The sequence below is a fragment of the Microbacterium mangrovi genome, assembly GCF_000802305.1.
Taxonomy (GTDB): domain Bacteria; phylum Actinomycetota; class Actinomycetes; order Actinomycetales; family Microbacteriaceae; genus Microbacterium; species Microbacterium mangrovi.
In genome coordinates this window covers 54869-112539 of sequence record NZ_JTDK01000014.1, presented here as the reverse complement: position 1 = coordinate 112539, position 57671 = coordinate 54869, and the positions used below count along the sequence as shown (strand labels likewise).

Here is a 57671-nt window from a genome sequence, read left to right as displayed (position 1 = left end):
GGAGCGACAGGTGCTGAGCGATGAGCTCGGCTTCGACGCTGCGGCTCTCGCGCGGCTCGACTCCGACAGCGTGGATGCTGCATTCATCGACGAATCAACCCGAAGCGCTCTGAGAGCACGAGTCGGCAACGGCGGCCACTACGAGTCGAACTGACCTCGATGCGAGGACGAGCAAACCAACTCGCAAGCTGGGCACAAGGACGTCTGCGTCGCCGGTCGAGCTCGTGGGGCGACGGAAGATCCGCCGCCCCACAGACGGGGTCAGCCCGCGACCGCCGCGAGCCGGTCGGCAAGGAGCTGCGCCGTCTCCGGCGGGATCTGCCCGGCGGCCATCGTCAGCACCGTCGCGAGGGGCATCGCTTTGATCATCCCGAGCATGGGATGGGTCGCGAGATCGGGCACGGTCTGCTCGATGACGGTCCTGGTCACCGGGTGATCGAGGAGGTCGCCGAGCGGGCTCGCCGCGGTCGGAACGGGGCCGTCCACGGCACCCCCGTGCTGCTCGGCAACCGGGCTCGCCGGTGCTACCGTGCGCGGTGCGAAGTCGCTGCGGATTCCGAATGCGACATCGTCGGGCCTGACTGTGCGGAGGGCGGTCGCCGCGCTCGTGATCTCGACCGGCAGTGGTTCACTCAGGGCGTCGACCCCGGTGCCGAGTCGCACCGCGTAGCTCCCGGGCTCCACGGCCCAGGCGTGCGACTCGACCGACCAGTGCGCGAACGCGCGCGGTTCGAGGTCGATGGAGATCTCGGTCACCGTGCCGGGCTCGGCGCGTACGACGGCGTATCCGGCGAGCCAGAGCTCCGGGCGGTCGACCTCCGTCGGTCCCGTTCTCGTGAGGTAGGCCTGCACGACCTGCTTGCCGACGCGTCCGCCCGTGTTCTCGACCTCGGCGGTGACGCGCACTCCCCCGTCGGGCATGGCCTCCGCATTCTCGTTCGACGTCGCCCACGTCGTGTACCCGAGCCCCGAACCGAAGGCCAGCAAGGGCGCAGGATGCCCCGGGCGAGACCATGCCCGGTAGCCGATGTCGCCCCGCTCCGCGTAGTCGAGCACGCCGTCGACGGGCTCGACCGCCCAGATCGGCACGTCGGCTTCCGTGCGCGGCCATGTGGTTGGCATCCGCCCGCCGGGTTCGCGGTCACCGCACAGGACGTCGGCGAGCGCGTTGCCGAACTCCTGCCCTGGGAACCAGGAGAGAACCACGGCCGCGACCTCGTCGAACCACGGCATGAGCACGGGCGCGCCCGCATTCACGACGACGATCGTGCGGTCATTGACCGAGGCGACCGCGCGCACCAGTTCGTCGTGCCCCACGGGCAGTGCGAGCGTTGCGCGGTCGTAACCCTCCGACTCGATCACGTCGGTGGTGCCGACGACGACAACGGCGACGTCGGCTTCGCGGGCCGCTGCGACGGCACGCTCTAGTTCGACCTCGGGGGCGTCGAAGATCTCCTCCTCGCCGACGATGAGCGATGCGAATGGGAAGCCGCCGGGAAGGAAGGGCCGGATCGTCACCTCGATGTCGACGCGCTGGCCCTCGGCCAACACGAATTCCTCGGTCTGCGCCTTCGGGTGCAGCACCGCCTCGACGGGATCGACGCCTTCGGCCGGGCCGACCCGCCCCGAGAAGAGGACCTTCCCGTCGACCTTCCACTCCAGACCGCCGAGGCCGGCGACCCCGAGCCGCCGGACTCCCGCGGCCGGGGCGACGTAGGTGGAGCGCATGCGGATCGTCGCCGCGAGGGCCAGGTTCGCGTCGCCGAGCCATCCGAACCGGCCGCTCGGGAAGACTTCCGAAGCGAACGGCGCACCGTCGGCGTCGAGGTACTCCACCTCGAAGCCGGGCGCTTCGCCGTGGCTCAGCGCGTCCGCAGAAAGGGGGCGGAGTTCGGGAGCCGGCGGCACGCCGAGAGTCGCTGTCACGTTCGTGTAAGCCGAGCGGATGCCCGCCAGAGGGCTGACCTGGTAGGGCGGGAAGACCGATGCGGAGCCTCCCCCCTGCCCGCGCCCGACCAGCGCGTGATGACCGATGACGGCGATGCGCTGACCCTCGTCGGCCAGGGGCAGAATCCCGGTGTTGCGTGCGAGCACCATGCCGTCGGCGGCCGCTTCGCGAAGGATCTCGGCGATGTCCTCATCAACCCAGGGCGACGGGACCTCGGTGCGCGGCGCCGATTCGAGCGCCCCGACCCGCTCGGCGAGCCGGAGCAGCCGCTCCACCTTGTCGTCGATGACGCTCTCGCCGATCTCGCCCGCGCGGACCGCGGTGAGCAAGGCATCCCCCCACGGCCCGACAGGTCCGGGCATGATCAGGTCCTGACCCGATGCAGCGGACGCGACCGTGTCGGTGACGGCGCCCCAGTCGGAGATCACGACGCCATCGAAGCCCCATTCGTCCTTCAGCGGCGAGGTCAGCAGTTCGTTGGCCGAGGCAGCGACGCCGTTGACCCGGTTGTATGACGACATGATCATCCAGGCGCCCGAGGCCACCGCACGCTCGAACGGGGCCAGATAGAGCTCGCGCAGCGTGCGCTCATCGAGGTGGACGTCGATGGTGTGCCGGTCGGTCTCGCTGTCGTTGGCGACGAAGTGCTTCGGGGTCGCACCGACCCCTTCAGCCTGGACTGCCTCCACATAGGTCGATGCGAGCGTGCCGGCGAGCCACGGGTCCTCGCTGAACGCCTCGAAGTCGCGACCGCCGCGCGGACTGCGGTGGAGGTTGATCGTCGGACCGAGCACCACGTCGACCCCCTTCGAGCGCGCTTCGGAGGCGATCAGCCGGCCGAGGGTGCGCAACCTGTCGAGATCCCAGCTCGCCGCGATGCAGCTCGCGGAAGGCAGGCTCGCGGACGGGGCGCGGTCGTCCAGTGCCTGCCCGCGCACGCCGGTCGGGCCGTCCGAGACGACGATGCTACGGAGCCCGACAGCGGGCTCCTCGTGGAGCGACCACGCCGAAGCACCGGTCAGCAGTCGCACCTTCTGCTCCAGAGTGAGCCGGGCGACGGCGTCGAGGCGGCTGTTCGCGGGCGCGGATGACCCGACCGCCGCCGGCGCGAACGAGGTCGTCCCCACCGGGATGTGCGCGGCGTTCGAGAGGGCGACCTCGCCGAGCCAGGCGAGGCTCGGCTTCGGCCGACGTTCGAACGTTTCGCGGTCGACCGCGATGAGTCCGAAGGTGGGCGCCCAGTGGCCCCACTCGTAGTTGTCGAGGGCCGACCAGTGTAGGTATCCGCGCACGTCGATGCCGTCCTCGATCGCTGCGGCGAGGTGGCGCAGCGCTTCGCGGGTGTAGTCGATGCGGCGGGCGTCGTCGGCGGTGGCGATGCCGTTCTCGGTGACGAGCAGCGGCTTGCCCGTCACTTCGTGGGCGTGGCGAAGGGCGATGCCGAGCGCGTCGGGCCGGTACGCCCACCCGGTGATCGTGTTGTCGGGGTACGGCGGATGCGGCACCGGGCCATCCGGCCCGACGGGCTGGGTCGTGTACGACTGCACTCCCACGAAGTCGTCGTCGCGGGAGGCCTCGAGGAACAGATCCTCCCAGGCCCAAGTGACCCGTTGGAAAATCTCCTCGTTGCCCTCGGTGGGCGTGTACGCCTGCTGGGCGATCGTCCAGCCGACCTTGGCGCTGGTGCGTTCGCGGAGGATCCGCGTGGCGATGCGGTGCGCCTCGACGAGTCGCGCGCTGAGTGCGGCGTCGGGCATCAGGGGCCCGTCGTGGGCGAGAGTGATGCCGCCCGAGAGCGCATCGGCCGTCAGATCAGCCCCGAGAAAGACCTGCATGAGCGCCACCATGTTGGGCTCGTTGATGGTGCACACCCACTGCACGTCGCCGAGGATGCCCGAGACCTTCTCGATGTACCGCGCCCACCGGTCGAGCGCGTCGTCGCCCATCCAGCCGCCGGCTTCGGCGAACCAGTACGGCGAGGTGAAGTGGTGCAGCGTCACGACGGGCTCAAGCCCGAGGCTCCGTGCCTGGTCGATCATGCCACGGTAGTGCGCGAGCTGGGCGTTCGACCAGCGCCCCGGTTCGGGCTCGATGCGCGCCCACTCGATGCCGAAGCGGTAGGCGTTGAGTCCGGCATCCGCGAGCAGCTTCATGTCTTCGGGGTAGCGGTGATAGTGGTCGACGGCGTCGCCCGAGTACTCGGCCATGATCGGGCCGTTGCCCTCGAGCCGCCAGATGTCACTGGAGATGTTGTCGCCCTCCACCTGGTGGGCCGAGGTGGATGCTCCCCAGAGGAAACCATCGGGTACGCGGGACATTGGGGGCTCCTTCTGCGAGGGCTCGCCTCGCCAGTCGATGGATGGTGCATGGTGGAAGGCGAGACCGTCGCGCCGCCATGCTGGTGCCTGTGCAGCCAGGCGTTCGCGAAGGTCGTCCCAGTCGCGGGCCGGCCCGGCGGCCCAGGCGCGCTGTGCGAGTCCGGGCAGCCGGGGCAGCAGCAGGAAGCTGAGGTCGTCGAAGTCCCTCACGGTCTCGCACCAGATCGCGGCCTCGAAGCCGACGACGTCGAGGTCGGTCTGCGCGTCGATGCCGGGAATCGGGGCAGTGACGGAGCCCTCGATCGTCGTGGCCGGGTATCCGGGCATCCCGACCCGCCCCCGACGGGCCTCACTGTCAGGATGGGTCGACGCCTCCGCGTACGGGGCGTCGAGGTACGCGAGGCCGGTGCGCGACATGATGACGCGGGCACGCGTGTCGATCGCGCGCTGCGGATCTGCAGAGGCTCCGGCGAACGCATCGAGAAGCATCTCGGTGATCCGCGGCGGCAACATGGAGAGCAGAGGATCGTCGGCCGATGGGGTCGAGTCACTGTCGATCCAGAGCTGGATCAGCTCCTCCGGCTGTGCGTCGGCGCGGACGGTTTCCTGCCAGCCGATCGGCTCCTTGCCGTGGCGTCGGACGATCGCGCGCGCGCGACGGACGAAGGCGGCATGGTCCTCCTCCGGCATGCCGAAGGCCTCGTCGCCGCCGATGTGCAGGAAACGCCCCGGCGTGAGTGCGGCGAGCTCCGCGACGACGTCGTCCACGAACGTCCACACCTCGTCGTTGTCGGGATCGAGGAACTGGGGCTCGCGCTCGCCGGAGGCCAGCAGGGCGATCGCTTCCATCGGGTCGGCCGGGTACGCCCACGCCGTTCCCGACCGGGTGAGCTCGGGGTAAGCCGCCAGTGCCGCCGATGAGTGCCCGGGCATATCGACCTCGGGCACGATGGTGATGAACCGCTCCTGCGCGAACGCGACGAGCTCGCGGTACTCGGAGTGCGTGAAGAACGTGCTGCCTGCCGGGGTCAGCTCCGGGCGGGACGGGATCTCGATCCGCCAGCCCTGGTCATCGGTGAGGTGCAGGTGAAGCACGTTCATGTGGTACCTGTCAAGCAGTTCGATAACGCGTCGCACCTCGCTCGTGGTGAAGGTCGCGCGCACGACGTCGAACGACAGACCTCGCCACGCGAGGCTCGGCCCATCCGCGATGGCGGCCGCGGGCAGTACGAGCCCTTCGGCATCCTGCTCGGCCTGTTCGGCGATCGCTGCCAGCGTCGTCGCCGCGTGGTGCACACCCGCGTTCGAGGCGCCGACCACACGGATGCCGTCGGCCGACAGCGTGAGCGCGGAGCGCTCCGCGCCGAGGTCGCTGCCGTCGGCCGCGACTCCGGTGGCAGACGGCACGGCGGCGATCATCTCGTCATCGGCGTCGACGACGAGATGGATGCCGCCGGGCGACGCCTCGCGGACGCGCGGGTCGGACAGGGACATGCCCGCCCAGGCTTCGAGCCGTTCGGCGAAGAGCCGGGCCGACGGCAGCAGCTCAGCCGACGCGACCGTCAGAGCGGTGCCCGGATGGATGCGGACCTGGCCATGGTGCTCCTCGATGATCCGGGGTACGGGGAGGATGCGCTCGAGCGCGGTGGAGTCGTTCATCTCGTCCTTTCGATGGGGTGCGAGGGCACCAGGTGGATGTCTCGAAGTGTCAGCGCAGGCTGCGGATCGGGAGCACGGCGAGAGCGCCGAGCACGCCGATTGCGCCGACGATGAGGAACAGCGGCGCATAACCGATGGCGAGGACGATGGCTCCGGCGGCGAGGGGCGCGATCGTGGTCGGCAGCGTTGCGGCGAGGTTGAGCACGCCGAGGTCCTTGCCGAAGTCCTCGGGGTCGGGAAGCACCGACGCCATGAGCGCCTGGTCGACGGCGGCGAACGCGCCGAATCCGATGGTGACCACGATCGTCTGCAGTACGAGGCCGAGCACCGACGGCAGGGCGAAGGGGATGACCGCCCCTGCCGCGATGGTGAAGCCCGAGATCAGGACGAAGGGCTTGCGTCGACCGACGCGGTCGGAGAGCGGTCCGGACACAGCGGTCGCGATCAGAAGGCCGGGCAGCCCGGCCAGCCCCAGTAGCGGCACGAGCGTGGTCGCCTGGTTGAGGCTGAGCCCGATGTAGTCCTGGGCGATGTAGAGGCTGTAGGCGCTGAGCATCGTGTATCCGCCGAACAGCAGAATCCGCCCGGTGAACCCCCAGAAGAAGTCGCGGTGGCGGATGGGGTTCACCCAGAACGCGGACAGGAACGCCATGAGCGAGAACTGCTTGCGCGGCTCGCCTCGGTTGTCGATGCCGGGGACGAGGGCGATGAACAGCACGATGAGCAGGAGCACGACGCCGGCGAGCGACAGGTATCCGAGCGGGATGGTCTTCACGAAGAACGAGGCGAGAACGGGTCCGAGCACGGCGCCCAGCAGAACGCCGATCCCGACCCCGGTCGAGTAGCGGCCCCGGAACCGTTCGGGAACACGATCGGGCAGCAGAGCGGAGAACGGTCCCTGCCAGGCGTTGTAACCGAACTGGATGAGCATGACGCACACGGTCAGCATCGCCACGTTCGTCGCGAAACCAGCCGAGATGAGGGCGAGCGTGCCGATGGCGGTGCCCACGAGCATCCACGGATGACGCGCACCCCAGCGGCTGCGGGTGCGATCGGACAGCACACCGAAGATCGGCTGGGCGACCATGGCGGCGACGGCCGAGAGCGCGTTGATCAGTGCCAGGTTCTGGACCTTGGTGTCGGCATCGAACAGCTGAACCTGGATCGCCATGAAGTAGGCGGTGACGCCGTAGGCGAGAGGGGCCGCCGAAGCGGCGAGCGGAGCCAGGCGAAACAGGCGTCGAAGGGAAGACGGGACTTTCATCCGGGACTGTTCGGGCTGTGCGAGCGTGTCGGCGTGGTCAGACATCGATGTCTCCAAGCAGGAAGGCGAGTGTAGAGTTACCACCATAGCGGTAACTTTTCACCACACCAAGCGATTCGAGATACTGGAGAGATGGCGAGCAAGCGCGGCACCTACCGGACGGGACGCGAGCGGGTTGAGTCGATCCTCGATGCCGCTCACATGCTCTTCGTCCGCAACGGCTACCGTGCCACCTCGCTGCGTGAAATCGCCTCCGAGGCCGGCATCTCACACCCCGCGGTGCTGCGGTACTTTGCGAATCGCGGCGAGATCCTCACCGCACTCATCGCCCGGCTCGACACCCAATCGGAACGCGTCTGGAATGCGGCCGAGCTGCGCGCGGGATCGGCGCCGAGCGCCGCCGCCGTCGCCCGCGCCAACAACGCCGTGCCCGGGTGGATCGAGTTGTTCACCGCTTTGCTCGGCGAGGCCACGAGCCCCGAGCATCCCGGCCACCCCATGATGCTGCATCGTCGCCAGGAGGGGCGTCGACGCGGACGCGCGTTCTTCGATTCGATCGGACTGTCGGCCACGGAAAGCGATCTCGCGACAGCTGAGATCATCGCGGGCTGGGAAGGTCTGCAGATCCTCACACTGTATTTCCCCGGGCAGATCGACATTCCTGCGCAACTCGACGAATTCGAGGGCCGCGTCACGCACCTCGCCGGCGCCTCCGCCGTTGCTCGCATCATCGCCCCGACATCGGAACCGCGACTGCCGCCCGCCCTCGCCGGTGATGATCCGCGCGCGCGGATCGTCGCGGCGGCCGCGAAGCGCTACGCCAGGCACGGCTATTACGAGACGTCGATGCAGATGGTCGCCGACGACGCCGGCGTGACCCGAGCCGCCCTGATCCACGTCGCGCCCACCAAACAGGCCCTGCTCGAACTCGTCGTCGCAGCCCTGTACGACCGCGTCACCGACGACCCGTGGATGCTGCACCTCGAGCGACTCCCCCGCTGGGTGACCGCCGCCGAGATCGTGCTGCTCTGCGAAGCGACGGTCGCCGCGCATCCACTGCACGACACCGCCGCCCGGCAATTGGCATGGACGCGGCAAGAGCTCACCACCCTGCTTCAGGCGCAGGGAGTCGCCGGCGCCGACGCCCGCACCGGGGCCGACTGGCTGATCGCAGTGGGTCTGGGCTGCATGATCGCCTGGCTCTACGAGCCCGACACCATCGACCCCGATGTCGTGCTCGAGACCGTGAAGGCACGAATCCTCGGTGCCGCCACCTCAGCCCTTGCCCCTCTCGCCCCTACCTCGGAGCGATAACCCCCTGCTATTGCAGGCTGAATTCGCCGAACGCCGGTCCGGCGAATCCGAAGCGAGACACGGTCACGACGGCGACCGGTCGCACCTCAGCCAGCCTCCTCAGGATCACGTGACACGGTCCGGTGGCAAAACTGTCCTGAATTGTCCCAAAACGCCGATCAGCGCCTCCAAAAAGAGGCGCTGATCAGGTATTTATTTGGCGGTGACGGTGGGATTTGAACTCTTCCGCGGAAGCCCACGCTGACCGGAACTGGATGCGAGTTGATTGATTTCACGCGGGACCATCAATTCGCAAAGCACGTTTGAGCAGAACCTGGACGAGTTCAGCGAAGTTCGCTTCCCCACGATTCTTCCCGCCGTCTTCCCACGAGACCTATCTCCGGGAGATTCGGAAGACGCGTACGAGATTCGTATTTATGTACGCTTTAGCGGCCGGGGTGCCAACGTGCCGGATCTGCGGGTTGGCGCCACTTAGTTCACTCTAAGCACGATGCGGGTAGACAGTCGACGTCAGGTCTGAAGCCAGTCCGTCGGCCTCAGCCGACATTCGTCAGCCTGAAGGCCTCCGGTAATATCCGCCGGGTCGCGGACTATCCGCCACAGCAGATACGCCGTGCAACCGGCCCTGGAACACCCTCTGCGGATGGGGGGATCAAGGAGAAGACGCTCAACCCCAATGCCTCACAACGAACGCATCACGACTGCAAGCCAGGCGCAAGTCTAGCTGCGGTGGCTGCGGCCTCGAGGACATCGTTGGACTCCCAGGGCGAGCTTAGGGTTAGGAACATATCGAACACGGCATCGGACTCTTCGAACGCGCCGAAGCAGTGAACCGTGTCCGCTTTGGAGACGTACTTCCGCAAAGTCGCGTAGCCGAGCAGCCGACCCTCTACGACATCGCGAAGAGTGCTTCGAGGGAAGCTCATCGCGATGAAAATCAGTGGCCTCATCGGAGCAGGCGACGTCTCGAGGTACATCGAGTGCAGCTCCCCGTCAGCGGCTGTGAGGTCGCGGAGCCGTCGCGCTTCATGGGCGATCCGCGCCCGTGTGCCCGGCTCGAGCTCCAGCAGACTTGTTGAAGCGCCCAGCCATCCGAAGGGGCGAGCCTCTTCCAACGTGGCCAGGATCTCATCCGACTCCGGATCTATCTCCTGTGCTGGTTTTGGTGCGGGGGTTTCGCGGAGTCCCTCGGTGTAGAACACCCAGGCGTCCAGATCGTTGGTGAGGTTGAGGATAAGGGTTGTCGCATCGGGCGAGCCCTCCGGGAACAGGCCCTCGGTGAGGTAGTGCATGACGTAGTCGAGCTCGTCGGCAGCCTGGATGTTATTCATGGTGCTGGCGCGGCGACGCCGGGACAGGAAGTGAATGAACTCAGCGGGCCGGTTAAGGAGCCGTGTGGTGACTTCCAGGTCGTGGATGTTGACCACCCACGGCGACGGGCTATCCTTGGGGATCAGCCCACTCTCGACAAGCTCGGACGTCACAGTGACGAGGTAGTTCAGGTCTTCCAACGACAGCGCGATGGTAAACACTTCGTCGACTTCGCTGACGTCGAGGTCCCAGTTCTTTCGGGTGCCGCTCGGCGAGGTTCTCACGTCCACCGCGGACACGATGTGGATTGAGGGGTCTTTCGCAATCAGGGCACGTAGCCGTTCAGCCTGTTCGGCGGCCTTGCTAATGATGGGCCCGAGCTCCTTCCAGAGCCTTACCGGGGCGCCGGCGCGAGCATACGGGGTCAACCGGTTGCTCTTCGCTTCTACGACGATGGCCACTTGTCCAATGACCACGAGTCCGTCCGCTTCAATCCGCTGCCCCGTCGGCCCGCGATACACAACATTCGCAAGAGCAACATCGGGGCGCAGCGCTTCGACAATGGCGTGCATGCCGCGGTGTTCAAGGTGCTGGCCCCGATGCTTCATGTAGTGCTGATCCATCGGCGCTTCGGTGAGAGCAGCCTCAAAGAGTTCGCGCATCCCGAAGATCAGCCAGGTGGGCTGCACCAGCATCCACTCACGCGTGCCCGTCGCGGTCAGCCGTGTGATGAAAGGTCGCGTCCGCATCCGGTTGTCGCCGTTGAGGAATGCCCGCGCCGCTCCCGCATTGTCGGCATCTAGGTCGATGCTCAGCCGCTCCAAAAGCGCGTTGAGCTGTGCCGCGTCAACGTCGCTGGCCTCGAGAAGGTCATCTAGGGAGAGACTCACCAGCGTGGACATAACCCCGAATGCGCGCGCCGTGATGAGCTTCGACATCGCGGCATCTCGACCGCTGCGATGCGCGGCCAGTAGCTCAACCAGTTCGGGCGAGGCGTCCACCGCCTGGTGAAGCTCCTCGCTCGCAGTTTGGAACTCGTCGGCCAGCCGCTGCGGGATGTACGAATTGAACGCGTCGAACACTGCGAACATCGCCTCAGGCCCAAAGCCGAGGCGGTCGACCACAGATTTCGTCACCTGGGGGGTGAAGAGTTCGCCGAGTAGCTGCCGTTCCTTCTGGTGGAAGCGCGGCAATCGGATATAGATCTCGCGGGTGATGGCGGCGGCTGTGAGTCGAGGTGCCACCTGCCCACCTTCGACGGGCTCTCGCCGTCGAACGAGTTGCTCAAACAGGACCCTCAGGGTCGCGGCGTGAAGGACCTTCGGCGCGAGCCTATGAACCTTGCCGAGGACGCGCGCGCTCGGAGCCTTGTTAGCGTCACCCGTCACCCGCTCCGCGAACAACAGGGCAACTAGTTCAGGCATGGCAAGCAGCCGCGTTCCGTCGGACCCATCGCCCGGCTCGGAAGCGATGGGTGCGACCGCGAGGAACATGTTCCCGATGACATCGAACGCGTCCGCTCCCCGTATCACGCGCCGCAGTTGCCACAGCAGATACGCCTGCCGGGCGCCGAAGAACCATGCGGCCGGGCGAGTGACGAAGCGGAGCAAGCTCATGCCCCCATCTTTCACACGCGCATCGCGATCGATGCCCAACCGAGGGGTGTGGCGCGTCGCGGCGTCCATCAGGGCGTTGATGCTTGATCGATGTCGGATTCAATCAGAAAGTAGGACGCAGCGAATCGTGGTCATTGGCGGATGCCGCGGTCGTTCTTCCCCGCCAGGCTGGACTCGCAAGCCCAGCGCGCCCCGATCCCTTCGGCGGCAGCCGGCGGCAGCCGGCGGCAACCGCCCGATGAGTGAGCCGAGGGCGGCAGTGACCTCGGCAGGCGCTCGAGTCGGCGACGTCGGGCTGGCCCGCGTCCGCTTGACCCGGGACACCTCCATTCCCGTAACAGTCGGCGCCGCCAGCCCTTCGCCTTGGCCAACGTGCATAAGGAGGGACACAGCTGGGGCCTAGCTGTTCGCCGGAGCCGTCAGCTGTTCGCGGGCGAGGTTCGCGGTCAGTCGCAGCTGCGGGTGTGTCTGCACGATCTCGCACTGCCTCTGGCCGGGTAGACCGAGTTCATGCAAGATGTTCAGGATGACCATTGCCGTGGTCACCTCGACCACGGCAGCAAGTTCCTCTAGCGAGTGATTCGGGGTCCTGCCCTCGTGGGCGAGGTCGTTCCGTGCTTTAGTGGTTCGCCTCGCCCACCTGTCTACGTCGGGAATAAGAAGCGCTATCGCGTCTTGATCCGGGCGCGCGGCAAGCGCGTACAAACGGTCGCGAAGTGTCGGATCGTTGCGTAGTGAGCCCTTGAAACGGGCGCGATGCTTCTCAGGAACTTGCTCAAGCATCGCGTTGCGCAAGCGCTCAAACTCCTCCGGCGGGAACGGTCGCTCGTCGATCCTCAAGCCCCGGTGTAGCACTTCCGCGGCACCCACCGCGGTCAGCAGATTGGCCTCAACATACCGCGCAGGAGCGTACCGGAGCCCAAGGATCATGTTCGTCGCAGCGTGAAGTCGTTCGCGTGCCTCGCACCAGCGCGGCATAACCTCCTCGAACCGGAGGGACTCGCACGTAAAGAAGACATGGTGATGACTGACGGCCGTCGCATCCTGCTTCCCCACCGCGGAGGGCGAGTAAATCGCCTCAGCATAGCGAGGTCGCGCAGGACGACCTGGAACCTGATGCGGATCGGGCCCTGCCAGCTCAAGCCGAAGCCAGATCACACCAGCCGCACGATGCGTAGCGAAAGCGATCAGGTCTTGCACGAGAGCTACCGCGGCCACCGCATCCCTCCACGAGATCGGCTCTCTCGGGACGATACGCATGAAAGCCGTGTCCCGCATGCGACCGACCGTCCCACCTGTCCGGCGATCGAGAAACGGCAGCCCGTAAGAATGCTCTAGCCGATATTCCGTCTCGCCCACCAGGACAGATTCAGCGGCGCGTCGCGAGACCGAGATGCTCCCACTCCCGTCAAGTTTGCCGTCGGGAGCACCAATGACCGTCTCCAACACAGAGGATGCAGCCCATGCTCCCATGTCCTCGACCGACACTGCAGCGGCAGCGAACGTAACGTCACGGTCGCCGCCAATGTGCACGCCGACCAGCGCTGTCGTCGCGTCGATGATCTGCTTGTCCGGACTGTCAACGCGCGCCCCGTAGGTTCGCAGGCCACCGGTGGGGATACACCCGAGAAGGGTGATTTCACGGTGCTCGGCGGCGCCGTGGATCACGTCCCACGTGCGGTGACCCTCGTGGACCGCTGTTACCCCGGGAGCAGGGGTGGACGTGATTCGGTCCTCGAACGCACCGATCAGGGAGAGCTCAAGCCCATTTCCGGGCCGGTAATGCAGTATGCCCGGGATCGGGTTCTCCTGCTCGTCCGGCAGCCACCACATGCCCTCCCACCGACGTGACTCGTCGAGGTCCACACGATCGTCACCCATCACCCAGCCCGCCTCGACTCTCAGCGTCCGTGAACTACCCGGTCGCGGAAGGTCGAACTGACAAACATCTGGTATCGCTGCTCCATGGCTCGATGCTACCGAGAGGGCCCGACGCCAACCGCGGCCGGCACCCGTCAAGTACGCGCACGACGCACGCGCACCTCACCAGGCCCTTTGCACGGTAGCGGCGGATAGCCACACCGCAGAGCCGATGCGATCGCTGAGACGCTGTCGCGTCCATTCCAGTGGCCTCCGGTCAGGCCACCTCGTCGAGCTCGTCACGTGCTTATGCCAGCGCGGATGAGTCACCGGGCGCGCGAAGCACGATGCTTCACTCGCCCCGACCGGCGTCGTCGCGCGATCGATCGTCAGCGTCTATGGTGCCTGACAGGATCTCCGCCGTTCAAGGGTTGCGAGGGCCGCTTTGGATTGATCCGCCGATGTGGTCGTAGTGATGCACATATGAGAGTGATGTCTGCTCACCAGTGCCGGCCGACTTGTATAGCGACTGAGCGAACGTGCCCGGAACAGGCAGTTCTATCTGAAGTCGGACGTTGTCGCTTTCCACTTTGACAATGTGCCCATCGAGGGGGCCGCCGCGAAGGAGGGCACGGTAGTAGCCGCCAACGGGTGCTTCGTTGCTCATTCCCCCATCATTCCAAGCGTCGACGGTCGGCGTCGAGGGGTTTGCCCGTCACGTTTTGTGCCAGCCGCGGCGCGCGCGCCGATCTGGCTGCGCGGTTGCGCGTAGCCAATTGCGTCGCAGCTCGCCCGGCGCCACCCGCGAACGTCGGCGCCCCGGCCTTGAGGCGATGAACGCATGGCCGGACCTCGAGAGGGAACCCGAGCTGGAGCAGCCTCTGTACATCGTCTGAATGTCAGAACCGATCACTCCGCGCCGTGCCAATCTCGGTGATCAGTCCACGCGCGCGCGTGACCTGGGCCACGTTCGGCTAGCGCGATTCCTCGCGCTCTGTGGCAGTTCGCACTCCCTGCTCCTCGAGCCGAGCGACCAGGTCCTCAAGCGTGACAACGACGTTGTCGTCTCGTCCAAGCTTCGCTAGAACCTGTTTCATCTGGGCGCCAGTAGCTCGCTCCGCCACCACATAGTCCGCGTAGGCTGCGCCACTGCTCAGGAAGAACATGTCGGTGAGATCGTTCTCGCGCCAGGTCCACCCGGAGTCCGTCAACCGACGCACGTAGAGCTCAACGAAGATTCCGAGCATCGGCATCTTCGCAAAGAAGTAGGGCACGTCGGCGGCGGGCAGGTCGAGACTAGCCGTTGGCTGGCCGAGGGCAGCCAACGCCAATGAGATCGCCTCGGAATGGTCTTCGAGGGCGGCAGCGTAGGCGGCTCGCCGTCGCGCGGTCTTGTCAGCGATGTTTGCGAGCTGTCGTTGGAGCCCCGTGTGCTTCCGCGCCCAGTTGGTCGCGATCGGATCGGGCGTTGGGTCAGGATCAGTAAGCATCTCCAAAATCACTGTCGGGCAACCCATGGCAAGAATGAAGAGCTCGCTTGAGTCGGGTTCGGTCGCTGCAACCTCTCGCGGATCATCCATCCACGCGTAGGGCTCCAATGTCACGCCTGCTCGGGGGGGCGGTTGCTTTGCATCCATCAGGCCGGCGACAGCGATCAGGATCTCGTGGCGGGCCACCGCGAGCGGGTGCCGAAGCTGCCAGCCGCCCGCAAGCTGCGCGATCGAGATTCCCAAGGCGTAACGTCGGTTCCCGTACATTGCGCCTGTTTCCCGAACGGTGGCCGATGACACGGGAAGCACGATCCCTGCATCAGACGCGAGTTCTGCGACGCGAAGCGCGGCTGCACGTTCGGACTCCGACCGAATCCGATGTGATCCGGTCCTCGCTGCAGCGAGCGAGCTCCAGTGGTTTTGGTCCAGGTATACCGTTATGCGCCCTCGAAGTGGGTTCCGCTCAACCGGCGAATACGTCTGCGCGAAGACGACGTCGCCAGTCTTCGTGATGTTGATCGTTGTCCACTTCTCCCAGTCGAAGATCGTTCGGGCGACCTCTGAGGCGATGAGATCACTGACTTCGATGGGTCCGGAGATGGTCTGACCGTCCTGAAGATAGACAGTCGCCGTGCCGGCGGTTCGATCCATCACCCAGTACTTGAATACCTTGCCAGACAGAGTGATGGGCGGGTCAAGGGCCATCTGCGTATGTTATCGAGGGCCCGCAGCATGCATGGCAGACAGTCAACGAGTAGTCCCGGCGGGCTTCACCCTTCAGAGACCATGTTGTCGGAGCCGTGCCGAGAGCTATGCTCCCCGCATGGGGAACTCCAACTGGGGAGGAGGACGCCGATGCGTGAGACGTCGATAGGCTTCGGCATCGTCCAAGTCGTTGTCACGCTCTTCGTCGCGGCACTGCTGATCTGGCTCGCCCTCGGACTGGCCATAGCGCTTCTCCTCGGCTGGGGAATATTCCATCTCGTGGTCACCCTTCGCGACCGCGGCTACGTTGAAGCAGCTGCAGCGGCCGCAAGCCCTTCGACGGCCGGCCGCGCGCAACATGTATGGGCAACGGCGCCAGAACGTGAGACGACGAACGTGCTCGGACTGGTGTCCGTCGTCATGCTCGCTCTGGCCGGAATCCCCACCCTCCTCGGGAGCTTCTCTTGGCTCGGGGTCGCAAGCGCCGGTACGGCGGCCGTCATTGCGCTGCTCGGAAGAGCGCAGCGACCGATCTCGCCTGCAACACGGTTCGCGCTGCTCGCGACCGCGGCCATCGGCACAATGCTGGCGGTTCTTGGAGTAGTCAACGTATGGGCTCAGACTCCAACCACCCTCTATGGGTCGAACTGGGGCGACGAGCAAGGCAAAATGGTCTCGATCGCCCAGCTTCAGAAGGAGCTCCCGTGCGTCGACAAAGCCGTCAGCCCCGCTGAACGGGACCAGAGCTTCTACTCCGTCGACGTCGATCAATTCCAGGCGACAGCAACTTGCCATCTGCGTCACGGCAACGACGTTCTGCCCTCCATGTTCGTCCAGGCGACATCAGCAGACCAGCTTGAGCGCATCTTTGCGGCAGGCGCGATCGTCGTCCAACGGAATCGCGACGTTGACCTCTGGGTCGAGCGTGACGGTGCGGTTGCCGTCATCACCGCGGACGACAAATCCTACGACCTGGCCCAACATGCCGGCACTACGTGGATCAGCCTCGATCCGAAGCCAGGCGATTGAGCGCAATACCAGTCGCACGCGTCGCACAATGCGCCCCACCCTGCCAATCGTGTCAACGTCGAGAACGCCAACCACGTCCGTAATCCATCCCGGATATGCGAACGTCCTGACGAACCCACGCTTCGCGGCCCCGAAGGTCGCGCTCCACATGGCGTTCAGCCTCTTGTGAGACAGATTCCCACCGTAGGGGTGCCCCACCAACGGCCAGATCCGCGAGATTCCGCGGATTCACGCGGGTCACAACAGCGCGTCGAGCCCGATTGGGAAGACTTGGGAAGACAAAACAAGCGGAGAATCTTCCCAATTTCTTCCCAAAACGCCGATCAGCGCCTCTCGAAAGAGGCGCTGATCGGGTGTTTATTTGGCGGTGACGGTGGGATTTGAACTCTTCCGTGGAAGGCTCACGTGACCCGTGCTGGATGCGGTATGGCTGAGTTCACGCGGGTTCGCGACATCGAAGAACAGGCTTGAGCAGAGTTCGAACGAGTTCTCTCGGGAGAGTTTCTCTACAAATCTTCCCGCGATCTTCCCACCAGGGCCGCCCGCGAACTCATGGGTGGATCCATCCGAGACGGGAAAGTATGTTCGGTGGGGCTTGGGCTCAACGGGAATTCAAGCACCGCAACTATGCTGCCGAGCCTACGCCTCGCTGCGGATGCGTCATCAGCCATCGCCGGGCTACTGAGCTTCGTCGGGCGCCTTCACAAACCCAAGTTCGGTCTGCGACAGTGCCCAGCGAACATCAGTATCCGTGAACAGGAACGACCGATCGTCGCCACCCTCGTTGGAGAACGGGTCTGCTGCACGGATACGTGACACCTGATCAGTGGTGCAGGTAACGCTGCTTCGAACACCCGCACGCACAACGACGTTGACGCATGCTGACTATCGTGCAGCGAGGACCCCTCGATCGACCTCCTGACGGGTTGGCAGGTCAGCTCCAGCGCGGGATACGGTGATTGCCGCCGCGACCGCTGCACGGTTACCCAGGGTCTGAAGCGACTCGGGGTCTGTCGAAGGATCGTCGAGCATCTGGTCGATCAAACATGCCATGTAGGTGTCGCCGGCCCCGACTGTGTCGCGGATTCGAACGGTGGGTGCCGCAACTCGGGTGGTGCCGTGCTCTGACGAGAGCACCGCACCATCAGCTCCCTTGGTCATCACTGCGAGGCGCGGGCCCGACTCGAGGATGCGGGTGAGCACTTCTTCTGCGGGCCGCCCCGGGTAGAGCCAGGCCGCGTCCTCGTCGCTGAGCTTTACGACGTCCGACAGTGCACAGATCTCTGCCACGCGGCGCGCGGCTCCCGCGTGCGTCGTCAGTATCTCGGAGCGGATGTTCGGGTCGAAGCTGACTTGAACGTTGCCGCGCGCCTTCTCGAGGAAGGTGAGAATACTGGTGGCGCCAGGTTCGAGGAAGCAGGCAACAGAGCCCACGTGCACAAACTGGACCCCTGCCGTCTCGATCCCGTTTTCGAGTCTCCATGACAGGTCGAAGTCGTACTGTGCACTGCCGTCGCCACCGATGACTGCGCGCGCAGTCGACGTGCGTTCCAGCGAAAAGGAGTCGCCGTCGACGACCACTCCCCCGGCTTCGAGATGGTCCTTGATGCGGCGGCCGCGTTCGTCGCGCCCGAGGGCGGTGCGAAGACGCACCGCCCTCCCGAGCCGGCCGAGCCCAAGCGCGACGTTTGCGGGCGACCCTCCGACGTGCTCCTCGGGTGCGACGCCACGTCTTTCGACGATGTCGATCAGCGATTCGCCGATGACGAGAACGCTGGCGACAGGCGTGCCGCTCATTAGATCGCACCCTTCATACGAGCGAGTAGACCGTGACTTCGGCGGAGTCGGTCGCGATATCGAAGCCGTCGCCGGCGGGCGAAATCGCGGCGCCGAACAGCCCGGCGTCCGATGACAATTCGAGCACGGGACCGTCAAGGACCACCCGGATCCCGCCGCGGACTGGCACAGACCATTCCCTGCCGCCGATCACGATCGATGCAGAGCCACCAGTCCGGATGATCTGGGCCGTTTCCTCTCCCCCAGAACTGATCGCGACGCTGCCGTCACCAGCGCGCCAAACAATGTCCGCGCCGAGCCCGTCGGTCCGACCGTCCGCGACGGGGCCGGATCGATGCGCCGCCACATCGGGGTGGGGCTCGGCGATGAGCGTGTCGCCCTCCAGGCGCAGTCGGTGGGGGACGCTGTGTGCGCTTGCCCATCCCTCTTCGATATCGGCGATGCCGCGCATCCAGAACGAGAGGCAGGGCTGTTCGGCCGCGTCGAGGAACAAGGAGGGTGCGTAGTAGCTCTCCCCATACGTGAGCCGTCCCCACGTGTCGGCGGTGAACTGTCCGTCCGCGTACGTCCCGAGCGCGTAGCCGGCGTAGTGCAGAACGTCATCGTCCCAGACCGACGAGACCATGACGGCGCGACCGCCGAGGTGGAAGATCTGAGGACACTCCCACAGTGCCCCCATCCAGACCTGGTCCGTCTCAGTCGTCGACCGCTGTAAGGCGATGCCGTCGTAGGTCCAGTTGTCGAGGTCATCGGACACGTACGACAGGGCGGTCGCTGTGCCATCGCGCAGCCCCGCTCCGACGAACATGCGCCACTCGTCATCCTCTTTGACGAGGAACGGGTCGCGGTATGCAATGATGTCGAGCCCGGCAGGAGCTTCGGCGACGGTGGCTCCCTTCTGCCAGGAGTTCCAGTCGTCCGCCTCAGGGATGGCCACTCGGATTCTGCCGATCCCGAAGTCCGGCATGGAAGTCGCGGTGTAGAAGATTCTCACGTCGTCGCCGTCCTGAACGAGGGATCCAGTCCAGATACCGTCGTCGCCGTCGCCGGGGGCAATTGCAACCGGCCCCTCCGCGAGCGAGAGAAGGTCTGGTCCGGTCGCGTGCCCCCAGTGGCAGTTCGGCGCCCAGCTCGTGCTGCCTGGGACGTACTGGTAGAAGACGTGGTACGCGCCGTCTCGGTAGGTGATGCCGTGCGGATCGTTGATCCAGCCCGAGTGGGCTGTGAAGTGGAGGCGAGGTCGCATGTCAGGCCTCTTTCCCCGTCGCGGTGACACTCGCGTCGAAACGCCGGCGGACATCTTGAGCGATCTCTGCGTTGGATGCTTCCCACTGGTCGACCTGCGCGCGTCGCTCCTCACGCAGTGCGTCTCGCTTGGCTAGGAAGTCACGCATCCGCGCGGCCGCAGCGTCACGTGCTTCGCGCTGGTCCTCGGTGAGCTCCGGCAGAGGGGCCTGGATGACCCGGTCGATGGGTCGCAGGGGCAGCCGTTCCGCGACATCGGGGATGGACAGCGTGGGTGACGGGAGCGTTTGGTACCAGTACGCGGTCGAGGACCACTCGTCCGACAGATGGTTGCCGTGACCGTGCTCGAACGTGACCTTGATCCGCTTCTCGAAACGGATGGGGTCGGCCAGGTGGAACCGGTAGCTGTGATGGAAGCCGGGGACGTCCTCCTCATGCACGATCGTGCCGTTGAAGAGGTAGGCATTGCGCTGCATGCCCCACGCATGGCCGAAGTAGTCCTCCATGCCGGTGCCGTGAAGGCTGGGCGGCCAGGTGTCGTCGTCGATGAAGATCATGTCGTCGCCTTCTCCCCACCAGGATCCCTGGAAGTGCCGCACGGCCAGCGTGGTTCCCACGTAGTGCCCCCGACCCTCGGTCTCGAGGGCGACGTAGTTGTCTTTACCGTCGAGGTTGGGCAGCGTGGTTTCGATACTGTTCGCCTGCAGGTCCGGACCCCAGCCGGTGTTCGGCAGTGCTCGCCGCCAATGCGCGTGGAAGTACACCGTGTCCTCTGGAAGGGGCTCCGGTGCGAGTTCGTAGTCGATGTAGAAGTACTGGAGGTAGGGAATGTCGTTCTGGTTCTCGACGACGATCCGTGCGCGCTTGCCGAAGGGCATCCGGAAGTAGCTGTTGAAGGCGGCGCTGCCACCGAAGGTGTGCAGCTCCGGCTCCTTCGCGGAGACCGACAGCGGAAGCGACTCGTACGATCCTGACAACGAGTTCATCAGTCCGAAGAAGTCGCCCAGCGGCGCGATGACGCTCGGAGTCTCCTGGTCGTCCCAGTACATCTTGAGCACAACCTTGCGGTAGTAGTCAGGATCGACAACCTCCCAGCTCACGCCGAGCGCGTTGTGGATCTCGAGCATCGGGACGCCGACGACGTTCGGGTCGATCTGGCCGGGACCTGGCTGGATGCGGCAGGACTGCGTCATCCAGATGTGTGTGATGAACCCCGGCCCTTCGATGTCGGCGAGCGTGCGCTGCTCGCCGGGCATGATGAGCCAGTTGTCTCGGTTGCGACCGGTCTGATCGAAGCTGGATGCCCGCGCGGAGCGCCCTCGTCTGGCCTGCGTCAGGTCGCCGAGCAGCCCCGTTGCCTGGGGAATGTGATCGGTCATCGTCGTCCTCTCTCCGCCCGCGTGGGGCGCTGGTGATGGGCGAAACTCCATCGAAACGTTTGTCTGCCGGGTAACGATAGATCAGGTCGGCGAGCATCGCAAGCGTCGGTCTCTGGCCTTGACTTTCCAGCACTGCTGGACCGGTCAGCAGGAGTGCGATAGATTTGCGCAAACACTGACTGCAACGCCCGATGATGAGCAGAAACGGAGCACGAACTCATGGCGACGATGGTGGATGTGGCGCGGATCGCTGGTGTATCGATCTCGACGGTCTCGCACGTACTCAACGGCACGCGGAACGTGGAGCCGGCCACTCGCAAGAAGGTGCAGAGCGCCATTGAGCAGACCGGCTACCGGCAGGACACGCTGGCGCGTGCGATGCGGCGATCCCGAACCGAGAGCATCGGCCTGGTCGTGTCGGACGCGGGCGAACCCGCATTCGCCGAGATGGTCCACGGCGTGGAGAACGCGGCAGCGGAGCGCGGGCTGACACTTCTGCTGGCAAACTCTGCCGAGGACGCAGACCGTGAGCAACGGGCGGTGCGGACACTGCTCGACCGTCGGGTCGATGGGCTGATCCTGGCGAGGGCGGCGGCGTCGCCGGATTCTCTGCTCGCCGGGCTTCGCGACGACAAAGCTCCCATCGTCCTGCTCGATCGCCTCTATCGCGACCTGCCGTTCGATCAGGTCGGCGGCGAGAACCGCGATTCCATGCGGCAGCTCGTCGGGCACCTGACGTCTCGCGGGCATCGGCGGTTTGCGGTCATCGCCGGCGATCTGCGGGTACCGACTCTGCAGGAGCGCCTCGACGGCTTCTTCGACGGGCTGCGTGACGCCGAAGTCGACCCCGTGGACCAGCTCATCGTCAAGGACTCGAGCCTCGACGCACTGACGCATGCCCTGGGTGATCCCGCATCCCGGCCGACCGCGGTGATCGCGTGCAGCACACCCCTTGCCGTTCAGGGGTTGACCGCCCTCGAAGCCAGCGGCCTGTCAACCCCGGCGGATGTCGCTTTCGCGACCTTCGACGGGTTCGCCTACCCCGATCTCTTCTCTCCCCGACTCACCACCGTTCGTCAGCCGGCGTACGACATGGGAGTCGCAGCGGTGGGCCTGCTTGCGGACCGTCTGGCCTCCCCCGACTCGAGCCCGAGGACGCTCCGCCTGCGGCAGGCGCTCGAGCTGCGCGAGTCCACCGAACTGCACTCGGTTGCAGAGCGGGCTTGACAGCTCGAATTGGGCGTCCTACTGTGTGACAAACGTTTCTCGCAAACGTTTCGATAGAAGTCCACGAAGACCCGAACCATCAAAGGAGATGACCGTGCGACGCACAGCACATCCTCGACGCATCCGGCGCATCGCGCTCGGCCTTGTCGCCGTGACGGCCGCCGCCCTCACCCTGTCCGCCTGCGGTTCCACTGCCTCCTCGGCGGACGGCAAGACGAACATCACGCTGTCCATGCAGAACGCCGACGTGAAGACCGCAGACCCCGCCACCTGGGCGATCGTGCAGGCGTTCCAGAAGGCGAACCCTGACATCACCGTGACCGTGTCTGGTGAAGCCGTCGCCGACCACCTCCAGAAGCTCTCGATCGCCGCCCAGAGCGACACCCTCCCCGACATCTTCTGGGTGTACAAATCGACCGCCGAGCAGATGCAGAAGGCCGGCAAGCTGCTCGACCTCGCCCCCGTCCTCAAGGACCTGAAGCTCACCGACTCGTTCCCGAAGAGCACGATCGCGAACTTCTCGAACGGCAACGTCATCTATGGCGTCCCCTACCAGGGGTTGCTCACCGGGCTGTGGGTCAACACCAAGATCCTGTCCGACAACGGCCTGACACCCCCGAAGACGTTCGACGATCTCGTGAAGGTCACCAAGGTGCTGAATGCGAAGGGGGTCACCACGATCTCCAACGGGGCGAACCAGTCATCGTTCAGCGTCTGGGCGTTCCTCACGATGCTTGACAGGTATGGCTTTGGGGACAAGGTCAAAGGACTCCTCGACGGGTCGGTGAAGTACTCGAACGACGAATTCCTGCGTCTGTACCAGCACATCGACCAGCTCCGGAAGGCAGGAGCGTTCCCGTCGAATGTGTCCACGCAGACCTATCAGCAGGCGGTCGACCAGTTCACGAGCGGCAAGGCAGCGATGCTCGATTCCGGTGTCTGGGCATCCAGCGCGATCCAGGCCTCGCCCATCGCGCCGAACATCTCCTTCTGGCAGGGACCCCAGTTCTCCGATGGTGTCGGGGAGCAGAACATCATCATGAACGTGGCATCCGCACCGTTCGCTGTCGACCACAAGGTGGCGAACGACGCGAAGAAGCTCGATGCGGTGAAGAAGTTCCTCGCGTTCTACTACAGCGACGAGGCCCAGCAGATCCTTGTCGACAACGGACAGCCGCCGGTGACGACCTACAAGGCCAAGCTCGACGCGCAGAAGCAGGGCGCGCTCAAGGCCGCTCTGGATGCTGCAACCGCGGACGGCGTGACAAGCCCGCTGTCGCAGCCCGACCTGCTGGTGCCGACTCCTGTCGCCAACTCGATGTACGACAGCATCTACGGGGTGATCGAAGGCCAGCTGACGCCAAGCGCGGCAACGGACCTCGTTCAGAAAGCCCTGGACAGCAACCAGCAGTAGCCCGCACGGGCGGGGCCAACACGGCCCCGCCCCCCACTTACGAGGAGTCAATTCATGATCTGGGTGAGCAACCGCTGGAAGATCCTGGCGATGCTGGGGCCCGCGCTCATCGTCTTCACGATGTTCGTCATCTACCCCCTGGCCTACTCGGGTGTGTTCAGCTTCACCCGATTCCAGGGCTTCGGAGAGCCCAAGTGGATCGGGTGGGACAACTACAAAGCCCTTCTGATCGACCCGTTCTTCTGGCAATCGCTGCAAAACACGTTCGTCATTCTGATCGTCAGCCTTGCCGTCCTCATCCCGTCATCCTTCGCACTGGCGATGCTGCTGCAGCGAACGATCCGCGGCGGCGGCGGCATGCGGGCCCTCGTCTTCGGGCCGGCGATCATTGCGCCGATCCTCGTGGGTCTCATCTGGGTGTTCATCCTCGACCCGAAGATCGGACTGCTCAACCGTGTGCTTGGAGCGTTGGGCGTCCCACCCGTGCAGTGGATCGGTGGAAACTACCTCACGCCGATCTCCGTATCCCTGGTCTTCATCTGGAGCAGTATCGGCTTTGCGATGACCATCTTCTACGCGGGACTCCAGCTGCTGCCGGCGGACGTGCTCGAAGCCAGCGCCCTCGATGGCGCCACCGGCTGGCAACAGACATGGCACGTGAAGATCCCGATGATGCGCGAGACATTCGCGATCGTCACGATCCTGATGATCACCAACGTCTTCAAGATCTTCGAACTCGTCTACATGCTCACCGGCGGCGGTCCCGTCCACCGTTCCGAGACACTCGTCAGTTACATGTACTTCGTCACGTTCACCAATCAGCAATACGGGTACGGCATGGCGCTCGCCGTGATCATCACGGTCCTCGGCGCCATCGTCTCAATCGGATACCTCGTCGCCGCCCGACGCAAGGAGAAGCTCGCGTGAGTGCCACCATCACCAGCCCGGAGACGCCCACGGTCGCTCCCCGATTGTCCACGAAAGCAGGGTCGAACGGGGGCAAGCGGCGTCGTCGCACCTCCCGTGTGCTGGCTGTGATCGCCTATCTGGTCACGTTCCTGATCATCACCCCGATCCTCTGGATCGTTCTCCTCTCTTTCCAGCCAAGCAGCAACATCCTCGGCAACCCCCTCTCGCTTGCAGAGCTGACGGTGCGGAACTACGCGAACGCGATCACATCGCTGCCACTGCTCCGGATGTACGGCAACACAATCTTCATCGCAGTAGTGTCCGTGACCGTGGGAACCGCGATTTCGTTCATGTCCGCATTCGCTCTCACGCGCATGGTGTTCCGCCGACGCCGCGTGCAATCGTCCCTGCGTTTCTACCTGCTCGCCGGTCTCGCCGTCCCCGTCTACATCCTGCTGTTTCCCGTCTACCAGCTCGATCTGGCGCTTGGTGTCTTCGGGACGTACTGGGCGCTCATCCTGCCCTACGTGGCCGTCTCGATCCCGTTCAACACCCTGCTCATGACCGGCTTCCTTCGGGAGTTCCCCACAGAGATCGAGGAAGCAGCGATCATTGACGGCGTCGGGCTCTGGCGGCTGTGCTGGACGGTCGTCCTGCCACTGATGAAACCCGTCATTGCCACGATCCTCATCTTCAACGTGGTCTACGTGTTCAACGAATTCCCGTTCGCGTCGATCCTGATCAACAACCCCGACATGGTCACAGTGTCTCTCGCCGTCTCACGATTCCAGGGACAATACACCGTCGACTACGGCGGAATGATGGCAGCAGCCACCCTCGTCCTCTTGCCGCAACTGATCATCTACGCGATCTTCCAGCGGCAGGTAATCGCAGGTATGACCGTCGGCGCCGTCAAAGGCTGAAGACTCGCCCGCCAGGTGGGGAACGGGCGGGACGTGGGAAGGCAACTCTGCGTTGCCGCGGGTGTTGGCCGCCTTCATCTCGGCGTCGGCAGCCCGTGGTCGGACGCCCGAACTGGCGGCGCATTCGAAGCAGAACCGACGCGGTGCCTGCGGCGCCTTCCCGAGGAGGCGCGCGGCTAGTTTTCTTCCCGCCTGCTGACGGAGGAGCGGGAGATGATCGGCATAGCGAGAAGCAGATGCGATGGTTCCGTTATCCCAAGCAGCATCTCGATCCCGCGGCTTGCCATGTCTTCATACGGGAGACGGGCAGTCGTGAGGGCGGGGCGCACGAGCGCGGCGAGATCCTCGTCATCGAATGAGACGACGGAAACGTCTTCTGGGATGCGGAGCCCACGCTCCCCGAGCGCCTGGTAGATCCCGAGGGCGACGCCGTCGGTGGCCGCGATGATGCTGGTGAGCCCCGGGTGCGAGTCCATCATTCGATGTGCCTCCGCGTAGCCGAGCTCGGTTGACCAGCCCTCAGCGATCGATTCCACTGGGGTCACTCGTCGGGCCTGAAGCGCGTCACGGATTCCTGCGACGCGGCGCGCGATCGTGGCCGACCGCCGCAGGTCAACTGCGACGGTCGGCAGATCCGCGATGAAGCCGATGCTTCGGTGACCCGCGTCGAGCAGCACGTTGGCAACCCGTCTCCCCGCGGTGTACTCGTCGGGCAGGATGCTCGGCATCCCGTCGGGCGTGATGCCGTTGACGACGACCACGGGAATGTCGTGGCGTGGTGGCGGGACGGTGATCATGCGGGCGACCATGAGGCCGACGAGGATGCCGTCGACGCGGCGATCGCTCATCTCCTGGACGGCGTCTGTGAGCTGCGTCGGGCCGTCGCCTGTTTCTGCGATGAGCACAGCGTGGCCGTCTTTGCGAGCGGTTCGAACGGCTCCCCGCACCATGGACGACGCGAAACGGGTGATCGTGACTTGGTCCGAGATGAACCCGATGGTTCGGGTCTTCCCGGACCGGAGGCTTCGCGCGGCGGGGTTGGGCCTGTAGCCCAGCGACTGTGCAGCAGCTCGTGCACGCGCGACCGCGTCATCGGATAGCCGTGTGCCGGGTCGTTCGTTGAGGATGAGACTGACCGCTGCCTTCGACAGGCCGGCAAGCTTCGCCACGTCAGCGAGCGTGGGGCGACGGGTCGCGGTCATCACTTCGCTCCCGAGCACAATGCCACGATTTGGCGGATGCGGCGGTTGCTGCGGCCCAACATCGGTGCCTCGCCCCGATCATGTGAGGCGGAACGCGGACCCGCTCGCCTGGTCAGCGGAGAATATCCCGTGGCCTGCTCGCGGAGCGGGGAAGGCAAGCGCTCCGAACGAGCCGATCAGTTCCACGACGGAGCCGTCGGTAAGGAGTCGTACCGGGCCGGTGCAGGGAACGCTCCACGTTCCGGCGTCGGCCACGGCGGTGAGGATGCCATCGACCCGCTCGAGTCGGAACACGTTTCGGTCAGCTTCATCGAGTGACAGCTGGCCTCCGCCGGTCCATTCGACGTCGAACGCTCGGCCGAGACTCACGGGGGTGTGCGCCAGGTTCTCAAGCGGGATTGCTTCGCCGCGGTGCTGGAGGAGACTCTGCGGCAGGGTGATCTGGAGCGTGCCGTCCTTCAGCGTCAGCTGATGGGGAACGCTGTGCGCGCCGGCCCATTCCCCCTCCGGGTCCGTCACGTCGCGAAGCCAGTAGATGATGCCGGGCGCGCCTGCGTCGTTGCGGAACACGGCTCCTGCGTAGTACGACGGTCCGAACGTCAGTCGCTGCCAAGGCGACTCCTGCACGAATCGGCCGTCATCGAGGTCGCCGAGCGCGTATGCCGTGTAGTGCGGGCGGGTGGGTTCCCAGACCGAGACGATGAGGACCCACCGTCCATCGATCTCGACCAGCTGCGGGCACTCCCAGACGGACCCTGTCCAGAGTTCGTCGCGTTCACTCTTGTGGCGCGACGCGACGATGCCACCATAGGTCCAGGTGTCGAGGTCGTCGGAGACGTACCCGTATGCGATGGCTGTGCCATCCGTGCGGCCCGAGCCGATCAGCATCCGCCAGCGTGCACCGTCGTGGAAGACGAACGGGTCTCGGAACGCGACGACGCTCTCGCCGTCGGGGAGCTGAGCGACGATCTGACCCTTGTCCCACTTCTCCCAGCTCGTGGCGCTTCCGACGGCTGGGCGTGCGATCCTGGCGTTGCCGATCTCGAAGGCCTTGTCGTCCACGGACGTGTAGAACATCGTGGTTCGATCTGATTCATCGACGACGACGCTCCCTGACCAGCATCCGCCGTCCCCTTCACCGGGTTCGAGCGCGATCGCGTGCGCCTCCCACGTCAGCAGGTCCGTCGATGTCGCGTGACCCCATCGGCATTGCGGAACCCATCGGGTCGTTTCCGGCACGTACTGGTAGAAGAGGTGATATCGGTCGTCACGAAAGGTCAGCCCGAGCGGGTCGTTGATCCACCCGGACGCCGAGGTGAAGTGGAATGCGGGACGCATGCGGGTCCTTTCGCGAAGGGATCAGGCAACTAAGCCCTGGGGGCAGAAACGGAGTCGCCCGCGACGATCGGGCATGCCAAGAGGGTGGGGTGGGATGCCAGCAGCCGGTTTTCGGCGTGCCCGGCGATCTGGTCCGCGAGGGTGTTCAACGCCCAGGCGCCCATGTCGTAGTGCGGGAGGGCGACGGTCGTCAGCGCGGGGAAGAGGCTCCGGGGAAGCGGAGCCTGGTCGTCGAACCCGACGATCGAGACATCATCCGGTATGCGCAGGCCCAGTTCGGCGACGGCGCGGTATGCGCCCATGGCCATTCGGTCGTTGTAGCAGAAGACGGCGGTCGGTCTGACGTCTTTCGGGCGGTTGAGCACAGCGAGGGCGGCGGCGTATCCCCCGCCGGCCTCCGAGTCCCCCTCGACGATCAGCCCGCTGGTGTCGAGTCCGGCAGACGCCATGGCCTCGGCGTACCCGACGGCTCGTCCTCGCGTCGCTGGGACGTCGACGGAGCTTGCCAGGAACGCGATCCGACGGTGGCCGCGACCGGCGAGCATGTCCACGACGCTCGCGGCTCCCGCGCGCTCGTCCGGCACGACCGACGGAATCTCCCCCGTCGCGTCACGCGCACCGATGAGGACGGACGGCGACTTGCGCATCTCGGCGGGCGGAACGACCTCATCGTGGAAGACCGTGGCGTAGATAATGCCGTCGACGTGACGCTCGAGAAGGGAGCGAATCTCCTCCGGCCCGACCTCGAGTTCGCGGTTCAAGCTGGCGTTGATGATGGCAAGAGCGAGGTTCCGACTGGTGGCGGCTTCCTGTGCGCCAAGGATGATCTGGCCGGCGTACGGGGTGGTCGCGATCTCTTCGGTGACGAGCCCGACCATCTCCGATGTCCGGGTGCGCAACCCTCGAGCCAGCCGATTCGGGCGGTACCCGAGCGCCTCCGCGGCGGTCCGGATCCTTTCCTTCGTCTCTTCGCTCGTGCGGGTGTGGGGCACATCGTTGAGCACATGCGACACGGTCGTGACAGAGACGCCCGCCGCCGCGGCCACATCCTTGATACCCACAGTTCTTGCCGGCATGATCGCCCTCCCTGAACGGCCTGAGCCGCCGTCTTTCGTAGACTGCAGACCCTCCAACCGAACAATACAGTTCTACCGCTTGACAATACGATTTGGCAAATCGTATTGTCGACGTGTCGGCACGCTGCCCAGCGTGTTGGCCCTGTTCAATCCACATCACAGAACGGATCCGAAGTGATGAAGCTTCGCCACTTGCTGCGTCCCGGGGGACGCAGCGCAACCACAGCATCCGCGGTGGCCATCGCCGCAGTCGCCGCAATCACCCTCAGCGGTTGCGGGGCCGGGGGCACCAGCAGCTCCGGCCCCAAGACCCTCACAGTCCTGGTGGAGGCGGGAGGCCACGCGGAGCTCCAGCCCATCGCCGACCTGTACAAGAAGGACAAGGGCACCACCGTCAAATTCGTCGAGCTCCCCTACAACGGCCTGTACAACCGGGTCAACAGCGAGCTGTCGTCCGGAAGCATCTCCTTCGACGTCGCCGCGCTGGACGCGATCTGGCTGCCCGCCTTCAAGGACGGGCTCACATCGTTGAACAGCTTCTTCACCGCAGAGGTCAAGAGCGACAACTTCCCCGCCATCCTCGACGAAGCCAAGGGCGGCGGCAGCAACTACGTCGGCGTTCCGGCGTTCGCCAACTCCGAAATCGTCTACTACCGCACCGACCTCTTCAACAACGCCAAGAACAAGACGGCGTTCCAGAGCGAATTCGGGTACCCGCTCGCCGCGCCGACCACCTGGCAGCAGTACAGCGACATCGCGAAGTTCTTCACCAAGGGCAGCCTCTACGGCACCGGGCTTCCGGGGGCGGTCGAAACCCAGTACCTGTCGACGCTGTCGCAGGCCGGTGAGAAGAACATGGTCCTCAACCCCGCGGGCACCGCGTCCACGCTCGGCGACTCGTACAGCCTGAAAGCGCTGGACTACTACACCAGCCTCGTCAAGTACGCGCCCCCCGGAACGGCCGCCGCGGACTGGAACGCGGTGCAGAACCAGTTCTACCAGGGCAAGACTGCCATGATGCAGTTCTGGGCACACGCCTACCGACAGGTGCCCACCTCGTCGCCGGTCTACGGCAAAATCGGCGTCGCCGCGCTGCCCGCCGGCCCCGCCGGCATCGCGGGCGTCCCCGGGCCCTTCTACCTCAGCATCCCGAAGGCCGGCAAGAACCCGACCGCCGCGATGGACTTCGTGAAGTTCGCGTACGACCACCAGGCGCTGAGCGCGACCACCTCGCTTGGCCTGGTCGCACGCATCTCGGTGCTGAAGCAGTTCGAGGACAAGCCCGGCTACGCCGCCTACCGACCGATGATCGAGACGCTCTCGGCACCGGCGACCATCTCGCGACCCTCCAGCCCCCACTGGCAGAACATCGTCGACAACGCCCTGGTCCCGATGCTGCAGAAGGCGGTCGTGCCCGGAGCGAACAACAGTCAGCTGCTGCAGGCAGCCGCACAACAGGTGAACTCCATTGTCTCCAAGTAGTCTCACGGGCGGGCGGTCCTCCGGGACCGCCCGCCTCCACCCGACAGCACCCCAGTCGAGTTCCCCCGTGCCTCGCGCCCGCCGCCGGCGGGGAATGAGCGACAAGCGCTTCGCCGCTTGGCTCCTGTTTCCTGCCGCGCTCTTCCTCGCGCTCTTCGTCGCGTGGCCGCTCGTCCGGTTCGTCACGGACAGCTTCTTCACGTACAACCCGATCTCCGACGCTCCCCACAAGTTCGTCGGGTTTGCCAACTACGTCGAGACGTTCACGTCGCCCGCGTTCGCCAATTCGGCGTGGCGCACCGTGGCTTACACGATCATCGTCGTGTTCTTCGAGTTCGCGCTCGGCCTCATCGTCGCTCTGCTGTTCACGTCGCTCGGGAACGCATCGCGGGTCTTCCGCACGGTTTTCCTCTATCCGCTGATGATTGCTCCGATCGTCGCCGGCCTGCTGTGGCGGTTCCTGCTGATCGACAACTCCGGGATCGTCAACCAGCTGCTCTACGAGGCGCACCTCATCCCCAGCCCCGACGCGATCGGCTGGCTGAGCGACCCGAACGTGGCCCTGTTCGCGGTCGCGCTCCCCGACATCTGGCTGACCACCTCGTTCATCACGCTAGTGCTGTTCGCCGGCCTGCAGAACATCCCCGCAGACGTCCTCGAAGCGGCACGCATCGACGGAGCCCGCTACCCGACCTTGCTGATCCGAATCGTCATCCCGATGCTGCGACCCGTGATCGCCGTGGCGCTCATCGTGCGCGGCGTCGACGCTGCCCGTGCTTTCGACACGATCGTCGTGATGACCAACGGGGGCCCGCAGAACTCGACCGAGACCCTCTCTCTGCTCATCTACAACACCCAGATCGCAAACGGCGACCCCGGCCTGGCAAGCGCCATGGGCACCGTCTACCTCGTCGGCATGCTGCTGGCGTCAGTCGCCGCCGTCACGCTGATCTGGCGGCCAGGAAGTGAAGACCGATGAACGGGCTTGAAAGCCGCCGGTGGAGTACCCGCACCATCATCTGGGTCGCGCTCGCGATCGCCATCGTGCTGTACGCGTTCCCTTTCGTGTACATGTTGTTCACCTCGTTCAAGATCCCGATCGAGACGAACGCCATTCCCCCGAAGATCCTCCCCTCCGTCTGGACGATCGACAACTATGTCAAGGCGCTGCAGACGGACGGGGTCGTGGCCTCCTTCATCAACAGCATCGACACGGCGATCATCAGCACCCTGCTTTCGCTTGTGCTCGCCGTCCCGGCGGCGTATGCCGTCACCCGGTACCGCACCCGACTCGGACGCGTGTTCATCCTGATGGCGCTTGTGATGCGGATGGTGCCGGCGATCGTGGTCGGTACGCCTCTCATCACCGTGTTCCACAACCTCGGGATGTCCGACACGTCCATCGCGCTTGCGATCGCACAGACGACAATCTCCCTGCCGCTGTCCATCTGGCTGATGGCGAGCTTCTTCGAATCGGTGCCCACCGAGCTCGAGGAGGCCGCTCGCGTGGACGGCTGCTCCCGGCTCGGTGCGCTCTGGCGCGTGATCCTCCCGGTGACGAAGGGCGGCATCGCGGTCACCGCGATCTTCGCGTTCCTGGCTTCATGGAACGACTTCATCTTCGCCCTGCTGCTCACCTCGGTGCGTGCCGTGACCACGCCCGTCATGATCGCGAACTTCCAGAGTCAGTTCGGGCTCGACTGGGGCACCATGACGGCCCTCTCCGTGCTGTACTCGATCCCGGTCATCCTCCTCACCCTCGCTCTCCAGCGCCACATCGTCGCCGGGCTCACGCTCGGCTCGGTCAAAGGCTGATCGATGACCACGCGGCAAGACACCGATGTCCTCGTCATCGGCGAAGCTCTCATCGACATCGTGGAGACGCCCTCCGGGACCACTGAGCACGTCGGAGGCAGCCCCACGAACGTCGCGCTCGGCCTCGGGCGTCTCGGCGTCCACTGCGCGCTGCTGACCCAGCTCGGGCACGACCGGCATGGGTTGATGGTCGCCGAGCACCTCCGGCAGTCGAACGTCACAGTGCTCCCGGAGACGCTCGTTCTCCCGCAGACATCGACGGCGATCGCCCATGTCGCCGCGGACGGCCAAGCCCGCTACGAATTCGACGTCACGTGGGATGCCTTCCCCGCCCCCAACGTGGTCCCCTCCCGGGCAGTGCACACCGGGTCGATCGGCGCGTTCCTGCAGCCTGGCGCCGAAAGCGTGCAGCAACTGCTGCGCGATTCGGAAGCGCAGATCATTACCTTCGACCCGAACATCCGACCAGCTCTCATGCCGTCACGGGATGCAGCACGAAGGATCTTCGAGACGACCGCCACGATCGTCGCGGCGGTGAAGATGAGCGACGAAGACGCCGCATGGCTCTACCCGGACCTGGGAGCAGACGCCGTGATCGATGCCGTCCTCAGCCTCGGACCGAAGCTCGTCGCAGTCACCCGCGGCGGCGAAGGCGCTGTGATCGCAACACAGGACCATCTCGTCGAGATTACTGCTCCCACTGTGAGTGTCGTCGACACCGTCGGCGCCGGCGACACCTTCATGGCCTCCCTCATCCAGAGTCTGCTCGGCGCAGGCATCCCGAACGATCGCGGAACTCTACGTGACTTCGGGGAGGACGCCGTTCGGGCCGCTGCTATCACCGTGTCGCGAGCCGGCGCGGACCTGCCTTGGGCGAGCGAAACGCGGGCGGCCTTGTTGCGCGCGCGGTCGGTGCCGGTCGACTAACCGGCGATCAACGAACACAAGAACATCAATACAGAAAGTAGGGAAGATCGTTGATGTCGAGAACGAATTGCTACGACGTAACGACGTGGCCGACCGGCGACGCCGCCGATGACATCGGTGAGGTCATCAACAGCATCATCGCTGACGTCAAGGAACGTCAGAAACTGACGGAAATGGGTGGCCGACCGGGCGCTGTCATCTCCATTCCCCCGGGGGATTATCGTCTCCGTACTCAGGTCACCATAGACATCAGCTTCCTTCGCATCGAGGGCTCAGGGCACGGTTTCACGTCGTCGAGCATCCGTTACAACGTGCCCGAAGACGAGTGGCGGGATCTGCACGAGCTCTGGCCAGGGGGAAGCCGTATCCTTGTCGACCTCCCCCCTGACCCCGGCAACGATGAAGCGGCCGGCGCTGCCTTCTACGTGGCCCGGACCGGGAACCCTCGCATCAGCTCGGTGGAGTTCTCGAACTTCTGCATCGATGGGCTGCACTTCGTAGCGGACGGCTCACACCCGGACCCGGAGAACACCTACGCCAACGGGAAGACGGGAATCTACGTCGCGGACGCCAACGACTCCTTCCGTGTGAACGAGATGGGGTTCGTCTACCTCGAGCATGGCATCACGATCTACAACGCAGACGCCCTGTCGATCCACGACAACTTCATCGCGGAGTGCGGCACCTGCATCGAACTCCGTGGCTGGGGGCAGGCATCGAAGATCACCGACAATCTGATCGGGGCCGGCTTCAAGGGGTACTCCATCTACGCCGAAAACCACGGTGGTCTCCTGGTGACCGCGAATAACGTCTTTCCTCGAGGCGCGAGCAGCGTGCACTTCGCGGGCGTCTCCAGGTCAAGCATCACCAATAACCGTCTGCACTCGTTCTACCCGGGCATGGTCGTCCTGGGGGCCGGAAGCTCGGAGAATCTCGTCGCCTCTAACCACTTACTCCGGGATGCCGAACCGTGGACGCCGTTCCTCGGCATCGACAACGGCTTGGACGACGAGCATGGTCTCATTCGCATCGACGGGAGCAACAACTCCGTCATCGGCAACCACCTCTCGGTCATTCTCGACTCCACGACTGTCACTCCGCTCGGCGCGACCCCTGTCGCGATCCGACTGACGGCCGGACGTCGGAACCACCTAGCCAACAACCATGTGGTCGCGATGGACGTGAGCAGCGAGGCGAGCGATTCGTGCTTCGCCGCGCAGGTGGACGCGCTATTGGCCACCGACGCGCGAGATGACATGGCAGTCGTCACTGTTTTGGTTGACCCCCGCTCGGACTCCAACAGGATAATCGACTCGGGCACGGCGGACGAAGTTGTCGCCGATATGGCGGTGAACGCCTTCGCGCCGACACCGAGCATCACCGTCTGACCCACCGCAGACGCGCGGAAGGCGTCCGAAGCGAGCCATCGCCTCGGACGCCTTCCTCATACCTGGTTTGCGCTGAACCCGACGGATCATCTTCGGAGATCGGCGCGGGGAGGTCACTGAGATGCCCTCCCTGCACCGCACGGGCACCTACGGAGTCGGGCGAAACCCATAGCTGGAGGAGTTGGCAAGCAGCTGCGCCGCGGTTCCGCTGTCGAAGACGTGCGAGTTGGTCGTGCCGGCGTCGAGGACGACGGTATGCACCGCAAGGTTGGAGATGATGTGGTTCGCTCCGACGAGGTTCTGGTCGCCATTCTTGATCCGGAAGATCGCGGCGGTTCCGTTGGCGGGCTTCACCTGATCCGGAGGAATGATTAGCGTGACGTGGTTCGACGTGATGGTGTTCCCGTCGCCGTTGACCTGCACGACCCCGAAGTCGTCGTCGAGGCCGTTGCCGACGCCGATGAACGGCCCGTAGGTCTCGACCTGGCGCTCGAACATGTTCGAGCTGATGAGGTTCTCCTTGCAGTTACCCTCGAGCGTGATGCTTCCCGGGTAGAACGACTGCAGTCGGTTGGACGAGATGTTCGATCGGTACGAGTTCTTGATGTGAACTGAGTCGATTCCGCGCGGGAAGATGTTGTTGCCAGTGATGAGAAGACCGTTGCTGTTCTCCGCGAAGATCGTGAAGCCCACAGGGCCGGCCCCCAGATGGTTATCCGAGATCTTCGACGCCTGGCTTCCGCCGATGATCATGACGCACGTCCCACACTCGGCGATGAAGTTGCCCGAAACGTCGAGCGCGTCCGGCCCCTGGATCAGGAGCGCCTGCTCCAGGTACACCATCCCCATCCCCCGGACGCGAGCCGAGTCGTTATCGGTCGCGAAACGGATGCCGACCTTGCCGTTCCGGTACGAGTTCTGGTTGCTTCCGAACGAGACGCCGTCCAGGCAGAAGTTCTCGAACGCCACCGAGCTCAGGCGCGGGTTCCCGCTCCTCGAGACGATGAATGCTTCGGAGTTCCCGTCGGTGTTCTCGACCCGGATGTGGCTGCCGCCTGGGTTGATCTCGTGCCACCCCGCCGTGTTCGAGTTGTACCGGATCGACAGGGACGAAAAGCCGTGGCCGGACCCGCGGATGGTGAGGAAGCTCACGTCGACCACGACGCGAGTCTTCAGTGAATAGGTCCCGGGTGGGATGTAGATGACGGCGCCCGGTTTGTCGGCCGGGTTGGTCTGCCTCTGCTTGATGTCGGCGATGATGCTGTTGATCACCGCGCCGATGTCGTCCTGCGGGTCGATCGGTTTCCCGGGGGTCTTCCAATCCGTGACGTCGTAGACGTTGGATTCCATCTGAATTCCTCTCGCTCGTTCTTGGCTGTTACAGGAGGCCGACAGGGACTCGGCGTTTGGTTGCGGGCTGATTTGCTTGCAAAGGTGGCGTCGTGTCAGCCACTGCAGCATTCGTGCCCAGGAGGCTGATCGCTGACAGTGCTGTGGCGGTAGCCGTCATGTGTAGGAATGTGCGCCGAGTCGGTCGAAACTGATCCGTCACGGTTCGTCCCCTTTCTTTGAAGGTCTTTGCGGGGGTGTTCAAGGCCTGGAGCGCCGCGCGTGTCCGAAGACGCCGCAGAGCCGAGTTGCAGGGCTGACGCGTCGCGCAACCGCGCGGTCAGATTGGCGTGAGCATGCTCCGGGGCGGGCGCCGCGCATCAGCTGTCATCCCAGCTGTTGCGTCGACGCCTGGGCAGAGCCCCCGGACCTGACCGCCCATGGCCCGCGCACGAGCGCGGTCGCAGGAGCTGGCCGCGAACATTGGCAATCGACCGTTATCAACACTGAACCTCCGACGAAGCATGGCGCCCCTATCGCTGGGGTATCCGCTCTGGAAACGCTCGCCAATCGTTCGAATAATCGTTTTGGCAAAACGTCTTGTCATCAAAGTACGATGCACTGTTCGGTGTCGTCAACTGACAAAATCAGCCAAAATCCGCGGCCGCGAGGGGCCTTGGGTCTGCTGCACGGATAGGTGACGGGTTGAGCTGCCGTCTATCTGTGCAGGTGACCTGAGTGCTGGGCCGGACGCAATGATGGTGCGCGTGGCTCAAGATTCAGACGACGAACGATTTCAGCTCGCGGTTCACGCGATGGTTCGGCTCATCCGGCAGTCCAGCGCGCACGTCGTCAGCTCGGTGCACAAGATGTCGACCTGGTTCGACAATGCCCCGAGCTGGACACCTTTCAGAACGGACTACGACGCGGCCGCCGCGGGCGACCACCTCATCGCGTTCCGGCAGCGGATCGAGCACGTCCAGACCATGAGCGGCGCCCTCCAGTCGCACCTCCAAGGCCTCGAGGTGCTGGCCGCACATGACACCTTCCACCCGCTGCCGGCGACTCCGATCACACGAGCCGTCGCGGAGATCTCAGCCACCTGCGCCTGGATCCTGCAGGCCGACATCAATGCTGACGCACGCGCAGCTCGGACCTACGCCGCACTGTTTCACTCTATTGAGAGGGGCATTGCCGAGATGGGTGTATCCGACGCGACGAAGTTTGCCGTCTCCCGCGAACTCCTCGTCGCCGAGTTGAGAGACCAGGGCGTCAGCGTCGTCCGACGAGACAAGACGGGCGTGAAGACCGATGAGATCGTGCAAGTGAAGGTCGGGCGCTCTTACGCCAGGACGAACTTCCAGATCTCGCAACGTGTCCTCGAGGAGATACCCGCGATTGGGAACCTGTACTCGGCGTTGTCGGGAGCAACACACGGCGAGTATATGCACGTCGCCGCGTCATGGGAGAGGCCCGACGCACAGGCCCGCATGATCGGCATGGTGGTGGCGCGGTCGGTGGAAGCTTGGTCTCGCGCTGTACATGCGTGGGTCGGCGTGACGCCGCGTCCTGTCTTTAACCAGCACGATGTTGACAACCTCGGACGGTCGATTCCGCTGGACGTTCTAGCGAGCTACGCCGCGCAAGACGGCTGAGTTGATCTGTCTAACCTTCGTCCCGCTCTTCACGAAGGGATGAAAATCGACGGGCGGAAGTCGTTACCCGAGTGGTCTCAGGCCGTGGGACACGCATGCTCGCGGAGACTCGCGCGAGACAACAAGGCGCTTATTCCACGTCAGCCGCGAACAGCAGCCGTCCGTCGAACCTATGTCCCGGATTGAGAACAGGATTCCGACAGAATCTTCCCAAACGCAGATCAGCGCCTCCGAAAAGAGGCGCTGATCAGGCTATTTTGGCGGTGACGGTGGTGTCTGGTTTCAGGACATCGTGAACGGGTGTCTCGGGACATCGTGAACGGGTGGGTTGATCGGGGCGGGGTGTCTCGGGACATCGTGAACGGTGGCGAAATACGAACTGCTGATCAAGGCAGTCACTGTTCAGGGCCTGTCCTACGCGGAGACCGCACGCCGGTACGGGGTATCGAAAGCACTCGTGCACAAGCTCCACCACCGGTGGCTGGTCGAGGGCGACGCGGCGTTCGAGGCACGGTCGCGGCGACCCGCGTCGAGCCCGAACCGCACCCCCGACAGTGTTCGGGACCGGATCCTCGAGTTACGCGACGAACTCGTCCGGCATGGTGTGGATGCCGGCGCAGACACGATCGGCGCGCATCTCGCCCGGGAACAGATCACAGTGTCCCGGGTGACGGTGTGGCGGATCCTCACCGCGGCCGGCCGCGTCACTCCGCAACCACACAAGCGGCCCCGCGCGTCGTGGCGGCGGTTCGCTGCCGACCGCCCCAACGAGCTCTGGCAATCCGACTTCACCCACATCACCCTGACCAACGGTGACGACGTGGAAGTGATCGGGTGGCTCGACGACCACTCCCGCTACCTGCTGCACCTGACCGCGCACCGACGCGTCACCGGCCGCGTCGTGACCAGCACATTCCAGGACGCCGCCGCCCTGCACGGATACCCGGCAGCGACACTGACCGATAACGGCATGGTCTACACCACACGCCTGGCCCGGGGCGGCCGCGGGCGCGGCGACGGGACCGGGAACGAGTTCGAAACCCTCCTCGCCGACCTGGGCATCATCCAGAAGAACGGGAAACCGTTCAAACCCACCACCCAAGGCAAGATCGAACGCCTCTGGCAGACCCTGAAGAAACACACGGTCACCCGGCCCGCTGCCACCCTCACCGACCTGCAAGCCACCCTCGACGCGTTCCGCGACTACTACAACACGATCCGCCCGCACCGCGGCATCGGCCGCCGCACACCCGAGACCGCCTACCAGCTCATCCCGAAAGCAACCCCCACCATCCCCGGCGACCCGAACACGTGGCGCGTGCGCTACGACACCATCGACCGCGACGGGAAGATCAGCCTGCGCCACTCCGGACGCATGCTCCACCTCGGCATCGGCAGAGCCCACGCCCGCACCGAAATCGCCTGCCTCATCCACAACCAGCACGCCACCGTCATCAGCATCAGCACCGGCGAAGTCCTCGGCGAATACACCCTCGACCCCACCCACAGCTACCAACGCAAAAACGGCTGAACCCCCGGAAACCGGGGGTTCAGCCGTTCACGATGTCCTGAGACATCACATTGGCGGTGACGGTGGGATTTGAACCCACGGTAGGGGGTTACCCTACACAACTTTTCGAGAGTTGCACCTTCGGCCGCTCGGACACGTCACCGCGGACAAGTGTACGCGACGCCCGCCGTCCTCGCGAATCGAGCGCCCCGCGGCATCCCGCGCTCACGCCTCCAGGAAAGACTGGTGGTGATACCCGGTGGGGTCGAGCACCGCGACGGTCGACTCGGGCACCTCGAGGAAGACGCCCGGCAGGTCGGTGAGCGGCTCCGACACGACGACCTGCGCGTGGTCGCCGAACAGGTCCAGCCGCTCGGCGGTCGGGTACATCTTGCGCAGCGTGGGCACGTCGGCCGAGTGGAACAGGGTGCGCGAGCGCCCCTGCGTCGAGTACCGGAACGCCCACAGCGTCTCGCCGTCCGAGACGGCGATCGTCCCCTGCATCGGGAACTGGATGCCGGCGCCCTCGCCCGCCTTCTCCACCCGCCGGATCGCCTTGCCGACCGCAGCGATCGGGCCGTCCATGAGTCCGTAGGTGAGCGCCAGGTGGAACAGCACCTCGGTGTCGGTGGTGCCCTGGATGCCGGCGTACAGCAGAGGGTCGACATCCATCGCGAGCTCGCGTTTGATCTGCTGGAACCCCGAGATCGCGCCGTTGTGCATGAACAGCCAGTTGTCGTGCCGGAACGGGTGGCAGTTGGTCTGCTGGATCGGCGGCCCCGCGGCGGCGCGCACGTGCGTGAAGAACAGAGGGCTCGTCACCGCCCGGCTGATCTCGCGCAGGTTCTGGTCGTTCCAGGCCGGTTCGGTGCTGCGGAAGACGTAGGGATGCCGCAGCCCCTGGGCATCCGTCGGCTTTCCGGTCGGATACCAGCCGACCCCGAACCCGTCGCCGTTGACCGTCTCGGCGCCGAGCGGCGAGTTCTGCGACATGGCCAGCACCGAGTGCTGCGTGTCGATGATCAGAGCGGCGGGCGGAATCGGCTCCCCCGTGTAGGCCAGCCAGCGGCACATGTGTTCTCCCCCAGTTCTCCGGTCCGACCGGCCCCGCCGAGACGGAGTCACCCCGACGGAACGGGCCCACACAAGCCCGGTGTCGGCGGGATCCCCCTGTTTCGCGGGCGCCGCGGCATCCGCCGACCGGCGGACACTGCCGCCAGTGTACGGCGCGACCGTGTCCGGCGAGCGAACCCCGCATGCACGGATGCCGCGGCGATCACGACCGCCGCGGCATCCTGCATGAACTCGACGTCAGCTGAGCACGGGCTCCCGCTCGGCCACCGCCTGCAGGGCCGCCTCGACGACGGAGACATCCCGCACGGCGCCCTTGTCGGCCGACTGCGCCATCACGGCGTACGCGCGCAGCGCGGGCGAGACGACGCGCTCCCGGTCGCGGGGCCGGTAGCCGCCGGCATCCAGCAGCGCACGCCGGCGCTCCTCGAGCACCTCGTCGGACACCTCGAGCGACAGGGCACGGGTGGCGATGTCGATCGACACGATGTCGCCGTCCTCGACCAGCGCGATGACGCCGCCGGACGCCGCCTCGGGCGACACGTGCCCGATCGACAGGCCCGACGTTCCGCCCGAGAACCGGCCGTCGGTCACCAGCGCGCACTTCTTGCCGAGCCCGCGGCCCTTGAGGAAGGACGTCGGATGCAGCATCTCCTGCATGCCCGGTCCGCCCTTCGGACCCTCGTAGCGGATGACCACCACATCGCCCTCGACGACCTGCTTCGACAGGATCTTCTGCACGGCCTCCTCCTGCGACTCGCACACCACCGCCGGGCCGGAGAACGTGAAGATCGACGGGTCGACGCCGGCCGTCTTCACGACAGCACCGTCGACGGCGATGTTCCCGCGCAGCACGGCCAGGCCGCCGTCCTTCGAGTAGGCGTGCGCGACGTCGCGGATGCATCCGCCCTCGGCGTCTGTGTCGAGCGCCAGCCAGCGCTCCGACTGCGAGAACGCCGTCGACGACCGCTTGCCGCCGGGCGCCGCGTGCCAGAGGTCGAGCGACTCCTCGGTCGCCGTTCCCGAGCGGATGTCCCAGGCATCCAGCCACTCCGCCACCGTGGCCGAGTGCACGGTGTGCACGTTCTCGTCGAGGAGGCCGCCGCGGCGCAGCTCGCCGAGGATCGCGGGGATGCCGCCCGCCCGGTGGACGTCCTCCATGTAGTAGGTGCGGTCGCCGGCCACGTTCGGCGCGACCTTCGCCAGGCACGGCACGCGGCGCGACACGGCGTCGATGTCGTCGAGCCCGAAGTCGACCCCGGCCTCGTGCGCGGCGGCCAGCAGGTGCAGGATCGTGTTGGTCGAGCCGCCCATGGCGATGTCGAGCGCCATCGCGTTGCCGAATGCCGCGGGGGTGGCGACGTTGCGGGGCAGCACCGAGGCATCCTCGTCGTCGTAATATCGCTTCGCGATGTCCACGACGAGCGTCCCGGCGTTCACGTAGAGGGCGCGGCGGGCGGTGTGGGTGGCGAGCGTCGAGCCGTTGCCGGGCAGCGACAGGCCGATCGCCTCGGTGAGGCAGTTCATCGAGTTCGCGGTGAACATGCCCGAGCACGAACCGCAGGTCGGACACGCGTTCTCTTCGATGCGGAGGATGTCGGCATCCGACACCGACTCGTTCACGGCCTCCGAGATCGCGTCGACCAGGTCGAGGGTGCGCACGGTTCCGTCGACGAGGGTCGCGCGTCCGGACTCCATCGGACCACCCGACACGAACACCGTCGGAATGTTCAGGCGCAGCGCGGCCATCAGCATCCCGGGCGTGATCTTGTCGCAGTTGGAGATGCAGATGAGCGCGTCGGCGCAGTGCGCCTGCACCATGTACTCCACCGAGTCGGCGATGAGCTCGCGCGACGGCAGCGAGTACAGCATGCCGCCGTGGCCCATGGCGATGCCGTCGTCGACCGCGATCGTGTTGAACTCGCGCGGGATGCCGCCGGCCGCACTGATCGCCTCCGACACGATCCGCCCCACCGGCTGCAGGTGGGTGTGTCCGGGCACGAACTCGGTGAAGCTGTTCGCCACCGCGATGATCGGCTTGCCGAAGTCGGCCTTGTTCACGCCGGCCGCCATGAGCAGCGCGCGGGCGCCCGCCATGTTGCGGCCATGGGTGACGGTACGAGAACGCAGGGGAATCGCCATGGTTCCAGAATCGGGTCCGGATGCCGTACAGAGAAGACGCCACTACTCCTGGTAGTGGCACTACTACCCTGGAGGGATGACTCCCCCACCCGGACGCCGCGCCGAACTCGGTGCGTTCCTGCGTGCCCGGCGCGAGCAGCTGGTGCGTGCCGACCACGGGCTCCCGCCCGCCGGGCGCGGCCGCACGGTGGGCCTGCGCCGCGAAGAGGTCTCGTACCTGTCGGGGGTCAGCGTCACCTGGTACACGTGGCTCGAGCAGGGGCGCGACATCAACCCGTCGCAGCAGGTGATGGATGCCGTCTCCCGCGTGCTGCGACTGGACGACGCCGGACGGCGGTACGCCCTGTCGCTGGCGGGCCTTGCGCCGTCGAGCGCGCTCGGCGACGCGGCTGCCGACGAGCTGCCCGCCCACGTGCAGCACCTTCTCGATGCGCTGGGCGACAACCCCGCGTTCGCCCTCACCCCCAACTGGCGCATCGCCGGCTGGAACGATGCGTACGAGCGCCTCTACCCGAACGTCGCACGCATCCCGGCCGAAGACCGCAATCTGCTGCGCGTGGTGTTCACCGACCCCGCCGTGCGTGCACTGCTCGCGGACTGGCCCGAGACCAGCCGCCGGTTCCTCGGCGAGTTCCGGGCGGAGACCGCCGCACGCCTCACCGACCCCGACCTGCGGGCGTTCATCGAGCGGCTGCGCGAGGACAGCCCCGAGTTCCGCGAAGGCTGGGCCCGCCACGACGTCCAGGGGTTCACGTCGCGGGAGCGGGTGTTCCACCATCCGGATGCCGGGCTCGTCCGGTACGAGCACCACCAGCTGCGGCCCTCCGACGTGCCGGGCGTGCAGATCGTGGCGTATACGCCGGTGGTGTGAGGCCGGCGCCGCCCGGGCCGCTGCGCGCGGCGTACCGAACGCAGGACGATCTCGACCCGGGCGGCGTCCCGTCCGCGCAAACGCGCGGGCGTGCGTGAGCCCGCGACCTGTCGGTCCTGCATTCGGTACGCGATTCGGCCCGGGCCGGCGCACACCGATGTCGGGGGCCGCGCCTACGCTCGTCTCATGGCCACCAAACGCCCCGCGCAGTCCGCACCGTTCCGCTGCACGGAGTGCGGGTGGACGACGCTGCGCTGGGTGGGTCGCTGCGGCGAGTGCCAGCAGTGGGGCACCGTGGTCGAAGCCGGCGAGCAGACCGGCATCGTCAAGCTCGTCACGCCCACGGCCCCGGCACGCAAGGCCCGCCCGATCACCCACATCGACACCACCGACACGATGCGGCGCACCACCGGCATCGGCGAGTTCGACCGCGTGCTCGGCGGCGGACTCGTGCCCGGCGCCGCCATCCTCCTGTCCGGCGAACCCGGCGTCGGCAAGTCCACGCTGCTGCTCGAGGTCGCGGCCCAGGGCGCCCAGGCGGGTCACCGCGTGCTCTACGCGAGCGGCGAGGAGTCCGCCCCGCAGGTGCGCCTGCGCGCCGAACGCACCGGCGCTCTGCACGACGAACTGTATCTGGCGAGCGAGACCGACCTCGGCACGATCCTCGGGCACGTCGACGAGGTGCAGCCCGACCTCCTCATCGTCGACTCGGTGCAGACCGTCTCCTCGGCGCAGTCCGACGGCGCGGCGGGGCATCCCAGTCAGGTGCGCGAGGTCGCCTCGGCCCTCATCCGCGTGGCCAAGGAGCGCGATCTGCCGGTGATCATCGTCGGCCACGTCACCAAAGACGGCTCCATCGCCGGTCCCCGCATCCTCGAGCACCTCGTCGACGTCGTCTGCCACTTCGAGGGCGACCGGCAGACCTCGCTGCGGTTCGTCCGCGCGCTCAAGAACCGCTTCGGGGCGACCGATGAGGTCGGATGCTTCGACATGACCGGCAACGGCATCACCGAGGTCCCCGACCCCAGCGCGCTGTTCCTCGGGCACGGCGAGCCGGTCGAGGGCACCTGCGTCACGATCGCGCTCGAAGGACGCCGCGCCCTGCCGGTCGAGGTACAGGCGCTGACGATCCCCACCGGCATCCCGAATCCGCGACGCATCGTCAATGGGGTGGATGCCGCCCGCGTCGCCATGGTGCTCGCGGTGCTCGAGAAGCGCGGCGGCATCAAGGTCTCCGATCAAGACGTCTACGTCTCGACCGTCGGGGGCGTGCGGCTGACCGAGCCGGCCGCCGACCTCGCGATCGCCATCGCGGTCGCCAACGCGATCACCGGTCACGCCATGCCGCGCCACGTCGCCGCGATCGGCGAGCTCAGCCTCGCCGGCGAAATCCGTCCGGTCACCCAGTCGAACCAGCGCCGCGGCGAAGCCACCCGGCTCGGCTATCGGATGGTGGTGGATGCCACGTCCGCCGACCTCGGCGGGGCACTCGCGGCCGTGGGCACGACCCGGGCCCGGCGTCGCCGCGCTGCGGTCCCGGCCGGCCCGCGCGACCTCAGCGACGTTCCGGAGTTCTGAGCGCCCTCGGCCTCGTCAGCCGAGCTGGAACACCGTGTCGGTGAGCGCATCGAACCCGCCGATCGACACCGTGAGGTGGTAGGTCGCTCCCCCGGACGGAGCCACGGGCCGCGACTTCGACACGCAGCTGTTCACCGACGACCGCGTGCGGTCCCAGACGACCGGCGTCGAACTGGTCACCGTCTGGCCGGCCTTCAGCAGCACGACCATGTCGCTCGGGTCCTTCTGGCAGTCGGTGGAACGCCACCACGTATCGGTGCCGCTCGTGATGGTGAACGACTGCGTGGCCGTGCCGACATTGATCTTGCAGGCGACGGCGCTGGTGTTGGTGAGCTTGATCGACAGCTTGGGATTCTGCCCGGCCGCGTAGACGGTGTGGTCGGTCAACGGCACCACCGTGACCGACGACGCGTCACACGCGGAAGCGACGGCGGTGCTCGACGGCGACGGCGACGGCGACGGCGAACCGGACGCGGTCGGCGACGGACTCGGCGACATCACGGTGGGCGTCGGGGTGGGCGTGGGGCTCGTCTGAACGGCGGCGGCCGCGGCCGGCGACGTCGTCGACGTCGAGGCGGCGGTCGCACTGCCCGACCAGGGGCGTGCGATCAGCAGCCAGATGACGGCGATGACGACAACCAGAATCAGCAGCGCCACCAGCCGGCGGCGGCGGTACACGGCCTTGGACGGGCGAGGCCGGGGCTCTGGAGTGGTCACGGTCACAGGGTAAGCAGGCGATCCGCGGCATCCACGGCGCCCACGCCCGCAACCGGAGGATGCGCAGACTCGGCGCAGCCCGTCAGACGAGCCGCTTGAGCATGCGCGTGTTGCCGAGGGTGTTCGGTTTCACGTGCGCCAGGTCGAGGAATTCGTGGATGCCGGCATCCGGACTCCGCACCAGCTGCGAGTACACGTCGGGGTCGACGACCTGCTCGCCGATGGGCTCGAATCCGCGCCGGGTGAAGAAGTCCACCTCGAACGTGAGGCAGAACAGCCGCGTGAGGCCCAGGGCCCGGGCGTTCGCCTCGAGCTGTTCGACGATCGCCCGCCCCACCCCGTGGCGCACCCAGTCGTCCGACACGAGCAGCGTGCGCACCTCGCCCAGGTCCTCCCACATGACGTGCAGGGCCCCGCATCCGATGAGCTCGCCGTCGGCTTCGGCGACGAGGAACTGCTGAGTCGCCTCGTACAGCACGACGATGTCTTTGCCGAGCAGGATGCCGCGCTGCACGTACGGCTCCAGCATCGCGTGGATGCCGACCATGTCGTCGCTGCGAGCCGGGCGCACGGAGAAGGGGCGCGGAGCCTGACGATCGGTCACCCGTCCAGCCTAGAACGAGCCGCCTGACAAACAGCGGATGCCCCGGCCGTGTGGCCGGGGCATCCGCTGGTGGACGATGCGTCAGATGTCGGTCTGCGTGATCGTCAGGTCGGGGCTCGCGGTGATCTCGCCGCCGCCGACGACGCCGACCGCGACCTTCTCACCACGGGGACCGTGCTCGAACAGGAACTCGCCGTTCTCGGAGTCCACCTTGACGTGGTCGCCGGGGTTGAGCTCGCCGTGCAGGATCTTCTCGCTGAGGCCGTCCTCGATCTCGCGCTGCATCGCACGGCGCAGCGGCCGGGCGCCGAGCGCCGGGTCGAAGCCGATCTCGATGAGGCGCTCCTTGGCGGCCTGCGTCAGCTCGATCGTCATGTCGCGGTCGAGCAGGCGCGTGCTGAGGCGCTTCGTGAACAGGTCCACGATCGCGATCAGCTCCGGCTTGGTCAGCTGCGGGAACACGATGATGTCGTCGACGCGGTTGAGGAACTCGGGCTTGAACTGACGCTTGAGCTCCTCGTCGACCTTGCCCTTCATCCGCTCGTAGGTCGTCTGCGTGTTGCCTTCGACCTGGAAGCCGACCGGGCCACCGGCGATCGCCGACGAACCGAGGTTCGTCGTCATGATGATCACGGTGTTCTTGAAGTCGACCACGCGGCCCTGACCGTCGGTCAGGCGACCCTCTTCGAGGATCTGCAGGAGCGAGTTGAAGATGTCCGGGTGGGCCTTCTCGATCTCGTCGAACAGGACCACGGAGAACGGCTTGCGGCGCACCTTCTCGGTGAGCTGGCCGCCCTCTTCGAAGCCGACGAACCCGGGAGGGGCGCCGAACAGCCGCGACACGGTGTGCTTCTCGCTGAACTCACTCATGTCGAGCGAGATCAGGGCGCCCTCGTCGTCGAACAGGAACTCGGCGAGCGCCTTGGCCAGCTCGGTCTTTCCGACGCCGGTGGGGCCGGCGAAGATGAACGAGCCCGACGGGCGCTTCGGGTCCTTGAGGCCGGCGCGCTGACGACGGATCGTCTTCGACAGGGCCGCGATCGCCTGCTCCTGGCCGATGACGCGCTGGTGCAGCGCCTTCTCCATGAACACCAGGCGTGCGCTCTCCTCTTCGGTGAGCTTGAACACCGGGATGCCGGTCGCCTGGGCGAGCACCTCGGCGATCAGGCCCTCGTCGACGGTCGCGTTGGTGGCGACGTCGCCGGAGCGCCACTGCTTCTCGAGGCGCAGACGCTCCGCGAGCAGGGACTTCTCCTCGTCGCGGAGGGATGCCGCCTTCTCGAAGTCCTGCTCCTCGGAGGCGAGCTCCTTGGCTTCGCGGACCTTCTGGATCTTGTCGTCGAACTCGCGCAGCTCGGGCGGGCTGGACAGGATCGACAGGCGCAGGCGCGCGCCGGCCTCGTCGATCAGGTCGATGGCCTTGTCGGGCAGGAAGCGGTCGCTGATGTACCGGTCGGCGAGGTTCGCCGCGGCGACGATGGCGCCGTCGGTGATCTGCACCTTGTGGTGCGCCTCGTAGCGGTCGCGCAGGCCCTTCAGGATGTTGATGGCGTGCGGCAGCGACGGTTCGGCGACCTGGATCGGCTGGAACCGGCGCTCGAGCGCGGCATCCTTCTCGAAGTGCTTGCGGTACTCGTCGAGCGTCGTGGCGCCGATCGTCTGCAGCTCGCCTCGTGCCAGCAGGGGCTTGAGGATGGATGCCGCATCGATCGCGCCCTCGGCCGCACCGGCTCCGACCAGCGTGTGGATCTCGTCGATGAAGACGATGATGTCGCCGCGGGTGCGGATCTCCTTGGTGACCTTCTTCAGGCGCTCTTCGAAGTCGCCGCGGTAGCGGGAACCGGCGATGAGCGAGCCGAGGTCGAGCGAGTACAGCTGCTTGTCCTTCAGCGTCTCGGGCACATCGCCCTTGACGATGGCCTGGGCGAGGCCTTCGACGACGGCGGTCTTGCCGACGCCGGGCTCGCCGATCAGCACCGGGTTGTTCTTGGATCGGCGGGAGAGGATCTGCATGACCCGCTCGATCTCCTTCTCGCGCCCGATGACCGGGTCGAGTTTTCCGTCGCGGGCGGCCTGGGTCAGGTTGCGGCCGAACTGGTCGAGAACCTGGGAGCCGTTCTGCGCCTGCTGCGGGTTGTTGTCATGGGCTGCGCCGGACACCCCTGCAGGCTCCTTCCCCTGATATCCGCTCAGCAGCTGGATCACCTGCTGACGCACCTTGTTCAGGTCGGCCCCGAGCTTGACGAGCACCTGTGCGGCCACGCCCTCACCCTCGCGGATGAGACCCAGCAGGATGTGCTCGGTACCGATGTAGTTGTGCCCGAGCTGCAGCGCTTCGCGCAGCGACAGCTCCAGCACCTTCTTGGCGCGCGGCGTGAACGGGATGTGCCCCGTCGGCTGCTGCTGGCCCTGACCGATGATGTCCTGCACCTGCTCGCGCACCGCGTCGAGCGAGATACCCAGGCTCTCCAGCGCCTTCGCCGCCACGCCCTCGCCCTCGTGGATGAGGCCGAGGAGGATGTGCTCCGTGCCGATGTAGTTGTGGTTGAGCATCTTGGCTTCTTCTTGCGCAAGCACAACAACGCGACGGGCCCGGTCGGTGAATCTCTCGAACATCGTCAACTCCTTGCGGACGCACTGGGGGCGTCGTCCTTCGAGCGTAACGAGCGGATGGATGCCGTGCGGCCGTGTTCGCCATGGGCATACGGCCTTGCGGGCTTGCGGCGGGCCCGCATCGGGCCATATCGTTTTTCGTTAACAACGAATATCGATATGGATCGGGGATGCCGATGGGGAGCTACACCGGATACGACGCGTGGGGGCTGTTGCGATTCGTCGGCGGAATGCTCTTGTTCCTGGCCGTGATCGTCGGCGCGGTGCTGCTGATCGCCCGCCGATATCGCCGCCGCGGCGAGGACACCACGACCCTGGCGGTCGACGCCACCCTCACCCTGTGCGGCGTCGCCGTGGGACTGTTCCTCATTTCGATGCCGTTCACCATCGTCCAGACGATGACGGCCGCCACCGTGAGCATCGACGACTTCCCGTTCCAGACGACCCTCTTCGACAATCGGTTCCCCTGCGAGATCGAGTCGGCAGCCAAGACGCACCCCGGAATCGATTGCTTCGGCGTCAGCTCGGCATGGGCGACGGTTTCCGGACTCACCGTCGGGGTGCGGGCGCTCATCGCGACCGATCAGCTGCTCTGGGCGCTCCTGGCAGTGCTGCCGGCCGTCGCACTCGGGGTCATCTGCTTCCAGCTGCTGCGCGGAATCCCCTTCGCCCGGACAGTCACGCGCACGCTGACGGTGTCGGCGGTCGCCGTGCTCGTGCTGGGGGTCGCCGCACCGATGCTCGACGGCATCAGCAAGGGTGCGGCATCCGCAGCGGCACTGCCGTCGGGCGAATCGGGGGCGGCGTTCACCGAGGGAGGGTTCTCAGTGACAGTGCCGGCGTGGCCGATCGGGGCGGCCCTTGCCCTCCTCGCCCTGGCCGCCGTCTTCCGCTACGGTGCGAAGCTGCAGCGCGACACGGAGTTGCTGGTCTGATGTTCCCTCTGCTCATCGGAATCGGCACGCCCGTCCTGATCATCGTCGTCATCATGTGGGTGTTCCGCACCCGTGGCACGAGGGACGCGGCACCCATCGTCCGGATCGCGCTGATGATCTCGGCGGCGTGGGCTGGGCTCGCGCTGCTCTGGGGCGTTGTCCGCACCGTCCTCTGGTTCCAGCCGGGGATCGGCATCCCGTTCACGGTGCGCACGCTCGCCTACTGGCCGGTGCCCGAATCGTCGGACGCGCTCGCGACCGCGGGCTCGATCCAGCTGGACGGGGGGTTCACGCTCGCCCAGCTGACGAGCTTCGATCTGCTGTCCACGCCGACCCGCGGCATCCTCGCCGTCGGGGATCTCCTCGGCACCGGGCTCACGGTCGTCATCGTGGGGCTGATCGCCCTCGCGTGCTTCCGCTTCATCCAGGGCAAGCCGTTCGCTCCGGAGCTCGCTCGCCTGAGCCTCATCGCCGCGAGCGTCGTGCTCGTCGGCGGCATCGCCACGCAAGTCGTCGCGCAGTACGGCGGCACGCAAGCGCTGGCGGAGATCGTGTCGGCCGGCCTCGGCCCCGACGGCGTCCAGGCCGCCGGCATCTGGGCGATCGACTGGTGGCCGGTCTGGCTCGCGATCGGGCTCGCCGCGTTCTCCGCGCTGATGAGGCACGGCACCGTCCTGCAGCGTGAGACCGAGGGCCTGGTGTGACCTCCGCGGACGAGGAGGAGGCATCCGGCATCCACTGCCGACTCGACGAACTGCTCGCCGAGCGCGGCATGACGCTCACGCGACTGTCGGAACTGGTCGGGGTGTCTGTGGTGAACCTGTCGATCCTCAAGAACGACCGCGCCCGCGCGATCCGCTACTCGACCCTCGCCGCGATCTGTCGGGCGCTCGACTGCGAGGTCGGCGACCTCCTCGTCCGCGCCGAGTAGTCCCCGCGGAACGGTGCATGGGCCGACTCGCGGCTCAGGGGCCGGCGTGGGAGCGGAGCCAGCCCACCGGGTCGACCGGGGTGGTGCCGTCGGCGAGGATCTCGAAGTGCATGTTCGCACCGAAGGCGTGTCCGGATGCTCCGACCTGCGCGATCTCCTGGCCGACCGAGACGCGTTCGCCCGCGTGGACGCGGATCGACCCGATGATCAGATGCGCGTACAGACTCGCGACGCGCTGCCCGTCCACCACGTGGTTGATGACGACGACGGCGCCGTACCCCTGGAAGTTGTCGGTCGCCATGCTCACGACGCCGTCGGCGATGGACTGGATCGGCGCCCCGAGACCCGGCGTGAAGTCGGCGCCCTGGTGGAACTCGCCGGGCCGCCATCCGAATCCGTAGGTGATGGGGCATCCCACCGCGAACGGCCACTGCACCTTTCCGCCCGGGTCGTTCACGAAGTACTTGTTCGACACCTGCAGGAATCCCGCCGGGATGGGCGAGGGGTTGCTGCCCCACCCGGCGGCGTTGTAACCGAGGTCGGACGTGGCGTTGTAGCCGTTGTCGGCGAGCATCTGCGACGCGCTGAGCAGCATCGAGCCGTTCGAGTACAGGCCGGCTGCGGCGATGGAGATCGGCGCGATGCCGCCCGACGACGACGCGGTGGACACCACCACACGTCGCGCGCCCGTCGAGAAGGAATCGCGGGTCAGCACGGCCTCGGCGGCCGTGGTGGCCTGGTAGTCCTGATCGTGGCGGACATCGCTCGCGTAGGATGCCGCGCCCACCGCCGACGCGCGATGCACGCCGGTGCCGTCGGCGGCTGCGACAGCGGATGCCGGAGTCGTCATCCCGACGGCGACGAGGCCGACGATCCCCACCCCGGCGATGCTCGTCAGCATCGCGCCCAGGCGGCGTCCGCGCCCCGGGCGAACCGGTGGTCGCACCGCGCGACGAGGCGGCGCGACGGTCGAACGGCCCAGAGCGGCCGCCGGCCGTGGCGGGAGCGGGGAGAGCGGCGGGGAGTCGGCATCCTCTGCCTGCTTCGCGCGCAGGGCGCGCCGGGTCACGGGCTGGTCGGGGCTGGTCTCGGACACGCAATCATCCTGAATCGGGTCGCGGCCGCGCCGGCTTCGGGGGCGTCGCCTGGGAGGGGCGACGGCGCGGTCGGGACCGAAGGTACGCCCGGTGTCTGGATGTCCCGTGCAAGCGGGATGCCGCGGACCTGACCGCCTACTGAAGAGCCGAGGTGAGCCGGGCGAGGTTGTCGAGCACGGTGGAACGCAGGGGCTGCTGCTGCCACTCCTCGAGGGTGAGCTCGCGGGACTGTCCGCGGTACATGTCCTCGACCTCGCGCACCTCGCGCACGAACTCCTCGCCGCGCACCAGCATCGAGATCTCGAGATTCAGACCGAACGAGCGCATGTCCATGTTGCTGGATCCGATGATGGCGACCTCGTCATCGATGGTGAGGCTCTTGGTGTGCAGGATGTAGGGCTTCTGGTACATCCAGATGCGCACGCCCGCCTTCAGCAGGTGCTCGTAGTAGCTGCGCTGCGCGTGGTAGACGATCGCCTGGTCGCCCTCCTCCGACACGAACAGCTCCACCTGCAGCCCGCGGTTGCACGCCGTGGTCACCGCGAGCAGCAGCCCCTCGTCGGGCACGAAGTAGGGGCTGACCATGATGATCTTGCGCTGTGCCGAGTAGAGCAGGCTCGCGAACAGCTGCAGGTTGTTCTCGAACCGGAATCCCGGCCCGGACGGCACGATCTGGCAGTCGAGATCACCGGGCGCGTGCTCGGCCGCGAACACGTCGATCTCGTCGGCGAGCGACTCGTCGGTCTCGCTGTACCAGTCGGACAGGAACACGGCGTTGACGGATGCCACGACCCGCCCCTGCAGCCGCACCATGAGGTCGACCCAGTGGAGTCCGCGGCGGATGTTCTTGCGCAGGTTGTACGTGGAATCGGTGATGTTCTGCGACCCCATGAACGCCACGGCGCCGTCGACAACGAGGAGCTTGCGGTGGTTGCGGAGGTCGGGCCGCTGGTACCGGCCGCGGAACGGCTGCACGGGAAGCATCAGCCGCCATTTCGCTCCCATCGCCGTCAGTCGCTTCAACGTGCGCCGGTAGTTCGGCTTGCCGCGGTTCGCCCAGTGGTCCAGCAGCACGCGCACCACGACACCACGGGAGATGGCATCCTCCATCGCATCGAAGATGCCGCAGGTCGAGTCGTCCAGCTGCAGGATGTAGAACTCCAGGTGGACGTACTTCTTGGAGCCGCGGATGGCGGCGGCCATGGTGTCGAGGCTCTGCTGATAGTCGGGGATCAGGTGGGCGGAGTTGTCGCCGGACAGCGGCATCGCGCCGAGGTTGCGGTTGAGGGTGACCAGCGCCTGGAACCACTGCGGCGCATTGGGGCGCAGCGTCCCGAAGTCGAGGTGGGCACTGGCTTCGCGGATGGACTGGTTGATCGCCTCCTGCTTGCGGCGGCGCTTGCGCGGCAGCCGCGGGTTGCCGATCAGCAGGAACAGCAGCACCCCGATGAAAGGGATGAAGTAGATGGCGAGAAGCCAGGCGGTGGCTGCGGCGGGGCGCCGGTTGCGGGGCACGATGATGATCGCCGCGATACGGATGGAGATGTCGATCATGATGATCGCGTACGGCCACCACGTCTCGAAGATCGCCATCAACCAGCTGCGGTCGGCGTCTTGGGCGGCAGGCCCCGCTTGGCTCGCTCTTCGGCCTCGACCTTCGCGTAGGCCTTGCGCTCGTTGCGGTCGGATCGGACCACCGCGCGCAGGATGAAGAAGAAGAGCGTGAGCACGATCAGGGTCGGAGCCAGTGCCCAGATGATTCCCGACCATGCTTGCATACCCCCAGTTTACGCGGTCATTCCCTGTCAACAGGCAGTGCGCGCACCGCACCGACGAGAAGCCGTCCACAGCCGGCCGGGGCGGCGTTGCCGAGGGGCGGTGCGGCGACGCACGGTCGATGCATGACGACGATCATCACAGCGACCGATGCCGCACAGTTCCTCGGGCTCGTCCCGCACCTCCTCGGATTCCATCCGAGCGAATCGGTCGTACTCGTTCCGTTCGCCGGTCGCCGGTCCCTGGGCGCGGTGCGGCTCGACCTCGAGCACGCGAGTGCTGCCGATGAGGATGCCACGCGCCCCGTCGTCCTGCTCGAATCGCCGGCCGACGCCGTCGACCGGATCGCCGCGACGGCGATCGGCATGGTGTGCCGTCTCGCGGACGCCGACGCCGTGGCGGTGGTGGTGTACACCGACGAGCCCATCGCGCGGGGCCGACTCCCGCGGGAGCAGCTGGCGCGGGCCGTGGCGCGCCGGGCGGATGCCTGCGGCATCGAGCTGCGCGACGCCCTGTGCGTGGCATCCACCGGCTGGGCGTCGTTCCTCGAGGCCGATCACCCCGAGGCGGGGCACCCGCTCGACCTGATCGAGTCCGCCGACACGGCCGGTGCGCTGCCGCCGGTGGCGCCGGGCGACCAGCATGCCGGCGCCGACCTGCCCGTGGTGGACCCGACGCGTCTCGCCGACGTCGCGGCGGCCCTGGACGCGCTCACCGCCGCCGTCGTTCCGGCCCCGACGACCGAGCCCGCGGGGCGGGCCGAGCCGGCCGCGCGCGCCGATCCGCGCGCGCTCGAGACGCTGACGGCGCTCGACGACATCCCGGAGTTCCTCGAAGACCTGCTCGTGCGGGATGCCGCCTCCCTGCCGCCGTTCGAGGCGGCGCGGGCGGCGCTGTGCCTGTCGCGGCCCGCGGTGCGCGACATCGCCCTGTTGCAGTGGTCGGGGTCCATGCGAGACGGCGATGCCGCCCTCGCCGCCCAGCTGCACTGGGAGACCGGCGCCCCCTACCCCGAAGACCTGGGCGCGCGGGTGTGGGGCGACGGCCCGACGCCAGACCCCGACCGCCTCGCCGCGGGACTCGCCGTCGCGCGCGAATGCGCCGCGCTCACGACCGGCACCCGGCGTGCCGCCGTGCTCGGCCTCTGCGCGTGGCTGGCGTGGGCGCAGGGACGATCGACCGTCGCGGCCGACTACGCCGCCCAGGCCACCGCGATCGATGCGGATGCCGGTCTCGCCGAGATCGTGCTCGCTTTCGTGACCACGGCCCACCTGCCCGATTGGGCGTTCCAGCATGCCGCGGCGTGAGCTCGATCCGCCCGCGCGCGGGCTACTTGACGAGCGGGAAGAGGATCGTCTCGCGGATGCCGAGTCCGGTGATCGCCATGATCAGCCGGTCGATGCCCATGCCCATGCCGCCCATCGGCGGAAGACCGTGCTCCATGGCGCGCAGGAACTCCTCGTCGATGCGCATGGCCTCGTCGTCGCCGCGGTCGGCGAGCTTGGCCTGCTCGACGAAGCGCTCGCGCTGGATGACGGGGTCGATGAGCTCCGAGTATCCGGTGGCCAGCTCGAAGCCGCGCACGTACAGGTCCCACTTCTCCACGACGCCGGGGATCGAACGGTGATCGCGCACCAGCGGGCTGGTGTCGACCGGGAAGTCCATGACGAACGTCGGGCGCGTGAGCCCGCCCTTGACGAAGTGCTCCCAGAGCTCTTCGACCCACTTGCCGTGGGTGGGGTGGGCCGGGGCGTCCACGTCGTTCGCGGCCGCGAGGGCCTCGAGTTCGGGGATGCCGGTCTGCGGGGTGATCGTCACCCCGGCGGCCTCCGACAGCGAGTCGTACATCGAGATGCGGTCCCACTGACCGCCCAGGTCGTACACGGTGCCGTCGGCCCAGGTGACCTCGGTCGAACCGGAGACGGCGATCGCCGCGTTCTGCACGAGTGCCTGGGTGAGGTCGGCGATGCCGTTGTAGTCGGTGTAGGCCTGGTAGGCCTCGAGCATCGCGAACTCGGGGCTGTGCGTGGAGTCGGCGCCCTCGTTGCGGAAGTTGCGATTGATCTCGAACGTCCGGTCGATGCCGCCGACGACGGCGCGCTTGAGGTAGAGCTCGGGCGCGATGCGAAGGTACAGCTCGGCGTCGAAGGCGTTCGAATGCGTCACGAACGGCCGCGCGGCGGCGCCGCCGGGCTGCACCTGCAGCATCGGCGTCTCGATCTCGATGAAGTCGCGTTCGGCGAACGTGGCACGCAGGCTCGCGTTGACCTTGGCACGGGCGCGCACGGTGCTGCGGGCCTGCTCGCGCGCGATGAGGTCGAGGTAGCGGCTGCGCACCCGGGCCTCCTCGCTGAGCTCCGAGTACAGGTTCGGCAGCGGCAGCAGCGCCTTCGACGCGATCGCCCAGTCCGAGACCATGACCGACAGCTCGCCGCGGCGGCTCGAGATCACCTCGCCCGTCACCGAGACGTGGTCGCCGAGGTCGACGAGCTCCTTCCAGCGCTGCAGCGACTCCTCGCCGACGGCCGCGAGCGACACCATCGCCTGGATGCGGCTGCCGTCGCCCGCCTGCAACGCGGCGAAGCAGAGCTTGCCGGTGTTGCGGCTGAACACCACGCGGCCGGCGATCGAGACGACGTCGCCGGTCTCTTCGCCCGCCTCGAGGTGGGCGTAGCGCTCCCGCACGGCGGGGATCGTGTCGGTGACCGGCACGGCGACGGGGTACGCGCCGCCGGACGCATCCGCCCGTTCGGCGATGAGCCGGTCGCGCTTGGCCAGGCGTACCGCCTTCTGCTCGATGACGTCCTCTTCGGGCGTCTCGGCGGGGGCGGCGGCAGTGGTGTCGGTCATCAGGCTCCTCGGGAAAGTCGCCGTCCAGCTTATCGGGGCGGCATCCGTGGTTCCTGGAGAGCGATCAGGGCCTGGCTCCACGGGCGAGGATGCCCGAGGGACCGAAGGTCAGCCGAGGCCCAGAGTCGTCTCGGTGTCGGGGTCGGCATCGCGCAGCGCGTGGTCGACCGTCGCGTGCACAAGAGTCGACAGATACGCGCCCGGAGAGGGGATGCCGGCATCCCGCAGGCCGCCGACAGCCTGCTGCACGATCGACTTGGAGAACTGCGTCGCCGTCGCGATCGCCTCTCCGTAGGCGGCACGGTCGGCGTCGGCGACGACCACCGGCTCGCAGCCGAGTTCGACGGCGAGCGCCTGGGCGATCGGGAGCACGACGGCGGGGGCGGTGACGGCCGCGTACGCGTCCCGGAGGATCCGCAGATCCATCGACGTGCCGGTGAACGCGATCGCGGGATGCACGGCGACCGGCAGCGCGCCCTGACCGGCCGCCGGAGTGAGAACGTCGAGGCCGTAGCCCGGGTCGACGTGCATGACGATCTGCCCCATCTGCCACGCGCCCACCTCGGCCAGGCCGGAGACCAGGCCGGGCAGCTGATCGTGCGGCACCGCGAGCACCACCAGCTCGCTGCGGCGCACCACCTCGGGTGCGTCGAGGAAGGGAACCCCGGGAAGCACCGACTCCACCCGCTCGTCGTCGGATCCGTGGGTGATGCCGGTCACCGCGTGTCCGGCTCCGGCCAGGGCCGCGCCGATCACCGGGCCGACGCGTCCTGCGCCGATGATGCCGACACCCAGGCGTCCGTCACGAGTCATCCGTCGATGCTAACCGACGCCTCCGCACGTGGCCCGGGGCGGCGTCTCGCCGCCGCCGCCCGGTCAGGACACCCGTCAGGCCCCTTCCTTCACCTCATGGATCTCGTCGGGGACGAGCCCATGGGCCTCGCGGTGCACGGTGACCGCCGCGTCGGGAGTGGGCGCGTCGACGAGGCAGAAGACCCGCCCCTCGGATTCGTCGACCCAGTACTTCAGGTAGTGCACGTCGTGCGCGTCCTGGTGCTGCAGGTCGGCGGCGTGCGCCTGGGCGACGGCATCCAGAGTGACCGACTCGCCGAGGTTGTGGACATCCATGTACAGCGGCATGGTCCGCTCCTTCCCCAGAGGGAGTCGCGGTTCGAAGGACGACCAGGATGCCCGGGCGCACACGGGGGCGAAGCAGGTTCGGGTCCGCCGACGATCCGGGTGCGTGCGGTGCCGTCCACACGGCTCCACGGGCTCAGGCTACGCTCGTCAGCCCGCGTCGGGAACCCCGTCCGCCCACCGGTGGCTGCGGTCTCCTGCTCCGGCCCGCACGGCGCC

General features: G+C 66.5%; 45 protein-coding genes and 1 tRNA gene (2 of these 46 running past the window's edge). 20 read left to right on the top strand and 26 right to left on the bottom strand.

Translation table 11 applies throughout. The features are described 5' to 3' along the window. On the top strand, positions 1-154 hold the final stretch of the coding sequence (gene add / locus LK09_RS14715) for an adenosine deaminase (RefSeq protein WP_039401003.1). 839 nt of this gene lie to the left of the window's left edge; 154 of the gene's 993 nt are visible here — the last part of the coding sequence; its start codon lies beyond the left edge, outside the window; the stop codon is at positions 152-154. Between the two features lie 107 nt (positions 155-261). Here the strand turns inward: add and LK09_RS22190 are convergent, their stop codons facing one another. After that, the gene (locus LK09_RS22190) at positions 262-5925 is read right to left on the bottom strand and encodes a family 1 glycosylhydrolase (RefSeq protein WP_331454272.1); all 5664 of its coding nucleotides are present in this window, start codon (positions 5923-5925) and stop codon (positions 262-264) included. Positions 5926-5974: 49 nt separating this feature from the next. Beyond that, complete coding sequence (locus LK09_RS14705) at positions 5975-7234, bottom strand: MFS transporter (RefSeq protein WP_052226818.1); 1260 nt, start codon at positions 7232-7234, stop codon at positions 5975-5977. An 87-nt stretch (positions 7235-7321) separates the two neighbouring features. Between LK09_RS14705 and LK09_RS20860 the strand changes: the two genes are divergently transcribed. Continuing rightward, entirely contained in the window at positions 7322-8503 is a 1182-nt protein-coding gene (locus LK09_RS20860) for a TetR/AcrR family transcriptional regulator (protein ID WP_052226817.1), read from the top strand. Between the two features lie 695 nt (positions 8504-9198). On the opposite strand, the gene LK09_RS14695 is transcribed toward LK09_RS20860, so the two are convergent. The 4 genes from LK09_RS14695 to LK09_RS14685 form a co-directional block, all read right to left on the bottom strand. Beyond that, positions 9199-11499, bottom strand: coding sequence for a hypothetical protein (locus tag LK09_RS14695; RefSeq protein ID WP_039401000.1), 2301 nt, complete (start codon positions 11497-11499; stop codon positions 9199-9201). Between the two features lie 330 nt (positions 11500-11829). After that, the gene (locus LK09_RS14690) at positions 11830-13311 is read right to left on the bottom strand and encodes an ApeA N-terminal domain 1-containing protein (protein WP_039400998.1); all 1482 of its coding nucleotides are present in this window, start codon (positions 13309-13311) and stop codon (positions 11830-11832) included. Between the two features lie 403 nt (positions 13312-13714). Continuing rightward, on the bottom strand, positions 13715-13957 hold the full coding sequence (locus LK09_RS21565) for a hypothetical protein (RefSeq protein WP_156138840.1): 243 nt from the start codon (positions 13955-13957) through the stop codon (positions 13715-13717). 307 nt (positions 13958-14264) lie between these two features. Then, positions 14265-15485, bottom strand: a complete 1221-nt coding sequence (locus tag LK09_RS14685; protein WP_039400995.1) for a hypothetical protein — start codon at positions 15483-15485, stop codon at positions 14265-14267. A 150-nt stretch (positions 15486-15635) separates the two neighbouring features. On the opposite strand from LK09_RS14685, the gene LK09_RS14680 reads away from it, so the two are divergent. Next, a complete protein-coding gene (locus LK09_RS14680) occupies positions 15636-16514 on the top strand; it encodes a hypothetical protein (protein WP_039400991.1) in 879 nt (292 codons plus the stop codon). An 885-nt stretch (positions 16515-17399) separates the two neighbouring features. Here the strand turns inward: LK09_RS14680 and LK09_RS14675 are convergent. The 3 genes from LK09_RS14675 to LK09_RS14665 are packed head-to-tail and all read right to left on the bottom strand — an operon-like array spanning position 17400 to position 20935. Then, entirely contained in the window at positions 17400-18311 is a 912-nt protein-coding gene (locus tag LK09_RS14675) for a carbohydrate kinase family protein (RefSeq protein WP_039400989.1), read from the bottom strand. Between the two features lie 13 nt (positions 18312-18324). Beyond that, entirely contained in the window at positions 18325-19557 is a 1233-nt protein-coding gene (locus LK09_RS14670; RefSeq protein WP_039400986.1) for a glycoside hydrolase family 32 protein, read from the bottom strand. 1 nt (position 19558) lies between these two features. After that, entirely contained in the window at positions 19559-20935 is a 1377-nt protein-coding gene (locus LK09_RS14665; protein ID WP_082008279.1) for a glycoside hydrolase family 172 protein, read from the bottom strand. Positions 20936-21154: 219 nt separating this feature from the next. On the opposite strand from LK09_RS14665, the gene LK09_RS14660 reads away from it, so the two are divergent. The 4 genes from LK09_RS14660 (at position 21155) to LK09_RS14645 (ending at position 25408) form a co-directional block, all read left to right on the top strand. Beyond that, positions 21155-22162, top strand: coding sequence for a LacI family DNA-binding transcriptional regulator (locus tag LK09_RS14660; RefSeq protein WP_039400984.1), 1008 nt, complete (start codon positions 21155-21157; stop codon positions 22160-22162). Positions 22163-22256: 94 nt separating this feature from the next. After that, complete coding sequence (locus tag LK09_RS14655) at positions 22257-23576, top strand: ABC transporter substrate-binding protein (RefSeq protein ID WP_197061062.1); 1320 nt, start codon at positions 22257-22259, stop codon at positions 23574-23576. Positions 23577-23630: 54 nt separating this feature from the next. Continuing rightward, entirely contained in the window at positions 23631-24503 is an 873-nt protein-coding gene (locus LK09_RS14650) for a carbohydrate ABC transporter permease (protein ID WP_039400981.1), read from the top strand. Beyond that, on the top strand, positions 24500-25408 hold the full coding sequence (locus LK09_RS14645; protein ID WP_039400978.1) for a carbohydrate ABC transporter permease: 909 nt from the start codon (positions 24500-24502) through the stop codon (positions 25406-25408). Before LK09_RS14650 ends, LK09_RS14645 begins: the two co-directional genes overlap by 4 nt. A gap of 176 nt (positions 25409-25584) precedes the next feature. Here LK09_RS14645 and LK09_RS14640 read toward each other — a convergent pair whose 3' ends face one another. The 3 genes from LK09_RS14640 to LK09_RS14630 form a co-directional block, all read right to left on the bottom strand. Continuing rightward, positions 25585-26577, bottom strand: a complete 993-nt coding sequence (locus tag LK09_RS14640; protein ID WP_231563064.1) for a LacI family DNA-binding transcriptional regulator — start codon at positions 26575-26577, stop codon at positions 25585-25587. A gap of 111 nt (positions 26578-26688) precedes the next feature. After that, positions 26689-27948: a glycoside hydrolase family 32 protein gene (locus tag LK09_RS14635; RefSeq protein ID WP_052226815.1), complete on the bottom strand. Its 1260-nt coding sequence runs from the start codon at positions 27946-27948 to the stop codon at positions 26689-26691. A gap of 29 nt (positions 27949-27977) precedes the next feature. Beyond that, entirely contained in the window at positions 27978-29024 is a 1047-nt protein-coding gene (locus tag LK09_RS14630; protein ID WP_039400972.1) for a LacI family DNA-binding transcriptional regulator, read from the bottom strand. A gap of 234 nt (positions 29025-29258) precedes the next feature. Here LK09_RS14630 and LK09_RS14625 point away from each other — a divergent pair, with 234 nt between their 5' ends. The 5 genes from LK09_RS14625 to LK09_RS14605 all read left to right on the top strand — a co-directional run bounded on the left by LK09_RS14625 (position 29259) and on the right by LK09_RS14605 (position 34636). Then, on the top strand, positions 29259-30506 hold the full coding sequence (locus LK09_RS14625; protein ID WP_231563055.1) for an extracellular solute-binding protein: 1248 nt from the start codon (positions 29259-29261) through the stop codon (positions 30504-30506). Positions 30507-30600: 94 nt separating this feature from the next. Then, complete coding sequence (locus tag LK09_RS14620; protein WP_039400969.1) at positions 30601-31485, top strand: carbohydrate ABC transporter permease; 885 nt, start codon at positions 30601-30603, stop codon at positions 31483-31485. Beyond that, the gene (locus LK09_RS14615; protein ID WP_039400965.1) at positions 31482-32321 is read left to right on the top strand and encodes a carbohydrate ABC transporter permease; all 840 of its coding nucleotides are present in this window, start codon (positions 31482-31484) and stop codon (positions 32319-32321) included. The genes LK09_RS14620 and LK09_RS14615 overlap by 4 nt, the downstream gene beginning before the upstream one ends. A 3-nt stretch (positions 32322-32324) precedes the next feature. Further along, positions 32325-33248 (top strand): carbohydrate kinase family protein, encoded by a 924-nt coding sequence (locus tag LK09_RS14610; RefSeq protein ID WP_039400962.1) that lies wholly within the window; start codon positions 32325-32327, stop codon positions 33246-33248. Between the two features lie 53 nt (positions 33249-33301). Continuing rightward, positions 33302-34636 (top strand): NosD domain-containing protein, encoded by a 1335-nt coding sequence (locus LK09_RS14605; protein ID WP_039400959.1) that lies wholly within the window; start codon positions 33302-33304, stop codon positions 34634-34636. 147 nt (positions 34637-34783) lie between these two features. Here the strand turns inward: LK09_RS14605 and LK09_RS14600 are convergent, their stop codons facing one another. After that, a complete protein-coding gene (locus LK09_RS14600; protein ID WP_331454271.1) occupies positions 34784-36097 on the bottom strand; it encodes a NosD domain-containing protein in 1314 nt (437 codons plus the stop codon). A 635-nt stretch (positions 36098-36732) separates the two neighbouring features. Here LK09_RS14600 and LK09_RS14595 point away from each other — a divergent pair. Then, the gene (locus LK09_RS14595; protein ID WP_156138838.1) at positions 36733-37620 is read left to right on the top strand and encodes a hypothetical protein; all 888 of its coding nucleotides are present in this window, start codon (positions 36733-36735) and stop codon (positions 37618-37620) included. Between the two features lie 364 nt (positions 37621-37984). Beyond that, positions 37985-39151 carry an IS481 family transposase gene (locus LK09_RS14590; protein ID WP_039400951.1) on the top strand — a complete coding sequence of 389 codons (1167 nt, stop codon included), beginning with the start codon at positions 37985-37987 and terminating at the stop codon, positions 39149-39151. Positions 39152-39202: 51 nt separating this feature from the next. Here the strand turns inward: LK09_RS14590 and LK09_RS14585 are convergent. The 3 genes from LK09_RS14585 to ilvD form a co-directional block, all read right to left on the bottom strand. Beyond that, positions 39203-39293 (bottom strand) — tRNA-Ser (locus LK09_RS14585). A gap of 62 nt (positions 39294-39355) precedes the next feature. Next, a complete protein-coding gene (locus LK09_RS14580; protein ID WP_052226814.1) occupies positions 39356-40204 on the bottom strand; it encodes a class II glutamine amidotransferase in 849 nt (282 codons plus the stop codon). 237 nt (positions 40205-40441) lie between these two features. Further along, complete coding sequence (gene ilvD, locus LK09_RS14575; RefSeq protein WP_039400949.1) at positions 40442-42343, bottom strand: dihydroxy-acid dehydratase; 1902 nt, start codon at positions 42341-42343, stop codon at positions 40442-40444. Between the two features lie 76 nt (positions 42344-42419). Between ilvD and LK09_RS14570 the strand changes: the two genes are divergently transcribed. Continuing rightward, positions 42420-43214 (top strand): helix-turn-helix transcriptional regulator, encoded by a 795-nt coding sequence (locus LK09_RS14570; RefSeq protein WP_039400947.1) that lies wholly within the window; start codon positions 42420-42422, stop codon positions 43212-43214. Between the two features lie 186 nt (positions 43215-43400). Continuing rightward, the gene (gene radA, locus LK09_RS14565) at positions 43401-44792 is read left to right on the top strand and encodes a DNA repair protein RadA (protein ID WP_052226813.1); all 1392 of its coding nucleotides are present in this window, start codon (positions 43401-43403) and stop codon (positions 44790-44792) included. A 15-nt stretch (positions 44793-44807) separates the two neighbouring features. Here radA and LK09_RS14560 read toward each other — a convergent pair whose 3' ends face one another. From LK09_RS14560 to LK09_RS14550, 3 genes are all read right to left on the bottom strand, one after another. Beyond that, the gene (locus tag LK09_RS14560) at positions 44808-45509 is read right to left on the bottom strand and encodes a hypothetical protein (RefSeq protein ID WP_197061061.1); all 702 of its coding nucleotides are present in this window, start codon (positions 45507-45509) and stop codon (positions 44808-44810) included. 82 nt (positions 45510-45591) lie between these two features. Next, positions 45592-46113 carry an amino-acid N-acetyltransferase gene (locus LK09_RS14555; protein ID WP_039400944.1) on the bottom strand — a complete coding sequence of 174 codons (522 nt, stop codon included), beginning with the start codon at positions 46111-46113 and terminating at the stop codon, positions 45592-45594. A gap of 81 nt (positions 46114-46194) precedes the next feature. Continuing rightward, on the bottom strand, positions 46195-48729 hold the full coding sequence (locus LK09_RS14550; RefSeq protein ID WP_039400942.1) for an ATP-dependent Clp protease ATP-binding subunit: 2535 nt from the start codon (positions 48727-48729) through the stop codon (positions 46195-46197). A 167-nt stretch (positions 48730-48896) separates the two neighbouring features. Here LK09_RS14550 and LK09_RS20855 point away from each other — a divergent pair, with 167 nt between their 5' ends. Genes LK09_RS20855 through LK09_RS14535 form a run of 3 tightly spaced genes read left to right on the top strand, consistent with a single transcriptional unit; the run spans position 48897 to position 50592 of the window. Next, entirely contained in the window at positions 48897-49661 is a 765-nt protein-coding gene (locus LK09_RS20855) for a hypothetical protein (protein ID WP_052226812.1), read from the top strand. After that, positions 49661-50365 (top strand): hypothetical protein, encoded by a 705-nt coding sequence (locus LK09_RS14540; RefSeq protein WP_039400940.1) that lies wholly within the window; start codon positions 49661-49663, stop codon positions 50363-50365. The genes LK09_RS20855 and LK09_RS14540 overlap by 1 nt, the downstream gene beginning before the upstream one ends. Continuing rightward, positions 50362-50592, top strand: coding sequence for a helix-turn-helix domain-containing protein (locus tag LK09_RS14535; protein WP_039400938.1), 231 nt, complete (start codon positions 50362-50364; stop codon positions 50590-50592). The genes LK09_RS14540 and LK09_RS14535 overlap by 4 nt, the downstream gene beginning before the upstream one ends. A 34-nt stretch (positions 50593-50626) precedes the next feature. Here the strand turns inward: LK09_RS14535 and LK09_RS14530 are convergent, their stop codons facing one another. From LK09_RS14530 to LK09_RS14520, 3 genes are all read right to left on the bottom strand, one after another. Continuing rightward, positions 50627-51688, bottom strand: coding sequence for a murein hydrolase activator EnvC family protein (locus tag LK09_RS14530; protein ID WP_156138837.1), 1062 nt, complete (start codon positions 51686-51688; stop codon positions 50627-50629). Between the two features lie 136 nt (positions 51689-51824). Beyond that, entirely contained in the window at positions 51825-53282 is a 1458-nt protein-coding gene (cls, locus tag LK09_RS14525; RefSeq protein WP_039400933.1) for a cardiolipin synthase, read from the bottom strand. Then, positions 53282-53467, bottom strand: a complete 186-nt coding sequence (locus tag LK09_RS14520) for a hypothetical protein (RefSeq protein WP_039400931.1) — start codon at positions 53465-53467, stop codon at positions 53282-53284. The genes cls and LK09_RS14520 overlap by 1 nt, the downstream gene beginning before the upstream one ends. A gap of 123 nt (positions 53468-53590) precedes the next feature. On the opposite strand from LK09_RS14520, the gene LK09_RS14515 reads away from it, so the two are divergent. After that, positions 53591-54772 (top strand): DUF4192 family protein, encoded by a 1182-nt coding sequence (locus tag LK09_RS14515; RefSeq protein WP_039400928.1) that lies wholly within the window; start codon positions 53591-53593, stop codon positions 54770-54772. A gap of 22 nt (positions 54773-54794) precedes the next feature. Here LK09_RS14515 and lysS read toward each other — a convergent pair whose 3' ends face one another. The 4 genes from lysS to LK09_RS14495 all read right to left on the bottom strand — a co-directional run. Then, on the bottom strand, positions 54795-56315 hold the full coding sequence (gene lysS, locus LK09_RS14510; protein WP_039400925.1) for a lysine--tRNA ligase: 1521 nt from the start codon (positions 56313-56315) through the stop codon (positions 54795-54797). A 108-nt stretch (positions 56316-56423) separates the two neighbouring features. Further along, positions 56424-57128 carry a Rossmann-like and DUF2520 domain-containing protein gene (locus tag LK09_RS14505; protein WP_039400922.1) on the bottom strand — a complete coding sequence of 235 codons (705 nt, stop codon included), beginning with the start codon at positions 57126-57128 and terminating at the stop codon, positions 56424-56426. A 75-nt stretch (positions 57129-57203) separates the two neighbouring features. After that, positions 57204-57455, bottom strand: a complete 252-nt coding sequence (locus tag LK09_RS14500) for a DUF4242 domain-containing protein (RefSeq protein WP_039400920.1) — start codon at positions 57453-57455, stop codon at positions 57204-57206. Positions 57456-57602: 147 nt separating this feature from the next. Then, positions 57603-57671 carry the end of a PH domain-containing protein gene (locus tag LK09_RS14495; RefSeq protein WP_231563054.1) on the bottom strand. The gene runs 1596 nt beyond the window's last position, so 69 of the gene's 1665 nt are visible here — the last part of the coding sequence; its start codon lies off the right edge, out of view — the gene reads right to left on this strand; the stop codon is at positions 57603-57605.

Bases quoted from the DNA above. Each gene is read 5' to 3' on its own strand.
- LK09_RS14635 (WP_052226815.1), bottom strand. From the start codon at position 27,948: ATGCGTCCCGCATTCCACTTCACCTCGGCGTCCGGGTGGATCAACGAC.
- LK09_RS21565 (WP_156138840.1), bottom strand. From the start codon at position 13,957: ATGAGCAACGAAGCACCCGTTGGCGGCTACTACCGTGCCCTCCTTCGC.
- radA (WP_052226813.1), top strand. From the start codon at position 43,401: ATGGCCACCAAACGCCCCGCGCAGTCCGCACCGTTCCGCTGCACGGAG.
- LK09_RS14665 (WP_082008279.1), bottom strand. From the start codon at position 20,935: ATGACCGATCACATTCCCCAGGCAACGGGGCTGCTCGGCGACCTGACG.
- cls (WP_039400933.1), bottom strand. From the start codon at position 53,282: ATGGCGATCTTCGAGACGTGGTGGCCGTACGCGATCATCATGATCGAC.
- LK09_RS14615 (WP_039400965.1), top strand. From the start codon at position 31,482: ATGAACGGGCTTGAAAGCCGCCGGTGGAGTACCCGCACCATCATCTGG.
- LK09_RS14580 (WP_052226814.1), bottom strand. From the start codon at position 40,204: ATGTGCCGCTGGCTGGCCTACACGGGGGAGCCGATTCCGCCCGCCGCT.
- LK09_RS14520 (WP_039400931.1), bottom strand. From the start codon at position 53,467: ATGCAAGCATGGTCGGGAATCATCTGGGCACTGGCTCCGACCCTGATC.
- LK09_RS14600 (WP_331454271.1), bottom strand. From the start codon at position 36,097: ATGCTGCAGTGGCTGACACGACGCCACCTTTGCAAGCAAATCAGCCCG.
- LK09_RS20855 (WP_052226812.1), top strand. From the start codon at position 48,897: ATGCCGATGGGGAGCTACACCGGATACGACGCGTGGGGGCTGTTGCGA.
- LK09_RS14705 (WP_052226818.1), bottom strand. From the start codon at position 7,234: ATGTCTGACCACGCCGACACGCTCGCACAGCCCGAACAGTCCCGGATG.
- LK09_RS14690 (WP_039400998.1), bottom strand. From the start codon at position 13,311: ATGGGTGACGATCGTGTGGACCTCGACGAGTCACGTCGGTGGGAGGGC.
- LK09_RS14650 (WP_039400981.1), top strand. From the start codon at position 23,631: ATGATCTGGGTGAGCAACCGCTGGAAGATCCTGGCGATGCTGGGGCCC.
- LK09_RS14610 (WP_039400962.1), top strand. From the start codon at position 32,325: ATGACCACGCGGCAAGACACCGATGTCCTCGTCATCGGCGAAGCTCTC.
- LK09_RS14675 (WP_039400989.1), bottom strand. From the start codon at position 18,311: ATGAGCGGCACGCCTGTCGCCAGCGTTCTCGTCATCGGCGAATCGCTG.
- LK09_RS14680 (WP_039400991.1), top strand. From the start codon at position 15,636: ATGCGTGAGACGTCGATAGGCTTCGGCATCGTCCAAGTCGTTGTCACG.
- LK09_RS14605 (WP_039400959.1), top strand. From the start codon at position 33,302: ATGTCGAGAACGAATTGCTACGACGTAACGACGTGGCCGACCGGCGAC.
- LK09_RS14620 (WP_039400969.1), top strand. From the start codon at position 30,601: ATGAGCGACAAGCGCTTCGCCGCTTGGCTCCTGTTTCCTGCCGCGCTC.
- LK09_RS14660 (WP_039400984.1), top strand. From the start codon at position 21,155: ATGGCGACGATGGTGGATGTGGCGCGGATCGCTGGTGTATCGATCTCG.
- LK09_RS14505 (WP_039400922.1), bottom strand. From the start codon at position 57,128: ATGACTCGTGACGGACGCCTGGGTGTCGGCATCATCGGCGCAGGACGC.
- LK09_RS14670 (WP_039400986.1), bottom strand. From the start codon at position 19,557: ATGCGACCTCGCCTCCACTTCACAGCCCACTCGGGCTGGATCAACGAT.
- LK09_RS14695 (WP_039401000.1), bottom strand. From the start codon at position 11,499: ATGGACGCCGCGACGCGCCACACCCCTCGGTTGGGCATCGATCGCGAT.
- LK09_RS14685 (WP_039400995.1), bottom strand. From the start codon at position 15,485: ATGGCCCTTGACCCGCCCATCACTCTGTCTGGCAAGGTATTCAAGTAC.
- LK09_RS14570 (WP_039400947.1), top strand. From the start codon at position 42,420: ATGACTCCCCCACCCGGACGCCGCGCCGAACTCGGTGCGTTCCTGCGT.
- ilvD (WP_039400949.1), bottom strand. From the start codon at position 42,343: ATGGCGATTCCCCTGCGTTCTCGTACCGTCACCCATGGCCGCAACATG.
- LK09_RS14500 (WP_039400920.1), bottom strand. From the start codon at position 57,455: ATGCCGCTGTACATGGATGTCCACAACCTCGGCGAGTCGGTCACTCTG.
- lysS (WP_039400925.1), bottom strand. From the start codon at position 56,315: ATGACCGACACCACTGCCGCCGCCCCCGCCGAGACGCCCGAAGAGGAC.
- LK09_RS14515 (WP_039400928.1), top strand. From the start codon at position 53,591: ATGACGACGATCATCACAGCGACCGATGCCGCACAGTTCCTCGGGCTC.
- LK09_RS14540 (WP_039400940.1), top strand. From the start codon at position 49,661: ATGTTCCCTCTGCTCATCGGAATCGGCACGCCCGTCCTGATCATCGTC.
- LK09_RS20860 (WP_052226817.1), top strand. From the start codon at position 7,322: ATGGCGAGCAAGCGCGGCACCTACCGGACGGGACGCGAGCGGGTTGAG.
- LK09_RS14630 (WP_039400972.1), bottom strand. From the start codon at position 29,024: ATGCCGGCAAGAACTGTGGGTATCAAGGATGTGGCCGCGGCGGCGGGC.
- LK09_RS14550 (WP_039400942.1), bottom strand. From the start codon at position 48,729: ATGTTCGAGAGATTCACCGACCGGGCCCGTCGCGTTGTTGTGCTTGCG.
- LK09_RS22190 (WP_331454272.1), bottom strand. From the start codon at position 5,925: ATGAACGACTCCACCGCGCTCGAGCGCATCCTCCCCGTACCCCGGATC.